The organism is Streptomyces sp. CS113 (genome assembly GCF_002188365.1).
Taxonomy (GTDB): Bacteria; Actinomycetota; Actinomycetes; order Streptomycetales; family Streptomycetaceae; genus Streptomyces; species Streptomyces tendae.
Genome location: NZ_KZ195574.1, coordinates 2,664,952 through 2,709,526, shown reverse-complemented (window position 1 = coordinate 2,709,526; position 44,575 = coordinate 2,664,952). Strand labels below are relative to the sequence as shown.

Here is a 44,575-nt window from a genome sequence, read left to right as displayed (position 1 = left end):
GGAAGCCGAGGCGGCCGAGACCGAGGCGGCCGAGACCGAGGCGGCCGAGACCGAGGCGGCCGAGACCGAGGCGGCCGAGACCGAGGCGGCCGCCGAGGAGCCTCCCGCCAAGGAGAAGTGACCTCGCCCACCTCGCCCGACAGTGAGCCCCTGCCTTCGTTTGTAAGGCAGGGGCTCACTGTCGAGTAAGAATGGCAGGGTGTACGAGCAACTTTTCAGCCCCACCGTCCAGCACACGCTCGACCTGGTCGGCATCTTCGTGTTCGCCATCTCCGGCGCGCTGCTGGCCGTACGCAAGAACTTCGACGTCTTCGGCATCGCCGTCCTCGCCGAGGTCACCGCGCTCGGCGGCGGGCTGTTCCGGGACCTGGTGATCGGCGCGGTGCCGCCCGCCGCCTTCACCGACCTCGGGTACTTCCTCACCCCGCTGCTCGCGACCCTGCTGGTCTTCTTCCTCCACCCCCACGTGGAGCGCCTCCAGACCGGCGTGAACATCTTCGACGCGGCCGGGCTGGGCCTGTTCTGCGTCGCCGGCACCACCAAGGCGTACGACTACGGCCTCGGCCTGACCGCCTCCGCCTGCCTGGGCCTGACCACCGCGGTGGGCGGCGGCGTCCTGCGCGACGTGCTGGCCAACGAGGTGCCCTCACTGCTGCGCTGGGACCGCGACCTGTACGCCGTCCCGGCGATCGTCGGCTCCGCGATGGTCGCGCTGTGCATCCGCTACGAGGCGCTCACCCCGTTCACCAGCGGGCTCGCGGTCGTCACGGCCTTCGTGCTGCGGCTGCTCGCGCTGCGCTTCCACTGGCGGGCACCGCGCGCCTGGAACCGCAGGTCGACGGTGGTGGAGGGGGACTGACCCCCGGCTCCCGTCAGGGCCGCGGCATGTCCTTGACGAAGACGACGCCGTCGACGGCGTCCAGGTGGCCGGGATCGAGCGGGGCGTAGCCGAACCAGGGGGACACCCGGGGTTCGGGCCGCGGGTCGCCGAGGGCGTCGGCCAGCCGCCCGGCGCCGACGAGGCAGGGGTCCTGCTCGAGCGCGTACAGGAGCCCTTCGAGGGTGTCCGGCGGCGGAGTGTCCACCCCCTGGTGCCGGATCGTGCCGAGTGCCGTGGCCACGAAGGCGTACTCGTCGCCGAGCCGGGCGCCGACCAGCGCACCGGCGCTCCACCACTCCATCCGCCCCTGCCACATCCGCATCGAGCTCTTCTCGCGCTGGAGGTGGGCGTTGTGGGCGTGGACCAGTGTCGGCCCCCGGTCGGCGAGCGCGAGGAGGTTGTCCGCCATCATCCGGTCCCGCACGCCGAGCATCCGGGTCATGCGGGCCGGGGAGGTTTCGGCCATCCAGTAGTGGTACGTCAGCAGTCCGGTGGCGGTACGTCCGTGCAGGCGCGCCCGCTCCCAGTCGTCCCGTGCGGCGCAGGCGAGCAGGTGCGGTGTCTGCTCGTCCAGCAGCGACACCAGGTCGGTGGCGAGCGTCCGCAGCTCCCCGGCCTCCGCCGACCGTCCCGCGGACCGCGCCGGGTCCGTCATCGCCTCGGGCTCGGTCCAGCGCTCGTCGGCGCCGAGCAGGCGGTCCAGTGTCCCGGTGGTGCAGGGGAGCAGGGCCGGGTCCACCCAGGTCGCGAGGTAGCCGTGCAGCGCGGTGAGGGCCTGCCGGGGGCTCGCGGCGCCGGTGATCTCCAGCGGGCCGTCGAAACCGGCGAAGCGGAGCCGCTCGCCCGCGGGCCGGTCCTCGTTGTAGGCGCGCATCCAGCGCACCAGCTCCCGGTTGGCCGCACTGGCGCCGAAGCCGTGGCTGAACCCGCGCGCCATGGCCTCGTCGAGGGTGCCGCTGCCCGAGGTGACGTAGTCGTCCACGACCAGCCCCCGCAGACAGTCGCTCTCGACGGCGACCGTCCGGTAGCCGTGCCGCTCGACGAGTTGCCGGAAGACGTCGTTGCGCACGTCGAGCAAGAGGTCCTCGCCGTGGGTGGGCTCGCCCAGGGCGAGCAGCCGGGGCGGGGCCGGGAAGAGCCGCAGAACGGCGGCGGCGTCGAGGGGCACGGCGATGTCCTGGATGCGTTCAGCCATGGCTTCAACGGTATCGTTGAACTTTCGGTGGAGACTTTGCCGTGGGAGCGTGGGCGGAATGGTGGCGAACCCTCAAAACGGGGGAAGACTCAGGCCCGTCGACCTGGCCCGCGCGCACGGCCTGTCGGTGCAGGCCGTCAGGAACTACGAGGCGGCCGGCATCCTCCCGGCCGCCGCCCGGACGGCCAGTGGCTACCGCGTCTACACCCCGCTGCACGCGCGGGCCCTGGCCGGGTTCCTCGCCCTGGTGGCGGGCCACGGCCACGGGACGGCGGCCGCGGTGATGCGGGGCGTGAACGAGGGCGCGCTCGACGAGGCGTTCCGGCTCATCGACGAGAGCCACGCCCAGCTGCTCGACGACCGGCGGACCCTGGAGGCCGTGACGGGTGCGCTGCGGGACCTGGTGCCCGAGCCCGCCGGGGGTGCGCCGGGCGGGACGGGCGGGTTCATCGGGCCGCTCGCGGGGGAGCTGGGCATCCGTCCCGCGACCCTGCGCAAGTGGGAGCGGGCCGGCCTGGTGCGCCCGCAGCGCGACCCGGTGACCGGATACCGCCGCTACGACGAGGCCGACGTCCGGGACGCCCGCCTCGCCCACCAGCTCAGGCGGGGCGGCTACCCGCTGGAGCGGATCGCGTCCGTGATCGCCCAGGTGCGTGCGGCCGGGGGAGTGGAGCCGTTGGAGGCCGCCCTGCGCGAGTGGCACGACCGGGTGTCGGCCCGTGGCCGGGCGATGGTGGCCGGGGCGGCGGAGCTGGAGACGTATCTGCGTGCGCGGGAGCGCGACGAAGAGAAAGCTACCGCTTAGTAGTGCCCTGTTGTACCGTGCAGTCATGCCAGAAGCAGCCTCCGCAGCGGCCGTACGGGCCACCATCGGCGACAGTGAGTTCGACCGGGACACCGCCGTCACCCCGCGCGCGCCCGGCGTCTACGACCTCGACCTCTCGGCCGGCTGGACGATCATCAACGCCGTCAACGGCGGCTACCTGCTGGCCGTCCTGGGCCGGGCCCTCGGTGACGCGCTCCCGCACCCCGACCCCTTCACCATCTCGGCGCACTACCTCACCGCCTCCCGGCCCGGGCCGGCGGTCGTGCGCACCGAGACCGTCCGCACCGGCCGCACCCTCTCCACCGGGCAGGCCTCCCTCTTCCAGTACGACGACGAGGGCAACGAGGTCGAGCGCATCCGCGTGCTCGCCTCCTACGGCGACCTCGGCGCCCTGCCCGACGACGTCCGCACCTCGGCGAAGCCGCCCGCGATCCCGCCGATGGACCAGTGCTTCGGCCCGGAGGACGGCCCCGCTCCGGTCGACGGCAGCTCGGCCATCGCCGACCGGCTGATGCTCAAGCTCGACCCCGCCACCCTGGGCTGGGCGCTGGGGCAGCCCTCGGGCCGGGGCGAGATGCGCGCCTGGTTCGGCCTCGCCGACGGCCGCGACGCCGACCCGCTCTCGCTGCTCCTCGCGGTGGACGCACTGCCCCCGACCGCCTTCGAGCTGGGGCTCAAGGGCTGGGTGCCGACGGTCGAGCTGACCGCGCACGTGCGGTGCCGCCCGGCGCCGGGCCCGCTGCGGGTCTCCATCACCACCCGCAACCTCGCCGGCGGCTTCCTGGAGGAGGACGCGGAAGTCTGGGACAGCGCCGACCGCCTGGTCGCCCAGTCCCGCCAGCTGGCCCGGGTCCGGCTCGGCTGACCCGGAGGCTGCTCAGTCCAGCCAGTGCGTGCGGCCGACGCTGATCAGCCGCAGTTGCCGCCGTGCCGTCTCGACGGCCCGGCGGCGCTCCTCTTCCGGGGCGTCCAGCGTCTCCAGGAACAGGGAGGCGGTGATCAGCATCTGGTCGACGTAGAGGCCCGCCAGCATCCGCAGATCGGTCTCGCTCCAGCCCGCCGCCGAGGCGTCCGTGGCCAGCTCGGCCTTCACCTCCTCGGCGAACCGCGCCAGCTGCTCCCGTATGGCCCGGCGCACCGGCTGCACCCCGCCGTGCCGCTCCCGCGCGATGAAGCGGACGTGGGCCGGGTGCGCGGCCACATGTCCGGCGATCAACTCGACCGCGCGGGCGATGCGTTCGTCGTCGTCCTCGGCCGGTGACATCGTGGTCCGGATCATCGGGTGCAGGCTGCCCAGCGCCTCCTCGACCAGCGCCACACCGAGATCCGCCGTGGAGTGGAAGTGGCGGTAGAAGGCGGTCGGAGCGACGCCCACGGCACGGGTGACCTCGCGCAGCCCCAGGCTGCTCAGACTCTGCTCCTCCAGCAGACCGAGCGCCGCGTCGAGGAGCGCCTGCCGGGTCTTCCGCTTCTGTTCCTGCCGGATGCCTGGGGTGTGACTCATGCCATGCAGTTAACAACTGTTCTCCGGAATTGAAAAGCCGTGCGGCGCGCTAGACTGGGAAGTCAGTGAACAACTGTAACCACAATCGTTCACCGAAGCGTCCACGCAAGGTTGGGGGAACCGTTCCATGCTGTTTCTCGTCGTCGCACTCCTGCTCCTCGGTGTGGTCCTGGGCGCCGTCGCCCACGCACCGCTCACCTTCTCCGTCGCGGCCGGCCTGGTCATCGCCGTCTGGCTCGGCATCTTCGCGGTCCGCGAGCGGCACGGCCGCCGACGCAGCACCTCCGCCCACTGACACCTCCACCGACGCACGGTCCACCCACGCACGGTCCACCGACGCAGGGCAGGGAGAACGCCATGCAGCTCACCGCACCGGCCAAGCGCACCACCGACACCGCCGGCAAGACCGGCACCACCGGCTCCACCCGTCGTACCGGCATCCACGACACCGACGGCATGGCCGTCGCCTCGTTCGTCCTGGGACTGCTCGGCCTGCTCGTCCTCAACGTCTTCCTCGGCCCCGTAGCCATCGCCCTGGCGGGCGTCGCCCTGTGGCGCGGCACCGCCCGCCGCGGCCGGGCCCTCCTCGGTCTCGGTCTGGGCGTCGCCGACCTGCTGGTCCTGGTCGCCTTCATGTCCGCCGACAACACGATGTCGTGGAGCCTGTGAGCCGCCTCGCCGCCTAGCCCGGGCCACCGCGCGACGAGGCCAACCGTGGTCTGAGGCCGGGCGGAAGCGCCCCGTAGAATCGGCCGCACCATGGCTTACCTCGACCACGCCGCGACGACCCCGATGCTTCCCGAGGCAGTCGAGGCACTCACCGCGCACCTGGGCGTCACCGGCAACGCCTCGTCCCTCCACGCGTCCGGCCGCCGGGCGCGGCGCACCGTCGAGGAGGCCCGCGAGACCCTCGCCGAGGCACTCGGCGCCCGCCCCAGCGAGGTGGTCCTCACCTCCGGCGGCACCGAGGCCGACAACCTCGCCGTCAAGGGTCTGTACTGGGCCCGCCGCGACGCCGACCCGGCCCGCACCCGGGTCCTGGCCAGCCCCGTCGAGCACCACGCCGTCCTGGACGCCGTCGACTGGCTCGGCGAGCACGAGGGCGCCACCGTCGAGTACCTGCCGGTCGACGCCCACGGCCGGGTCCGCCCCGAGGTGCTGCGCGAGGCCATCGCCCGCGACCCCGCCGACGTCGCGCTCGCCACCGTGATGTGGGCCAACAACGAGATCGGCACGATCATGCCGGTCCGTGAACTCGCCGACGTGGCCGCCGAGTTCGACGTGCCGCTGCACGCCGACGCGGTCCAGGCCTTCGGCCAGCTGCCGGTCGACTTCGCCGCCTCCGGGCTCGCCGCCATGACCGTTTCCGGCCACAAGATCGGCGGCCCCTACGGCATCGGCGCGCTGCTGCTCGGCCGGGAGTACAGCCCGGTGCCCGTCCTGCACGGCGGCGGCCAGGAACGCCACGTGCGCTCCGGCACCCTCGACGTCCCCGCCGTCGCCGCCTTCGCCGTCGCCGGCCGCCTCGCCGCCGCACAGCGCGAGCGGTTCGCCCGCGAGATCGGCGCCCTGCGCGACGGCCTGGTCGACGCCGTCCGTACGGCCGTCCCGGACGCGATCCTCGGCGGCGACCCGTCCCCCGGGGGCCGCCTGCCGGCCAACGCCCACTTCACCTTCCCGGGCTGCGAGGGCGACTCGCTCCTGCTGCTGCTCGACGCCCAGGGCATCGAGTGCTCCACCGGCTCCGCCTGCACGGCGGGCGTCGCCCAGCCCAGCCACGTCCTGCTGGCCACCGGAACCGACCCCGACCTGGCCCGCGGCACCCTGCGCTTCTCGCTCGGCCACACCTCGACCGAGGCCGACGTGGAGGCGCTCGCCAAGGCGATCGGCCCCGCGGTGGAGCGGGCCAGGGCGGCGGGGCTGTCGTAGGCGATGCCGGGGCGGCGCGGCTGCCGCAGAGCCGGGCCCTGGGGCTCAGGCCTTGGTCGGCGGCTTCGACGGCCCGCTCGTGGCCGCCCGCCGCACCAGCTTCAGGTACCGGTCCCAGTCCCAGTGCGGCCCCGGGTCGGTGTGGTCGGTGCCCGGCACCTCCACGTGGCCGAGGATGTGCTTGCGGTCCACGGGTATGCCGTACCGCGCGCAGATCCCCGCCGTCAGCCGCGCGGAGGCGGCGTACATCGCGTCGGTGAAGTCCTGCGGGCGGTCCACGAAGCCCGCGTGCTCGATGCCGACACTGCGTTCGTTGTAGTCGCGGTTGCCCGCGTGGTACGCCACGTCCAGCTCGCGGATCATCTGGGTGACGCGCCCGTCCTGCCCCACGATGTAGTGCGCCGCCGCCTTGTGCCCCGGGTCCTGGAAGGCCCGCACCGCGCTGTCGAAGCTGCCCTGCGTGACATGGACGATCACCATGTCGATACCGAAGTCGTCCGGCCGGTCCGCCCGCCGCCAGTTCGCGTCCGACGCCGCCACCCAGCGCGCGCCCGCGTAGTCGACGACGCCGTCCTCGCGGGGCCGCTCGACGCCCGGTATCCGCCACCACAGCCGGGACAGCTCGTCGCGGGCCAGCACACCGGTGCCCACGGCCGCCGCCGCACCGCCGACGATCAGCGCGCGGCGGCCGATGCGCCGGTCGCCGTCCGCGGACCCGCCGCCGGCCGGCCCGCCCGATGTGGACCCGCTCGTGGATCCCTGCTTCGCCCCCATGCGATCTTCAACGCATACTCGCGCGCTCCGGTTCCCGCTTCCCCCGTACTCTGGAGGGGTTATGACTGAGACCCCGCAGCGCACCCGTCCCCTCCGCGTCCTCGCCGCCATGTCGGGCGGAGTCGACTCCGCCGTCGCCGCCGCCCGCGCGGCCGAGGCGGGGCACGACGTGACCGGCGTCCACCTGGCGCTCTCCGCCAACCCGCAGTCCTTTCGCACGGGCGCCCGGGGCTGTTGCACCATCGAGGACTCACGGGACGCCCGCCGGGCCGCCGACGTCATCGGCATCCCGTTCTACGTGTGGGACCTCGCCGACCGGTTCCGGGAGGACGTGGTCGAGGACTTCGTCGCCGAGTACGAGGCCGGCCGCACCCCCAACCCGTGCCTGCGCTGCAACGAGAAGATCAAGTTCGCCGCCCTCCTCGACAAGGCCCTCGCGCTGGGCTTCGACGCCGTCTGCACCGGCCACTACGCCCAGGTGATCCTGCGCGAGGACGGCGTCCGCGAGCTGCACCGCGCCGCCGACATGGCCAAGGACCAGAGCTACGTCCTCGGGGTCCTCGACGACCGGCAGCTCGCCCACGCGATGTTCCCGCTCGGCGACACGGCCACCACCAAGGAAGAGATCCGCGCGGAGGCCGAGCGACGGGGCCTCGCGGTGGCCAAGAAGCCCGACTCGCACGACATCTGCTTCATCGCCGACGGCGACACCCAGGGCTTCCTCGCCAACCGCCTGGGCAGGGCGGAGGGCGACATCGTCGACGAGGCGGGCAACCGGCTCGGCACCCACGAGGGCGCCTACGGCTACACCATCGGCCAGCGCAAGGGCCTGCGCATCGGCACCCCGGCCCCCGACGGCAAGCCGCGCTACGTCCTGGACATCTCCCCGGTGGACAACACCGTGACGGTGGGCCCGGCCGAGGCGCTCGACGTCGACGCCCTGCAGGCCATCAAGCCCCGTTGGTGCGGCGCCGCCCCCACCGGCCCCGGCACCTACACCGCCCAGCTCCGCGCCCACGGCGGCGAGACCGAGGTACGGGCCGAACTGGTCGACGGCACCCTGGAGGTGGCCTTCACCGAGCCGGTCCGCGGCGTCGCCCCCGGCCAGGCGATCGTGCTCTACGACGGCACCCGCGTGGTGGGCTCGGCGACGATCGCGTCCACCACGCGCGCGACGGCCGGCGCGGCCTGAGCCGTCCGCCCGCACGCACGACGGCGCCCGCGCCCGCGACCGCGACGGCCTCGGCTCACCCCGCGAGGAACTCCGCGAGCACCGGCGCCAGCACGCCCGGCTCCACCATGTGGGTCTGCCGGTCCACGGTGGCGTAGGCGCCCCCCGGGGCCGCGTCCGCGATCGCGCGGGCGGCCGCGTGCCACCACGCGTCGCTCGCGCCGCCCGCGAGGACCAGCAGAGGCACGTTGATCGCGGCGATCTCGGAGCGGGGCACCCGGCCGTCGCCCAGCACGGCGTCGTCGTACGCCAGACTCGGCGCCACCGACTCCATCCCGGCCCACATGGGGGACTGCCGGGCACCCCGGATCATCTCCTCGCCCAGCCCCGTGTGGCGCAGGAACAGCTCCACCGCGTCCCCACGACGGCCCTGCCCGAGCGCCTCGGCCAGCCGCCCGGTGTACTCGGCGCCGGCCCGCACGGCGGCGTCGTCCACGGCGTACGGCACCTCGTACACGGCGACCCGGCGCACCGGCAGACCGCTCGCCGCCGCCCGGAGCGCCAGCGCACCGCCCGACGACATGCCGTACAGCGACACCTCGCCGCCCAGCGCCTCGATCAGCGCCGCCAGGTCCTCGATCTCGCGTTCCACCGCGTAGGGCGCCGTGTCGCCGCTCTCGCCCCGCCCCCGGCGGTCGTACACGGTGACGTCGAAGCGCCCCGACAGCTCGGCGGCCAGCGGCGCCATCGTGGCGCCGGTCGACATGGCGCCGCTGACCAGCACGACCGCCGGTCCCCGCCCGGAGCGTGCGTAGGCGATGCGGGTACCGTCGCCCGAAACAGTCGTCTTCTCCATGCCTGAGGAGACTGCCCTACGGGCGGTGTTTCATCGCTCAGGACACCTCGACTTCGTAGAAACAGAGGTGGTCCTTGATCTCCGCGACCTCCGGCTTCGGGTCCGGGTACGCCCACACCAGATCCGCCGCGTCCGGCAGCGACCAGTAGGACGCGTCGCCCTTGAAGGGGCAGTGGGTGGTCGTGCCGGACGGCGTCAGCAGATCGAGGCGCACGTCCTCGGCCGGAATGTAGTACCGGTCGGGACAGCCCGTCTCGTGCAGCACCAGCGCCCCGTCGCTCTCCGCCAGCACCTGCCCGCCGTGCACCGCGCGCACGTGCCGGTCGCTCGGCTCGACGGTGATGACGTGTCCCTTGAGTCCCTTGGTCACGATCGTCCTCCTGGTGGCAGTGGTCCGCGTCACGTACTACAGCGTCCCCGTACGCCGGGTTCTTCCCCTCCGGACCGGGCCGTACGGTGGAGGCCATGAACATCTGCGTCTTCCTCTCCGCCGCCGACCTCGACGAGCGCTACACGCGCCCCGCCAAGGAGTTCGCCGAACTGCTCGGCAAGGGTGGGCACACCCTCGTCTGGGGCGGCTCCGACACCGGCCTGATGAAGGTCGTCGCCGACGGCGTGCAGGAGTCCGGCGGACGGCTGCTCGGGGTCTCGGTGGACTTCCTGGCCGCCAAGGCGCGCGACGGTGCCGACGAGATGGTGTTCGCGAAGGACCTGGCCGAGCGCAAGCGGCTGCTGCTGGAGAAGGCCGACGCCGTCGTCATCATGGTGGGCGGCACCGGCACGCTCGACGAGGCCACCGAGATCCTGGAGCTGAAGAAGCACGGGCACACCGACAAGCCGGTCGTGCTGCTCAACACCGCGGGCTTCTACGACGGCCTCAAGGAGCAGTTCCGCCGCATGGAGGACGAGGGCTTCCTGCCCCGCCCCCTCACCGAGCTGGTGTTCTTCGCCGAGGAGCCGGTCGGCGCGCTCGCCTACCTGGAGGAGAGCCAGGGCATCGAGTAGGACACCGGTGGTGCGAGCATGGCGGGCATGGCTACACATGTGATCACCGGAGCGGGCTCCGGCATCGGCGCGGCCGTCGCCCGCCGCCTGCACGAACGCGGCGACGAGATCGTGCTGCACGCGCGCGACGCGGGCCGCGCCAAGGAACTGGCCGCCGCGCTCCCCGGCGCGAAGACCCTGGTCGGAGACCTCGCCGACCCGGCCAAGCTGTCCTGGGCCTTCTCCCACCAGGCGCTGCCCGACCGGGTGGACTCGCTGCTGCACATCGCCGGGGTCGTCGACCTCGGCCCGGTCGGCGACCTCACCCCGAAGACCTGGATCAACCAGCTCAACGTCAACCTGGTCGCCCCCGCCGAGCTGACCCGCCTCCTCCTGCCCCAGCTCCGCGTCGCCCAGGGCCAGGTGCTCTTCGTCAACTCCGGCTCCGGCCTCAACGCCCACGCCGGCTGGGCCGCGTACGGCGCCTCCAAGCACGGCCTGAAGGCCCTGGCCGACGCCCTGCGCCAGGAGGAGCACGCGAACGGCGTCCGCGTCACCTCGGTCTACCCCGGCCGCACCGCCAGCCCCATGCAGGCCAAGGTCCACCAGCAGGAGGGCAAGGAGTACGACCCCGCGAAGTGGATCGACCCCGAGTCCGTCGCCACCACGATCCTGATGGCCCTGGACCTCCCGAGGGACGCGGAGGTCAACGACCTCACGGTGCGCCCGGGAAGGTGAGCGCCGTCTCGGCAGGGGCGGCGGGGGCGAAATCAAGCCCCGCGCGCCTGCGTACGCTTGCCCTGTGAACGACACCTTCGCCCCCGCCACCGGCATCGGCAGCCTCCCGGGCCACGACGCCCGCGAGGCCGCCAAAACCGCCACCGGCAGCTTCGAGGACTTCCCCTTCCTCCCCGAGCTGCCCGCCCGCGGCCCCGGCGCCGACATGATCGGCCGCACCGCCGGCCTGCTCGTCGAGCTGTACGCGCGCGTGGAGCCCAGCGGCTGGCGGCTCGGCGACCACCCGGGCCGGGACACCAAGCGGGCCCGCGCCTGGCTGGGGGAGGACCTCGACGCCCTGGAGGAGTTCACGCAGGGCTACGAAGGCCCGCTCAAGGTCCAGGCCGTCGGCCCGTGGACCCTCGCCGCCGCCCTGGAACTGCGAGGCGGCGAGGCGGTCCTCTCCGACCCCGGCGCCCGCCGCGACCTCGCCGCCTCGCTCGCCGAGGGCCTGCGGCTGCACCTGGCGGAAGTACGGCGCCGCGTGCCGGGTGCCCGCGTCGTCCTCCAGCTCGACGAACCCTCCCTCACCGCGGTCCTGCGCGGCCAGGTGCGCACCGCCAGCGGCTACCGCACCCACCGCGCCGTCGACCGCCAGGCCGTGGAGGCGACGCTGCGCGAGGTCGCCGGAGTGCACGACGGCGGCCCCGTCGTGGTCCACTCCTGCGCGCCGGACGTGCCATTCGCCCTGCTGCGCCGCGCGGGCATCGCGGGTATCTCCTTCGACTTCTCGCTCCTCACCGAGCGTGACGACGACGCGATCGGCGAGGCCGTCGAGGGCGGCACCCGGCTGTTCGCCGGTGTCGTGCCGGGCACGGACACCGCATTGTCAGACCCTGCCGGTAGCGTCAGGGGTGTCAGAACGCTGTGGCGCAGGCTGGGGCTGCGTCCGGAGCTGCTCGCGGAGGCGGTCACCGTCACTCCGGCGTGCGGACTCGCGGGTGCCTCCCCGGACTACGCCCGGCGCGCGCTCGCCCACTGCGTCCGGGCGGCAAGATCTCTCGCGGACAACCCAGAGTAACGGGAGGACATACGGTGGCCGGCGACAAGCAGGGCGACAAGCAGGCGGAGACGACGAGTGTGCCCGCCGAGGCGCGGGAGCGGCACGCGCAGCTCGCCGAGCAGATCGAGGAGCACCGCTTCCGGTACTACGTGAACGACGCGCCGGTCGTCAGCGACGCCGAGTTCGACCGGCTGCTGCGCACCCTGGAGGAGCTGGAGGAGCGGCATCCGGAGCTGCGCACCCCCGAGTCCCCGACCCAGAAGGTCGCCGGTTCCTACGCGACCGAGTTCACGGCCGTGCAGCACCCCAGCCGGATGCTCTCCCTGGACAACACCTTCAACGACGACGAGCTGGCCGCCTGGTCCGAGCGCATCGCCCGGGAGCTGGGCGAGCAGGAGTACCACTTCCTGTGCGAGCTGAAGGTCGACGGACTCGCCGTCAACCTCACCTACGAGCGCGGCCGCCTGGTCCGCGCCGCCACCCGCGGCGACGGCCGCACCGGCGAGGACATCACGCCCAACGTCCGCACCATCGCCGAGATCCCCGAGCGCCTGGCGGGCGACAAGGTCCCCGACCTGGTGGAGATCCGGGGCGAGGTCTACTTCCCGATGGAGAAGTTCCAGGAGCTCAACACCCGGTTGAACGAGGCGGGGGACAAGCCCTTCGCCAACGCGCGCAACGCCGCGGCCGGTTCGCTGCGCCAGAAGGACCCCCGCGTCACCGCCTCCCGGCCGCTGCACATGGTGGTGCACGGCATCGGCATCCTGGAGGGCTATTCGGGCCTGACCCGGCTCTCCCAGGCGTACGACCTGCTGAAGACCTGGGGCCTGCCCACCTCCCCGCACAACCGGGTGGTCGACGGCCTGGACGGCGTACGGGACTTCATCGCGTACTACGGCGAGAACCGGCACTCCGTCGCGCACGAGATCGACGGCGTCGTCGTCAAGCTCGACGAGCTCCGCCTCCAGGGCCGGCTCGGCTCCACCGCCCGCGCGCCCCGCTGGGCCATCGCCTACAAGTACGCGCCGGAGGAGGTCAACACCAAGCTGGTCGACATCAAGGTGGGCGTCGGCCGCACCGGCCGCGTCACGCCGTACGCGCAGGTCGAGCCGGTGACGGTGGCCGGCAGCGAGGTGGAGTTCGCCACCCTGCACAACCAGGAGGTCGTCAAGGCCAAGGGCGTGCTCATCGGCGACACCGTCGTGCTGCGCAAGGCCGGTGACGTCATCCCGGAGATCCTCGGTCCGGTCGCCGACCTCAGGGACGGCAGCGAGCGGGAGTTCGTGATGCCGGCCGAGTGCCCCGAGTGCGGGACGCCGCTGAAGGCGATGAAGGAGGGCGACATCGACCTCCGCTGCCCCAACGCCCGCGCCTGCCCCGCCCAGTTGCGCGAGCGGGTCGCCTACCTCGCGGGCCGGGAGTGCCTGGACATCGAGCACTTCGGCGGGGTCGTCGCGGCCGCGCTGACCGGGCCGCTGGAGCCGTCCGAGCCGCCGCTGGTGGACGAGGGCGACCTCTTCGACCTCACCGTCGAGAAGCTGCTGCCCATCAAGGCGTACGTCCTCGACCCGGACAGCGGGCTGCCCAAGCGCGACCCCGAGACCGGGGAGGAGAAGATCGCCACGGTCTTCGCCAACAAGGCGGGCGAGCCGAAGAAGAACACCCTCGCGCTGCTCCAGCACATCGAGGAGGCCAAGACCCGCCCGCTGGCCCGCTTCATCAACGGCCTCTCCATCCGGTACGTCGGACCGGTCGCCGCCCAGGCCCTCGCCCGCGAGTTCCGCTCCATCGACCGCATCGAGCAGGCCACCGAGGAGGAGCTGGCGAGCACGGACGGGGTGGGCGGCACCATCGCCACCGCCGTCAAGGAGTGGTTCGCGGTGGACTGGCACCGCGAGATCGTGCGCAAGTGGAAGGCGGCCGGCGTCCCGTTGGAGGACCGGTCGACGGGGGAGGACGAAGGGCCGCGCCCGCTCGAAGGACTCACCGTCGTCGTCACCGGCACCCTGGAGAACTTCACCCGGGACGGCGCCAAGGACGCGCTCCAGAGCAGGGGCGCCAAAGTGACCGGATCGGTGTCCAAGAAGACGTCGTTCGTCGTCGTCGGTGACAACCCGGGTTCGAAGTACGACAAGGCGATGCAGCTGAAAGTGCCGGTTCTGAACGAGGACGGTTTCGCCGTTCTGCTCGAACAAGGACCCGAAGCGGCGGCGGGCGTCGCGCTTTCGGCTGAGGAATAGCGGTTGAAGGCCACCCGATCGGCGCATATCAGATGCATACGGGTGGCCGGGTGGCATTCGGGCAACCGTCGACGACCAGTGCCCCTGGAAGCCTTCCGCGGCCTACTGTTGAGGTGTGCGCCCGCCGTGCCCAGCTGCGGTCGGGGCACTCCCCTGCCCCCAGTGACAGGGGGAGGGGTCTTTGACGCGGAGCCGTTGAAGGTGGTCGAGGCGGGGGCCGCGTGGCGTGGGCACCGCCGGCTGTGAGAGGGACGGGAATGGAACCGACCGAGAGCGCCGCCGCGGGCTCACGGCTGAGCCTGCGTCGCATGGTGGGCGCGTGGCACGTGAGCCGGCGGCTCGGGCAACGCGATGGCGGCGTCCCGCGTCCCGTGGCGGGCACCCGCGTGCCGCAGGGCGCCGGCCACCTCCCCGGACACGGTCACGGCCCGTCCGACCCGGACGGCGAACGGCACCTGTCCTGGCCCGCGTTGCCCGCGGCGATCGTCGCGACCGCCGCGTTCGTCCTGGGCGCCGGCTTCTACCGGGCGTTCAGCGACGGCCACGCCCTCTTCCCGTCCGGCACCGTCGGCTGGTCCCTGGCCGTGCTGGCCGGCATCGTCGTCGGCCACCTGGTCATGCTCGGCCGCTCCCGCTGGTGGGGCGGCACCGGCTCGGGCGCCGCCCTCACCCTCGCCGTCCTGCTGCTCTACGGCTGGGTTCCGGCCGGCATGGTCAGCCTCACCGTCGTCGTCCTGGTCGGCATAGCCCGCCGGGGCCGCTGGCGCCAGGGCGTCCTGCACGGCGCGGTGGACATCCTCGGCATCGCCGCGGGCGCCCTGCTCCTCGGCGTCTGCGGCTCCGTACCGTCCGTGGAGCACCCCTGGGACCCCGACACCTGGGGGGTGTACGCGGTACCCAAGGTGGCGCTCGTCGCCATCGCCTACCTCGCCGTCACCCGCGCCCTGCTGTGGTACATCCAGACCCCGCGGCCCGGTCTGCCCACCGTCGCCCGCACCGCCCTGGTCAGACAGGGCCTCGTCGCGGTCGCCCTGCTCGGCATCGCCCCGCTGATCTGCGTCGTCGCCGTGGCCAAGCCGCTGCTGCTGCCGCTGTTCGCCATCCCGCTCATCGCCCTCGACTCCACGCTGTGGATCGCCCGCGCCCGCGCCGAGGAGCAGCTGCGCGACCCGCTCACCGGACTGCCCAACCGGCAGTGGCTTCTGGAGCGCACCTGGACCGCGCTGGACGACGCCGAGCGCATCGGCGCCCGCGCCGCCCTGATGCTGATCGACCTCGACCGTTTCCGGTCCGTCAACGACACCCTCGGACACCTCGCCGGCGACCGGCTGCTGTTGCAGACCGCCGACCGGCTGCGGCAGGCCCTGCCGCGCGGGGCGGAGGCCGCGCGGCTCGGCGGCGACGAGTTCGCCGTCTTACTGCCCGTCGCCGACTCCACCACGTCGGCGACCCGGATCGCCCGGAGCCTGGTGGGCGCGCTCAGTTCCCCGATGGACCTGGACGGGCTCACCCTGGTCCTGGAGGCGAGCGCCGGCGTCGCCGTCTTCCCCGACCACGCGCTGGACGCCGAGGGGCTGCTGCGCCGCGCCGACGTGGCGATGTACCAGGCCAAGCGGGACCGCACCGGCGTCGAGGTCTACGAGTCCAAGCGGGACTCCAACACCCCGGACCGGCTCGGCCTCCTCGGCGACCTGCGCCGGGCCCTGGACGCCCACGAGGTCCAGCTGCACTACCAGCCCAAGGTCCGCTTCGACGGCCAGGTCGCGGGCCTGGAGGCACTGGTGCGCTGGGTGCACCCCGAGCGGGGCAGGGTCCCGCCGGACGAGTTCATAGCCATCGCCGAGTCCTCCGGGCTGATGCCCCACCTCACCGAGTACGTACTGGAGACGGCGCTCGGACAGGTCGCCCGGTGGCGCGCCCAGGGGCTGTTCGTGCCGGTCGCCGTCAACGTCTCGCCGCGCGACGTCCACACCCCCGGCTTCGCGGGTTCGGTGGCCGCCCGGCTCGCCCGGCACGGCGTCCCCGCGGGAGCGCTCCAACTCGAGATCACCGAGCACGTCCTCCTGGAGGACCCGCAGCGCGCGGCCGACACCCTGAACGCGCTGACCGGACACGGCGTCAAGATGTCCCTGGACGACTTCGGCACCGGCTACTCCTCCCTCGTCCACCTGCGCAGGCTGCCCGTCAGCGAGCTGAAGATCGACCGCTCGTTCGTGGCCCGGCTGGCCATCGACAACGAGGACGCCGAGATCGTGCGCTGCACCGTCGACCTCGCCCACTCGCTCGGCCTGCTCGTCGTCGCCGAGGGCGTGGAGGACGACGAGACCTGGGAGCGCCTGCGCGACCTCGGCTGCGACGCCGTACAGGGCTGGCTGGTCGCGGCCGCGATGCCCCCCGACGAAACCACCGCCTGGCTGCTCGCCCGAGGCTCCCGGGGCTGGGTACGAACCGCCGCCGCCCTGCCCGCGGCGGCGAGCGACGAGTGACCTGAGCCCGGGCGGCGGCGGCGCGTTCCCCCGCCAACCGGTGCCGGGCCGGGCGGGCACCCGGCTCTTCCGCCGCCACCGGCCCCACCCAGCCCGACCGGCACGCCCGTTCGTCTCGGCCTGCCACCCAGCCCGGTCGGCACACCCGCAGGCCCCGGCCCGGCTCGTTGCGCGCGGCCCCAACCGCCCCGTGCGGGCGACCGTCGGCGCCGATGGCGCGTCCGGCCGCCGACCGGGTCACCCGGGGGAGCAGGCGCCGCGCCCGCGGCGGAGACCCGGCCGGTCCGGCCCGCTCATGGCGGCCACGCAAGTCCCCGACCGCGGCCGACCGCGGCGAGCGGCCGCCCGGCGGCGCGTGGCCCGCCGCCGGCCCAGGCCGGCCCGGTTCGCTCAGGTCGCGCCGTCCAGCGGTGCGAACCGTGCGATCAGCAGGGCCAGTCGCTGGTCGTGGGCCCCCTCGGGCAGGCGGCCGCTGCGCATCAGGGTCACCAGTCCGTGCAGACCCGCCCAGAACGTTTCCGTGAGCAGGCCCGGGTCGTCGCCCTCGCGGACGACCGGCTCGACCGCCCGCAGGATCTCGCCGAACGCCTCCTGGAGGGGGGCCGGGGCCTCGGGCGTGGCGAACGGCAGGTCCACCAGGTGCGTGAACATCGCGTCGTAGAGCGCGGGCCGCCGCCGTCCGAAGTCCGTGTACGCCCGGCCGACCGCCGCCAGCCTCCCGTGCGCGCCCTGGGCCGCCCCCGTCGCCGCCCGCAGGTCCGCCGCCAGCTCCTCGCAGCCCCGTACCGCGACCGCCGCCATGATCGCGCCCTTGCCCTTGAAGTGGCTGTACAGCACTGGCTGGCTGTACTCGATCTCGGCCGCCAGCCGGCGGGTGGTGACCGCGTCCCAGCCCTCCGCCTCGGCCAGGTCCCGCGCGGCCGTCACGATCAGCCGCTCGCGTTCCGCTCGTTCGCGCTCCCGGCGCGTCTGGATCGTCATGACCGAGATTCTAGCAGCGCTAGCCATCCTGTCGACGCTCTGATAGCGTCACTCTTGTCCCTAGCGCTGCTAGCAAGGAGTAGTCGTGACCGTCACCGCGTACACCCTGGCCGTCGTGCTCAACCTGTTCTGCCTGTTCCTGGGGTACCGCTTCCTGTTCCAGCCCGGCCCGGCCGCCACCGGCTACGGCGTGCCGGCCGACGCCGGCGGCGACGCCGCCGCCTACCTGACGATCAAGGGCGTCAGGGACGGCACCCTCGGCGTGGTGGGGCTGGCGCTGCTGGCCTTCGCCGGTGCCCGCCCCGAGGCGTGGTTCATGCTCTGCGTCGCCCTCGTCCCGCTCGCCGACACGCTCATAGTGCTGCGCCACGGGGGTACCAAAGCGGTGGCCTTCGGGATCCACTTCGCCACCGCGGTGGTCGTCCTGATCAGTGCCGGACTGCTCTTCGCGGTCTAGGGCCGGCCGTCCGGGTGCGTCCCCGCGCCGTCCGTCCGCCGTTGCGTCCCAGGGGTTCGACCCGTCACCCTCACCGCGGGCCCCGGCGACCCCAGGGCTTGCCGTTCGGATCATGTCGGCGTCGCGGGGCGCGGCACGCGCATCTGCGGCTCGGCGACGCCACCCGGGCGGGCCTGCCGGAGGTCCAGGAGCCGTACGACAACCACTTCCTGAGCGGCGCCGCCTGGGACGCGCGGCGTGGGTGCGCCGCCCCGGGGGAAACCGTTTAACGGCCACGGGGCCCGGCCCCATAGGATTGGGCCAAACCGATTGGGCCGAATCGACGGGGACAAGCGACTTGTCCCGGCCGAGCCGCCCCGACCACACACTCACCCAGAGGAACGCTGCATGCCTGGCATCACGCGCGAGGAGGTCGCCCACCTCGCCCGGCTGGCGCGTCTGGAGCTGAAGCCCGAAGAGCTCGAGCACTTCGCGGGACAGCTGGACGACATCATCGGCGCGGTCGCCCGCGTCAGCGAGGTCGCCGACCAAGACGTACCGCCGACCTCGCACCCGCTCCCGCTGACGAACGTCATGCGGCCGGACGAGGTCCGTCCGTCGCTCACGCCCGAGCAGGCGCTGTCCGGCGCCCCGGCCCAGGAGCAGCAGCGTTTCAAGGTGCCGCAGATCCTGGGGGAGGAGTAAGCCATGAGCGACATCATCAAGCTCACCGCGGCCGAGATCGCCGCGAAGATCGCCGCCGGCGAGCTGACCGCCGTCCAGGTCACCGAGGCCCACCTGGCCCGCATCGAGGCCGTCGACGAGAAGGTGCACGCCTTCCTGCACGTCGACCGCGAGGGCGCGCTGGCCCAGGCCCGCGCCGTCGACGCCAAGCGCGAGCGCGGCGAGAAGCTCGGCCCGCTGGCCGGCGTCCCCCTCGCGCTCAAGGACATCTTCACCACCGAGGGCATCCCCACCACCGTCGGCTCGAAGATCCTCGAGGGCTGGATCCCGCCGTACGACGCGACGGTCACCAAGCGCCTCAAGGACGCCGACGTCGTCATCCTCGGCAAGACCAACATGGACGAGTTCGCCATGGGGTCGTCGACGGAGAACAGCGCCTACGGCCCGACCGGCAACCCCTGGGACCTCACCAAGATCCCCGGCGGTTCCGGCGGCGGTTCCTCCGCGGCCCTGGCCGCCTTCCAGGCGCCGCTCGCCATCGGCACCGACACCGGCGGCTCCATCCGCCAGCCCGCGTCCGTCACCGGCACGGTCGGCGTCAAGCCGACCTATGGCGGCGTCTCCCGCTACGGCATGGTGGCGTTCTCCTCCTCCCTCGACCAGGGCGGCCCCTGCGCCCGCACGGTCCTGGACGCGGCCCTGCTGCACGAGGTGATCGCCGGACACGACCCGATGGACTCCACCTCCATCGACGCCCCGGTCCCCGCGGTCGTCGAGGCCGCCCGCAACGGCAGCGTGGACGGCATGCGCGTCGGCGTCGTCAAGCAGTTCCGCGGCGAGGGCTACCAGGCCGGCGTCGTGCAGCGCTTCGACGAGTCCGTCGAGCTGCTGAAGTCGCTGGGCGCCGAGATCGTCGAGCTGGACTGCCCGTCCTTCGACCTCGCGCTCTCCGCGTACTACCTGATCGCCCCCTCCGAGTGCTCCTCCAACCTCGCCCGCTTCGACGGCCTGCGCTACGGCGCCCGCGTCGGCGACGACGGCACGCACTCCGCCGAGGAGGTCACCTCCCTGACCCGCGAGGCCGGCTTCGGCCCCGAGGTCAAGCGCCGCATCATGCTCGGCACGTACGCCCTGTCGAGCGGGTACTACGACGCGTACTACGGCAGCGCCCAGAAGGTCCGCACCCTCATCAAGCAGGAGTTCGAGCGGGCCTTCGAGCAGGTCGACGTGATCGTCTCCCCGACGACCCCGACCACCGCCTTCGCGATCGGCGAGCGCGCCGACGACCCGATGGCGATGTACCTGGCCGACCTGTGCACCATCCCCACCAACCTGGCGGGCAACGCGGCCATGTCGCTGCCCTGTGGCCTCGCACCCGAGGACAACCTGCCGGTGGGTCTGCAGATCATCGCCCCCGCCATGAAGGACGACCGGCTCTACAAGGTCGGCGCCGCCGTCGAGGCCGCCTTCGTGGAAAAGTGGGGCCACCCGCTGATCGAGGAGGCACCGTCGCTGTGAGTGCACTGACCAAGGCCAAGGGCTTCAAGAAGTCCAAGTCCGGTCTGTACGTCTCGATGGCCACGTCGGCGTTCGGCGCCGTCGGGGTCTACAAGCAGATCAAGAAGGCCCGGGGCGAGAGCGACACGCTGCGACTGCTCGACGCCGTCGTCACCGGCGCCGCCGTCGTCACCAACCTCGCCATCCTGTACCGCGAGCTGAAGCGTCTCGGCGACGACGACGTCCTGCTGGGCTGAGAGGGAAGTTTCACCGTGACCACCACGACCGACCTGGTGTCGTACGAGGACGCACTCGCGTCGTACGACCCCGTCATGGGCCTCGAGGTCCATGTCGAACTCGGCACCAAGACCAAGATGTTCTGCGGCTGTTCGACCGCGCTCGGTGCCGACCCGAACACCCAGACCTGCCCCGTCTGCCTCGGCATGCCCGGCGCGCTCCCGGCCGTCAACGCGACCGGCGTCGAGTCGGCGATCAAGATCGGCCTCGCGCTGAACTGCGAGATCGCCGAGTGGTGCCGCTTCGCCCGGAAGAACTACTTCTATCCGGACATGCCGAAGAACTTCCAGACCTCCCAGTACGACGAGCCGATCGCCTTCGACGGCTACCTCGACGTGCAGCTGGAGGACGGGGAGACCTTCCGCGTCCAGATCGAGCGCGCCCACATGGAGGAGGACACCGGCAAGTCGCTGCACGTCGGTGGCGCCACGGGCCGTATCCACGGCGCCTCGCACTCCCTCCTCGACTACAACCGGGCCGGCATCCCGCTCATCGAGATCGTCACCAAGCCGATCGAGGGAGCGGGCGAGCGGGCCCCCGAGGTCGCCCGCGCCTACGTCCGCGAGCTGCGCGAACTCATCCGTGCCCTCGGCGTGTCCGAGGCCCGCATGGAAATGGGCCAGATGCGCTGCGACGTCAACCTGTCGCTGCGCCCGCACGGCCGGGAGAAGTTCGGCACCCGCAGCGAGACCAAGAACGTCAACTCGCTGCGCTCCGTCGAGCGGGCCGCCCGCTTCGAGATCCAGCGGCATGCCGCCGTGCTGAACGGCGGCGGCACGATCATCCAGGAGACCCGCCACTTCCACGAGGACACGGGGTCCACCACCTCGGGCCGCGTGAAGGAGGAGGCCGAGGACTACCGGTACTTCCCGGAGCCCGACCTGGTGCCGGTCGCCCCGTCCCGCGAGTGGGTCGAGGAGATCCGGTCCGGCCTGCCCGAGCTGCCGCTGGTGCGCCGCAACCGGCTCCGCGAGGAGTGGGGCATCTCCGGCAACGACATGCAGTCCATCCTCAACGCCGGAGCCCTGGACCCGATCGTCGCCACGATCGACGCCGGTGCCGACGCGGCCTCCGCCCGCAAGTGGTGGATGGGAGAGCTGGCCCGCAGCGCCAACGAGTCGGGCAAGGCGCTGGACGAGTTGGCGATCACGCCGGTCCAGGTCGCCCGCGTCGCCGAGCTGGTGACCAAGGGCGAGCTGAACGACAAGCTGGCCCGCCAGGTCATCCTCGGCGTCCTCGCCGGTGAGGGCACGCCGGACGAGGTCGTCGACAAGCGCGGCCTGAAGGTCGTCTCCGACGAGGGCGCGCTGACCGCCGCCGTCGACGAGGCCATCGCCGGCAACCCGGGCGTCGCGGACAAGATCCGGGGCGGCAAGGTGGCCGCGGCCGGCGCCCTGGTCGGCGCGGTCATGAAGGCGACCCGCGGCCAGGCGGACGCGGCCCGCGTCAAGGAACTGATCCTGGAGAAGCTGGGCGTCACCGAGGGCTGACACCCGGTCCACCCGGTCCGCCCGGTCCACCCGGTCCATCCGGTTCACCCGGTTCACCCGGTTCACAACGAGCCCTGGGGGAACGCGCCGAGCACGGCGAGTTCCCCCAGGGCCGTTGTTGTGAAGAACGACACTAAGTCCGCAAAGGATCACTTCTGCCTGCAAGAGTGATTCCGCATTGCTCATGCATTCTTTGCGGGTCGTTCACACCATGGACGGCTGTTCCCGGCGTTCCCGGCTTCACGGGTGTTCCCGGTCAAAGATCCACAATCAGACACCCCCGGGAGCACGTTCGTGGCAGCCCTCGCACGCTGGTGTGTTCAACGTCGCCTCGTAGCCGTCCTGCTCTGGCTGCTCGCCCTCGGCGGCGTGGCCGCGGCCGCCACGGTCACCGGCTCCGCGTACTCCAACGACTACGGGATCCCCGGCACCGGCTCCGACCGCGCCTCCCGGCTGCTCGAATCCCGCTTCCCCGACCTCGGCGGCGACAGCGACACGATCGTCTGGCACACCACGACCGGCACCGTCCGCGCCGCCGACGTCGAGCAGACCATGACCCGTACCCTGGACCGCGTCGCGGACCTGCCCGGGGTGGCCGCGGTCAGCAACCCGTACGACGATCCCGACTCGCCCCTGATCAGCGAGAACGCCGACACCGCGTACGCCACCGTCACCTTCGGGGCCGCCTCCCAGGACATCGACGCGGGCCAGGCGCGGGCCGTGGTCGACACCGCCGAGGCGGCCGAGACCGACGACCTCCGCATCGAACTGGGCGGCGGCGCCATAGCGCTCACCGAGCCCGGCGGCAGCCACCTCGCCGAGGCCGTCGGGGTGGCCGTGGCCGCGGTCGTCCTGTTCCTCGCCTTCGGCTCCGTCGCCGCGGCCCTGCTGCCCATCGCCACCGCGCTGGTCTCCGTCGGCACCGCCTACGCCGGCATCACCCTCCTCGGCCACGCCATGACGGTCGCCGACTTCGCGCCCATGCTGGGCACCCTCATCGGGCTCGGCGTCGGCATCGACTACGCCCTGTTCATCGTCACCAGACACCGGCGCGGGCTGAAGCGGGGCCTGTCCGTGGCGGACGCCGCCGCCGAGGCCGTGGCGACCACCGGACGCGCCGTCGTGTTCGCGGGTGCCACCGTTTGCATCGCCCTATTGGGCATGCTGATCCTCCGGCTGAGCTTCCTCAACGGCGTCGCCGTCGCCGCCTCGCTGACCGTGCTCCTCACCGTCGCCGCCTCCGTGACGCTGCTGCCCGCCCTGCTGTCGTACATCGGACCGCGCGCCCTGAGCCGGCGCGAGCGGCGCCGGCTCGCCGAGCACGGTCCCGAGCCCGAGGTGCCGACCGGGTTCGCCGCCCGCTGGTCGGCCTTCGTCGAGCGCCACCCGAAACTGCTCGGCGCGCTCGGCCTCGTCGTCATCACCGTCATCGCCCTGCCCACCCTCGGCCTGCGCCTCGGCACCTCCGACCAGGGCAACGACCCCCAGGGCTCCACCACCCGCCAGGCCTACGACCTCCTCGCCGAGGGCTTCGGCCCCGGCGTCAACGGCCCGCTCACCCTGGTCACCGAGGTCCGCGGCGCCGAGGACCGCCTCGCCCTGGACAACCTCGACGCCACCCTGCGCACCACCGAGGGCGTCTCCTCGGTGACGCCGGTGATGTACAACTCCGGCGGCGACGCCGCGTACCTCACCGTCGTACCCGAGTCGGCGCCGCAGTCCGAGCAGACCAGCGACCTGGTCGAGCGGCTGCGCTCCGAGGTGCTGCCGCGCGCCGAGGCCGGTACGGCGCTCGACGTGCACGTGGGCGGCGTCACGGCCGGCTACGACGACTTCGCCGACGTCATCGTCGGCAAGCTGCCCCTCTTCGTCGGTGTCGTCATCGGGCTCGGCTGCCTGCTGCTCCTGCTGGCCTTCCGCTCCGTCGGCATCCCCCTCAAGGCCGCCGCCATGAACGTGGCCGCGGTGGCCGCCGCCTTCGGCGTGGTCGTGGCGATCTTCCAGTGGGGCTGGGGAAGCGAACTGCTCGGCCTCGGCAGGGCGGGACCGATCGAACCCTTCCTGCCCGTGATCATGGTCTCGGTGCTCTTCGGGCTCTCCATGGACTACCAGGTCTTCCTCGTCAGCCGGATGTACGAGGAGTGGCTGGAGACCGGCGACAACCGCCGCGCCGTCCGGGTCGGACTGGCCGAGACCGGTCGCGTGATCAACTCGGCCGCCGTCATCATGATCTCGGTCTTCCTCGCCTTCGTCCTCAGCGGTGACCGGGTGATCGCCATGTTCGGCATCGCGCTCGCCGCCGCCGTCGCCCTGGACGCCTTCGTGCTGCGCACCCTCCTGGTGCCCGCCCTGATGCACCTGCTCGGCCGCGCCAACTGGTGGCTGCCGCGCCGTTTGGACGCCCTCCTGCCGCGCATCAGCATCGAGCCGCCCGAGTGCCGGGCGGCCCATGAGAGGCTGGCCGCGGCGACGGACGCCGAGGTGGCGGACGTCCTTGCGGAGGAGGAGCGACACCGGGATGTACGCGATACCACTGGGTGACGACGGAGCCGAACTGCGCCCCCTGGAGACCTGGCACGCCGAGGAGTTCCTGGCCCACCTGGACCGTGGCCGGGAGTTCATCACCCAGCACATTCCGTTCGGCGCGAAGGCCACCGACGTCGACTCGGCGCGCGAGGTGCTCCAGGCCTACGCCGACCGGCACGCCGCCGACAGCGGCTTCCTGCACGGGCTGTGGCTGGACGGCAAGCTGGTCGGCGGCCTGCTCTACCGCGTCTTCGACGCCGCCACCGGCGTCTGCGAGATCGGCTGCTGGCTGGAGCCCGCCGCGACGGGCCGCGGCCTTATCACCCGCGGTGCCCGCGTGCTGATCGACTGGGCCTTCGACGAGCGCGGCATGCACCGCGTGGAGTGGCACGCCTCCTCGGCGAACACCCCGAGTGTCAACGCCGCGCGGCGACTCGGCATGATGCGGGAGGGCGTGCTGCGCGAGAGCTTCCCCTACCGGGGCACGCGCCAGGACATGGAGGTGTGGGCGGTGCTCGCCCCCGAGTGGCGTGCGGCGCGTGCGGCACGCGCGCGTGCCGCTCACAAGGATCATTAAGGGACCTCTCAGACAGCGTCCGTACGGTGCGAGGCATGGGAACGAAGACAGTGGACGAGACCGGCGTGAAGACCGACGAGCGCAAGACGGACGAGGCGACCGAGGCCGCCGCGTCCACCGAGGCCGCGGAAGCCGCCGAGGCGTCGGGGACCGCCGAGAAGCCCGGGACCGACACACCCGACGGCACCGACACCCCGGAGGACGCCGACGGCGCCGACAGCCCGGAGGACGGCGACGTCACCGGCAAGACCGACGGCACGGACGGGTCCGGGACCGGTCCCACCGGCGTCGGCCAGGGCGCGGGCGCAGTCGTCTCCGCCGGTCTCGGCATCGTCTCCCTGACCGGCAGCTGGGTCGGCACCGTGGCCTCCGCGCGCGAGTCGCTGATGGGCCAGTTGCAGACCTCCTCCTCGTCGGACGTCGGCACGCTGATCGAGAAGGGCTACGGCAACGCCTGGCAGGCCACCGCGATGTGGGGCGGCATCTTCGCCCTGGTCGCGCTGATCGTCGGCGTGGTCGTGCTGGCCCGCCCCGCGTTCGGTGCGCCCGGCCGCCCGCAGGCCCCGTGGATCAAGTCGGTCGCCTGGGCGGGCGTCGCCCTCGGCGTCATCGGCCTGCTCCTGGCCGTCCTGAAGTACACGGACGTCCTGCTGGGGCTGCCCGCCACCGGCTGACCAGGCACTTCACAGGGGTCTTAGGGCAACCGCCCGTCCGCGGCGCGCGACCTAAGGCCCCTTACGCACGTCTGAGGCCCCACGCGGTGCCGAAGATGCGGAACTTACCCGATGTGGCCCACCCCCCTGGGAGACGAAGGTTGAGGCATCGCAAGCGAGCGAATCCGCAACCGAAGAGGAACCGAGGGGCACACCATGTACGAGTACGAGATCCAGCAGTACCGCTCCGCCGAACTGATCCGCCGCGCCGACGAGGCCCGGCTGGCCCGCGAGGCGGTCCGGGCCCGGCGCGCCGCCCGCCGCGAAACCCGGCACGGCGGCGCCGAGGCGGAGAGCCATACGCCGCGACAGCGCCGGCCCCGGTTCGCCCGGGCGGCGTGAACGGGGGAGCCGGGGAGGGAGGCCGCACGGCCTCCCTCCCCGCCGTCGTTCCCGCCGTCGTTCCGGCCGCCGTTCCCGCCGTCGTTCCGCGAGTTGCCCACCTGCCGAAAACCGGTGACCCGCTGTCGTATCCGCGTGCGATGCTCGGGTCCGTGGAGACCAGGTCCGTCAGTCCCGTGTTCGTCGGCCGCACCGGCGAACTGGACACGTTGAACGACGCGCTCGCCCGCGCCGCGGGCGGCGACGCCTCCCGTGCGTCCGCCACCGGGGGAGAACCGCAGGCGCTGCTGCTCGGCGGCGAGGCCGGCGTCGGCAAGACCCGCCTCGTCGAGGAGTTCGCCGCCGCGGCGGACCGGCGGGGCGCCGTCGTCGCACTGGGCGGCTGCGTGGAGATCGGCGCCGACGGGCTGCCCTTCGCACCCTTCTCCACCGCCCTGCGCGCCCTGCGCCGCCACCTGCCCGAGGAGCTGGCCGCCGCGGCCGCCGGGCAGGAGGAGGAGCTGGCCCGGCTGCTGCCCGAACTGGGCGAGGGCACTCCGGTCACCGGCGGCGGCCGGCACGACGAGGAGAGCATGGCCCGCCTCTTCGAGCTCACCGCCCGCCTGCTGGAGCGCGTCGCCGCCCGGCACACCGTCGTCCTCGTCCTGGAGGACCTGCACTGGGCCGACGCCTCCACCCGCCACCTGATCGCCTACCTCTTCCGCACCCTGCGCACCGGCCGCCTCGTCGTCCTCGCCACCTACCGCTCCGACGACATCCACCGCCGCCACCCGCTGCGCCCCCTGCTCGCCGAGCTGGACCGGCTGCGCACCGTCCGCCGCCTGGAACTCGGCCGCTTCACCCGCGACGAGGTGGGCCGCCAGATCGCCGGGATCCTCGCCCACGAACCCGACCCGCTCCAGGTCGACGCGATCTTCGAACGCTCCGACGGCAACGCCTTCTTCGTCGAGGAACTCGCCGTCGCCGCACGCGTCGGCAGCTGCACCGGCCTCACCGACTCCCTGCGCGACCTGCTCCTGGTCCGCGTCGAAGCCCTGCCCGAGAGCGCCCAGCGGGTCGCCCGGATCGTCGCCGAAGGCGGCTCCACCGTCGAGTACCGGCTGCTCGCCGCCGTCGCGCGGCTTGCCGAGGACGACCTCATCGAGGCGCTGCGCTCCGCGGTGAACGCCAACATCCTGCTCCCCGCGCCGGACGGCGACGGCTACCGCTTCCGGCACTCCCTGGTCCGCGAGGCCGTCGGCGACGACCTGCTCCCCGGCGAACGCTCCCGCCTCAACCGGCGCTACGCCGAAGCCCTGGACGCCGACCCCACGCTGGTGCCCGCCGCCGAGCGCGTGATGCGGCTGGCCAGCTACTGGTACCACGCCCACGCCCCCGCCAAGGCCCTGCCCGCCGTCCTGGACGCCTCCGTCGAGGCCCGCCGCCGGCACGCCTACGCCGAGCAGCTGCGGCTGCTGGAGCGCGCGATGGAGCTGTGGGACTCCGCCCCCGACGACGTACGCGCCACGCTGCGCCCCGTCGACTGCGCCGAGGTCTACCCTCCCTGCGGTCGCGACCCCGCCACCGCACCTCTGCGCTACCTGGACCTGATGGCCGAGGCGGCCGTCGCCGGGCGGCTGTGCGGGGAGCGCGAGCGCGCCATGAAGATCACCAAGCGGGCGCTGCGCCTCCTGGAGGACGAACAGGACACGGGCACCGGGGCGGGCGCGAGCGGCCGGGACCCGCAGCGCGCGGCCTGGTTCTGGACCCAGCGCTCGCTGCTGGTCCAGGCCCAGGGCCGCGGCGACGGCTGGCGGGAGCTGGGCATCGCCCAGGAACTGGTGCGCGGTCTGCCGCCCTCCCAGGTGCACGCCGAGGTGCTGGCCATGTCGGCCAACTGGTCGATGCTCCACAGCCCCGGCCCCGACGCGATGACGGCCGCCGAACGGGCCGTCGAGTACGCGCGCATGGTGGGTGCCGACGAGATCGAGCTGAACGCCCGGCTCACCCTCGGCGGACTGATGGTGGACGCCGGGCAGATCGACGCCGGACTCGCCGAGATGTTCCAGGTCAGGGATCTGGTGGTGGCCCAGAACCGGTCCGCCGTGGTGGCCCGCAGCCACGTCAACCTGCCCTCGTCCCTGGAAGGCGTCGGCCGCTCCCGGGACGCGCTAGGCATCCTGCGCGAGGGCATCGACCTCACCCGGCGGAGAGGGCTGCTGGAGTCCGAGGCCTGGGTCTGGGGCAATCTGGCCGAGTCGCTCATCTCACTGGGCCGCTGGGACGAGGCCCTGGAGGCCGCCGACCGGGCCGGAGCACCGGGCCGCAGCCCCGCGCCACGCGGCGGCGCCGCACTCAAGCGCGCCGCCGTGGCCCTCGCCCGCGGCGAGCGGGAAGAGGCCGCACGGCTGCTCGCCGAGGCCCGCGCCGCCTACGGCTCCCACGACCCCATGCCGCAACAGCGACTGCCGCTGGCGGCCCTCACCTTCGGCGTCGCCGCGGCCGAGGGCCGCCTCCGGGACGCCCGCGCCGAACTCGTCCGCGTCCTGGACACGGGCTTCCCGCCCGGCACCCAGCGCTACGGCTGGCCCCTGCTGCTGTCCGCCGCCGCGGCGGAGGCCGACGCGCGCGCCCTGCCGGCCGCCGAAGAGGGCCGCGCCGACATCCTCGACCGCCTCGCCGAGGCCGCGAAGCACCTGACGACCGGCGCCCCGGTCTGGGTCGCCCACGAGCACTGGGTCCGCGCCGAACTCCACCGGGCCCGGGGCCGCGACACGCCGCGCCTCTGGTCGGAGGCGGTCACCGCCTTCGAACGCCTGGAGCGGCCCTACGACCTCGCCCGCGTCCGGCACCGGCTGGCCGGTGCCCTCCTGGCGACCGGCGGCGAGGACGAGCGTGCGCGTGCCACGGAGCTGCTCCGCCTGGCCCGCACCGTCGCCGACCACCTCGGCGCGCGCCCGCTGTCCGACACCGTGTCCGCGCTCGGCCGCCGCGCCCGCCTCACCCTCGGCGGCGCCGCCGAACCGTTCCCCGCGTCCGTGTCCCCGCCCGCCGAGCCCGCCGACCCCGCCGAGGCCCTCGGCCTCACCGGCCGGGAGCGCGACGTCCTGCGGCTGGTCTCCGACGGCCGCACCAACCGGCAGATAGCCGAGGAGCTCTTCATCTCGCCCAAGACGGCCAGCGTCCACGTCTCCCACATCCTGGCCAAGCTCGGCGTCTCCGGCCGCGGTGAGGCGGCGGCGGTCGCCCACCGGCTGGCGCTCTTCCCCGCCGAACGGCTCACGTCCGGTTCGACGGAGTGAGGCTTACGCTGTAAGGGACGCCGACCGACGGAGGCCCGATGTTCAACGCATTCGAGGAACTGTTCTCGCCCGGCCGCAAACACACCGACGACGAACAGAACCGCCTCGAACTGACCCGCGAGGACGTGGGGGACGGCGATCCCGGTCACGGCCCCATAGACCTCACCTCGGGCAAGGTCGTCGTCCACCGGCCGCGTGGCGACGAGGAGTCGAAGGACCCGGGGGCCCCGTCCCCGGAAGACGAGTAGCCGGTCGCCTACTTCACCTCCAGCTCCAGGATCCGGTCGTCGTCGCCCTTCGCGTCGCCGCGGCCGTCCGTGTTGCTGGTGACCAGCCACAGCCTGTCGCCGCCCGCCGGGGCCACCGTGCGCAGCCGGCCGTACTCGCCCTCCAGGAAGGCCTGCGGGTCGGCCGCGGCCTCCGTCCCCTTCAACGGGATCCGCCACAGCCGCTCACCGCGCAGCCCCGCCATCCATACCGAGCCCTGGGCGTGGGCGATGCCGCTGGGAGAGGCCTCGTCGGTGCTCCACTGGGCGACCGGGTCGTGGAACCCGGAGCCGCCGCCCTTGCCCTCCGCCTCGGGCCAGCCGTAGTTGTCACCCGGCTTGATCGCGTTCAGCTCGTCCCAGGTCTCCTGACCGAACTCCGAGGCGAACAGCCGCTGCTTGCCGTCCCAGGCCAGCCCCTGCACGTTCCGGTGCCCGTACGAGTACACGGGGGAGTCGGGGAAGGGGTTGCCGGGCGCGGGCTCGCCGTCCGGGGTCATCCGCAGGATCTTGCCGCCCAGGGACTCCTTGTCCTGCGACAGACCGGTGTCACCGCTCTCGCCCGTGCCCGCGTAGAGCATCCCGTCGGGGCCGAAGGCGATCCGGCCGCCGTTGTGGATCACGCCCTTGGGGATGCCCCGGAAGACCGTGTCCGGGGCGCCCAGCTGCTCGCCTGACGGCTTCTTCTCGTCGTACAGCATGCGCACGACGCGGTTGTCGGAGGCGGAGGTGAAGTACGCGTAGACCATGTGGTCCGAGGCGTAGTCGGGGGAGAGCGCGATGCCGAGCAGGCCGCCCTCGCCGGCCGGGGACACCCCGGGCACCTCCCCCAGCTCGGTCTTCTCGCCCGTCTTCGCGTCGATCCGGGTGATCGTGGCCTCGTCGCGGGAGGAGACCAGCAGGTCGCCACCCGGCAGCGGGGCCAGACCCCAGGGGCTGGCCAGCCCCGTGGCGACCGTACGGAGCACCTTCACGGAGCCCTTCGCGGGCGGCGCCTGCTCGGTGGGCGATCCGGCGGACGGCGACTGTGCCGCCGTACTGGCCGGGGAGGCGCCGCGGTCCGTTCCCGACGGGTCCGCGCCGCCGGAGGAGTCGGAGGAGCAGCCGGCCGTCAGCAGGAGAGCGGCGGCCAGCACGGCCGGCACGGCTCGTCGTTGCACGATCTTGGTCCTTTCGACGCGGCGGGTTCTCCCTGTCATACACCGCAGGGGCTCCCCAAGTTCCCGATCGCCGAATCCCGAACCGGGCGGCGGCCCGCACCGTGCGCCGTGCGCCTCACTCCCACGACCCCTGCGCCGGCGGCAGCATTCGCAGCTCCGCCAGGTCCCGCTCGGCCAGCCGCAGCCGGGCCGCCCCCGCGTTCTGCGTCACCCAGCGCTCCTGCTTGGTGCCCGGCACCGGCACCACGTGCCGGCCCTGCGCCAGCACCCAGGCCAGCGCCACCTGCGCCGCGGTGACCCCGTCGCCGTGCCGGGCCGCGATCCGGCGCAGCGCGGCCACGATCGGCTGGTTGGCCGCCATCATCTCGGCGGTGAAGCGGGGGTGCCGGGCCCGCAGGTCCTCCGGTTCGAAGCCCTGGCCCGGCGTCAGCGTGCCGGTCAGGTAGCCGTTGCCCAGCGGCATCGCGGCCAGGAAGCCGACGCCGCGCGAGACGCACCACGGCAGCAGGGTGCGCAGCGCCTCCGGCGACCACACGGACAGCTCGGCCTCGACCGCGCTCACCGGGAAGACCTGCTGCACCCGCTCCAGCTGGCGGATCGTGGCGTCGTGCAGCCGCGCCCCGGGCCGCCGGGCCGACCGCGCCCCGACCGCGCACAGGCCGAGCGCCCGCACCTTCCCGGCCCGCACCAGCTCGGCCATCGCGCCCCAGGTCTCCTCGACCGGTATCTCGGGGTCGGCGCGGTGCAGTTGGTAGAGGTCGATGACGTCCGTCTGGAGCCGCCGCAGGGACGCGTCGCAGGCACGTCTCACATAGCCGGGGCGGCCGTTGGCCACGATGTGCTGCTCACCCACCAGCAGACCGACCTTGGTCGACACGAAGGCCTCGGACCGCCGCTCCTTCAACACCCGGCCCAGCAGCAGCTCGTTGGTGAACGGGCCGTACATGTCCGCCGTGTCCAGCAGGCAGGACCCGATGTCGAGGGCCCGGTGCACCGCCCTGAGCGACTCGTCGCCACGCTGCCGCGAGGCGCTGTACGCCCAGTTCATCGGCATGCACCCCAGTCCGACGGCCCCCACCGCGAGTGCCGTCGCGCCGATCGTCCTGCGCTCCACCGGTCGTGACCCTCCCTTGTCGGACCACCCAACCTAACCTTTGCCGCTTCGCCCCCTGACATAGCCTCCTGACCATGACTGCTGACGTGTGGCTGCCCATTCCGCCGGACGAGATCGAGGGCCTTCCCGAGGGTCCCGCCTACCGCCACTGGGACGGCGAGGACACCTATCCCGCCGACCCGGCCGACTGCGCGTACTACGTCGTCCCCTACATGAAGCCCAGCGGGGTCGGCGTACGCCCGCTGCCCGAGATGCGCTCCGTCCAGGTCGTCCAGACCCTCTCTGCGGGAATCGACCACGTCGAACCCGGCCTCAGGCACCTGCCCGCCGGCGTGCGGCTGTGCAACGCGCGCGGCGTGCACGAGGCCAGCACCGCGGAGCTGACCCTGGCCCTGGTCCTGGCGTCGCTGCGGGGCATCCCGGACTTCGTGCGGGCGCAGGACCGCGGTGAGTGGCTCGACGGGTTCCGGCCGGCGCTCGCGGACCGGACGGTCCTCATCGTCGGTTACGGGTCGATCGGCGCCGCGATCGAGGACCGGCTCGTGCCGTTCGAGGTCGCGCCGGTGGTGCGCGTCGCGCGCTCCGCCCGCACCACGGCGCGCGGCCCCGTGCACCCGCTCACCGACCTCCCCGCCCTGCTCCCGCGGGCCGACGTCGTCATCCTGTCCACACCGCTCACCGAAGCCACCCGGGGGCTGGTGGACGCCGAGTTCCTGGCCCGGATGAAGGACGGCGCCCTGCTCGTCAACGTGGCGCGCGGACCCGTCGTCGACACGAAGGCGTTGCTCGCCGAACTGGAGAGCGGGCGCCTCACCGCGGCCCTCGACGTGACCGACCCCGAACCGCTGCCGCCGGGTCACCCCCTGTGGCATGCTCCCGGCATAGTCGTCAGCCCGCACGCGGGCGGTCCGACCTCCGCCTTCCTGCCGCGCGCCAAGCGGCTGCTGGTGGACCAGTTGACCCGGTTCGTGAACCGGGAGCCGCTGCGCAACGTGATTCTGACGACGGGCGCGTAATCGGTTTCGGGCACCCTCCGCGACCCTTCGGATGCGGTGGGTGCGCGCATATCCGCTGGTCGTCACGGAGCGTACAGAACCTATGTCCCTGAGTGACGATCCTGGTGTATCGTCCGACAGGGGACGCGCCGCGCACCGTACGGCGCCGGGGATGGACATCTCAGACTGTGAGGGGGGCGACGGGCGATGCACGGCCTATGGACCAACGATCCGACGCGGCGGAGCCGCCGCCGGCGACCCTGGCGCACGACCGCGACCGCGCGCCGACGGAGTCGGGCCGGCCACCACGGCGGCCGGCCCGCCCAGCGCTGCTCCCGCCCGCGCCGGCCGGGCGACCGCAGAAGGCAGGACCGCCCCGCCCACCGGTGTGCGCGGGACGCGGGAGCGGTGCGGACCGGGAGGCCCCGGTGAGTCCGCCCCCCGTGACCACGCTGGACGGAGCGCTGCGCGGCCAGACCGCGCCCGGACCGCTGCTGCCCCGGCCGTCGGCCGCCACCGGCGGGCCGCCCCTCGTCCGTCAACTGGTGCTCGCCCTGGTCTGCGCGGCCTACGCCATCGGTGCCGCGCTCGGCTGGGGTTCGCAGTACGTCGCCAAGATCATGGGCGACTTCGGGCTGAGCGCCGCCGCGGCCACGGCCGCCGTCTCCTGCTTCCTCTACGCCCGCGGACGCCGCGTCCGCTTCCGACCGGCCTGGCTGCTGTTCGCCCTCTCCTCGGCGATGGCGTCCCTGGGCAATCTGGTCTGGGGGTGGTACGAGGTCGTGCTGCGCGTGCCGGTGCCCAGCCCCAGCTACGCGGATCTGTTCTTCCTGTGCTTCGCCCCGCCCGCCATCGTGGGCCTGCTGGTGCTGGCCAAGCGGCCGGTGACCAAGGCCGGCTGGATCTGCCTGGGCCTGGACGCCTGGCTGATCGGCGGTTCGCTGCTGACCCTGGCCTGGAGCCTGGCGCTCGCCCAGGCGGCCAAGGCCGAGGGCGGGTCGAGCGTCGCGCACTCCGCGCTCTCGGTGGCCTACCCGCTGCTCGACATCGCCCTCGTCAGCATGGTGCTCGCGCTGCACTTCAGGCGGTCGCCCGTCGGCAGGTCCGCCGTCAACACCGCCATCGGCGCGCTCGGCCTGACCGTGGTGTGCGACGCCCTGTTCACCTCGCCGCTGCTGCACAACAGCTACCGCTCCGGGCAGTTGCTCGACGCGGGCTGGTTCGCCGGCTCCCTGCTGCTCGCGTACGCGCCCTGGGCCGCGTCCCGGCGCGGACGCCAGGCGCCGGACGAGGAGGGGACCGGCGGCCACACCCGCGTGGTGCGCGAGCACCTGCCCGGGCAGCGCGGCGCCGGTCACCGGCCCGCGCCCCCCGCCGTACCGTCCACCACGCCCCCCGCCCTGCCCGGCCCCGGACAGGGCGGCGAACGGGGACGCTATCCCGCCGCCCGGCCCATCGCCGGATCCCTGGCCGCGCTCACGCCGTACCTCGCGGCCGCCGTCTGCACCCTGGGCATCCTCTACAACGTGCTCAACGGCCGCAGCGTCGACCGCGTGGTGCTGCTCACCGGGGGCACCGTCGTGCTGGCGCTCGTCGTCCGGCAGGGCATCATGCTGCTCGACAACATCGTCCTCACCCAGGAACTGGCCCAGAAGGAGAACCACTTCCGCTCCCTGGTCCAGGGCTCCAGCGACGTCATCATGATCGCCGCGCCCAACGGCATCCTGCGCTACGTCTCCCCGGCGGCCGCCGGGGTCTACGGACGGCCCGCGGAGGACCTGGTGGGCACCGAACTGGCCGGGCTCATCCACCCCGAGGACCTCGGCTGCGTGGTGCACGAGGTACGCCGGTTCCTGGCCGCCAGCCCGGTCGAGGAACCCACCACACGCATCGAGTGCCGCTTCCGGTCCGGCGAGGGAGGCTGGCTCAACGTGGAGTCGACCGTCAACCGGCACCACGGCGGCCTCATCTTCAACAGCCGGGACGTCACCGAAAGAGTGCGCCTCCAGGCGCAGCTCCAGCACAACGCCGAACACGACCCGCTCACCGACCTGCCCAACCGCGCCCTGTTCACCCGGCGCGTCCAGCAGGCGCTCTCCGGCCGCCGCGCCTCCGACCGGAACGCCGCCCTGCGCGGTACGGCGGTGCTCTTCATCGACCTCGACGGCTTCAAGGGCGTCAACGACACCATCGGGCACCAGGCCGGTGACGAGCTGCTCGTCCAGGCGGCCCGCAGACTCCACGAGGCCGTCCGCAAGGGGGACACCGCCTCCCGACTGGGCGGCGACGAGTTCGCGGCCCTGATCGTCGGGGACGGCGCCCGGGACCGGGCCGCCCGTGAGGGCCACATCCGGGAGCTGGCCGACCGGCTCAGGCTGACGCTCTCCCAGCCCTACCTCATCGACGGCAACGAGGTCCGGGTCAACGCCTCCATCGGCGTCGCCTTCGCCGAACCGGGCCTGGGCGCCGGCGAGCTGCTGCGCAACGCCGACCTCGCCATGTACCGGGCCAAGGCGGGCGGCAAGGGGCGCGTCGAGCTGTACCGGCCACAGATGCAGCAGGACGTCGTCCGCAAGGCCGAGCTGGCCACCCGGCTGCGCGCCGCGCTGCACGACGGGGAGTTCGCGCTGCTGCACCAACCGGTGGTCTCCCTGACCGACGGCCGGATCACGTCGGTCTGCGCCCAGGCCCGATGGCGCTCCTCGCAGGGCGTGCTGTTCACCCCCGCCGAGTTCCTGCGGGTGACCGAGGAAGGCGACAGAACCGCCGAACTCGACCGCTGGGTGCTCCGCGAGGCCGTGGAGCAGGCCGCCGAACGCGCGGCCACCGGGCTGTCGGTGACCGTGGCCATACGCATCGGCGCCCGCCGCCTGCTGGACCGCTCCATGCCGCTGGGCTCCGTGGAGGCCCTGCTGACCCGGCACGGACTGCCGCCCGGCTCACTCGTGATCGAGCTGTCGGACATCGACCCGCGGGTCGGACTCGACGAGCTGGACCGCCGGCTGAACGCGCTGCGCAGGGTCGGCGTCCGGATCGCCCTGGACGGCTTCGGCAGCGGCTACGCGGCGATCACCGCGCTGCGGCGGCTGCCCGTGGACGTCCTCAAGCTCGACCGGGGCCTGGTCGAGGGCGTCGTGGAGTCCGCCCGGCTGCACAAGATCACCAGTGGTCTGCTGCGCATCGCCACCGACCTCGGGCTGAAGTCCGTAGCCGACGGCGTCGACCTGCCCGAGCAGATCGTCGCCCTGCGCGCGATGGGCTGTACGCACGGACAGGGCATGGCGTTCTCCGGCGCCCTGGACGAGTACCGGCTGCGCAGAGCGCTCGGAACCGGCCACTACCCGGTGCCGCACGGACCGGCCGAACCGGCCTTCGCGGGCGGCGGCGCAGGGGTGTACTCCAAGGGGGTCGGCACCGGCCCCGGGCAGGTGGCCGGCGGTGTCGCCTCCGGGCTGCCGGCCGTCCTGAGTGGTGGCACGGCGCTGCGCTCACATAATGAGACTCCCGTCCCACCCACTTGACAGTGAGTGTGCGCCGGAGGGAAGGTCAGTGCCATGCGCACCCGAATTCTCGTACTTGGAAAGCGCGTCGGCTGAAGCAGGTGACGTCCGGACCCCGGACTCCCCGCGACCCACACCGACGCGCTCCCCTCGCTTGCCTTACGGCACGAGGGGTTTTTTGTTGCACAGGCACCTGCCGAGCAGCAGAAACACCCCGCACAAACCTCGCAAAAACCCTCAGCATCGAGAAGAGAACGCCGATGACCGAGCAGGCCACCGGGGCTCACCCGCAGCCCCGGCCCCGATCCGGAGGACAGTCCGCCCCCGAGCACGTCACGGGTGCGCAGTCCCTCATTCGCTCTCTCGAGGAGGTCGGCGCCGACACCGTATTCGGCATCCCCGGTGGCACGATCCTTCCGGCCTACGACCCGCTGATGGACTCCACCAAGGTGCGCCACGTCCTGGTCCGTCACGAGCAGGGCGCGGGCCACGCGGCCACCGGCTACGCCCAGGCCACGGGCAAGGTGGGCGTCTGCATGGCGACCTCGGGACCCGGTGCCACCAACCTGGTCACCCCGATCGCCGACGCCAACCTGGACTCCGTGCCCCTGGTCGCGATCACCGGGCAGGTGGTCTCCTCCTCGATCGGCACGGACGCCTTCCAGGAGGCGGACATCGTCGGCATCACCATGCCGATCACCAAGCACAGCTTCCTGGTCACCAAGGCCGAGGACATCCCCCAGGTGATCGCGCAGGCGTTCCACATCGCCTCCACCGGCCGCCCCGGCCCCGTCCTGGTCGACATCCCCAAGGACATCCTCCAGAAGAAGACCACCTTCTCCTGGCCGCCCGTGATGGACCTGCCCGGCTACCGCCCGGTCACCAAGCCGCACGCCAAGCAGATCCGCGAGGCGGCCAAGCTGATCTCCGCGGCGAAGCGGCCCGTGCTCTACGTCGGCGGCGGCGTCCTCAAGGCGAAGGCCACCGCCGAGCTGAAGGTCCTCGCCGAACTGACCGGAGCGCCCGTCACCACCACCCTGATGGCGCTCGGCGCGTTCCCCGACAGCCACCCGCTGCACGTGGGAATGCCGGGCATGCACGGTGCGGTCACCGCCGTCACCGCGCTGCAGAAGGCCGACCTGATCGTCGCCCTCGGAGCCCGCTTCGACGACCGCGTCACCGGCAAGCTGGACAGCTTCGCCCCGTACGCCAAGATCGTCCACGCCGACATCGACCCGGCCGAGATCGGCAAGAACCGCGCCGCCGACGTGCCGATCGTCGGTGACGCCCGGGAGGTCATCGCCGACCTCGTGCAGGCCGTCCAGAAGGAGCACGACGAGGGCAACAGGGGTGATTGCAGCGCCTGGTGGAAGGACCTGAGCCGCTGGCGCGACACCTACCCCCTGGGCTACGACCAGCCCGAGGACGGCTCGCTCTCCCCGCAGCAGGTCATCGAGCGCATCGGGCAGCTGGCACCCGAGGGCACGATCTTCGCGGCCGGTGTCGGCCAGCACCAGATGTGGGCCGCGCACTTCGTCCGGTACGAGAAGCCCGCCACCTGGCTGAATTCGGGCGGTGCCGGAACCATGGGCTACGCCGTCCCGGCCGCCATGGGTGCCCAGGCCGGCATGCCCGACCGCACCGTCTGGGCGATCGACGGCGACGGCTGCTTCCAGATGACCAACCAGGAACTGACCACCTGCGCCCTGAACAACATCCCGATCAAGGTCGCCGTCATCAACAACGGCGCCCTCGGGATGGTCCGCCAGTGGCAGACCCTCTTCTACAACCAGCGGTACTCCAACACGGTGCTGCACTCCGGCCCCGACGACGTCAACCCGGACGCCCGCGGCACCCGGGTCCCCGACTTCGTGAAGCTGTCGGAGGCCATGGGCTGCTACGCCATCCGCTGCGAGGACCCCGCCGACCTCGACAAGGTGATCGAGGAGGCGAACTCCATCAACGACCGCCCCGTCGTCGTCGACTTCATCGTCCACGAGGACGCCATGGTCTGGCCGATGGTCGCCGCCGGCACCTCCAACGACGAGATCATGGCCGCCCGGGACGTCCGCCCCGACTTCGGCGACAACGAAGACGACTGAGCGAGAGAGACCGAAGAGACCATGTCCAAGCACACGCTCTCCGTCCTGGTGGAGAACACCCCCGGCGTCCTGGCGCGGATCACCGCGCTGTTCTCCCGCCGCGGCTTCAACATCGACTCGCTCGCCGTCGGCGTCACCGAGCACCCCGACATCTCCCGCATCACCATCGTGGTGAGCGTCGAGGACTTCCCGCTGGAGCAGGTGACCAAGCAGCTCAACAAGCTCGTCAACGTGCTCAAGATCGTCGAGCTGGAGCCCACCCAGGCCGTCCAGCGCGAACTCGTTCTGGTGAAGGTGCGCTCCGACAACGAGACGCGCTCCCAGATCGTCGAGATCGTCCAGCTGTTCCGCGCCAAGACCGTCGACGTCTCCCCGGAGGCCGTCACCATCGAGGCCACCGGCAGCGGCGACAAGCTGTCCGCCATGCTCCGGATGCTGGAACCGTACGGCATCAAGGAACTCGTCCAGTCCGGCACGATCGCCATCGGCCGCGGCGCCCGTTCGATCACGGACCGCTCGCTGCGCGCACTCGACCGGTCCGCATAACGACGGAAACGGGCGGCCGCGGACACGGCGGCCGCCCGCATTCCGAGACCCCGAAACTTCCCTTCCCCCCACCGGCATACGGTGGGACGCAACACCTGCACACAAGGAGAGAACCCAGTGGCCGAGCTGTTCTACGACGCCGACGCCGACCTGTCCATCATCCAGGGCCGCAAGGTCGCGGTCATCGGGTACGGCAGCCAGGGCCACGCCCACGCCCTGTCGCTGCGCGACTCCGGTGTCGACGTGCGCGTCGGTCTGCACGAGGGCTCCAAGTCCAAGGCCAAGGCCGAGGAGCAGGGCCTGCGCGTGGTGAGCCCCTCCGAGGCCGCCGCCGAGGCCGACGTCATCATGATCCTCGTCCCGGACCCGATCCAGGCCGAGGTCTACGAGAAGGACATCAAGGACAACCTGAAGGACGGCGACGCGCTGTTCTTCGGCCACGGCCTGAACATCCGCTACGGCTTCATCAAGCCCCCGGCCGGCGTGGACGTCTGCATGGTCGCCCCCAAGGGCCCGGGCCACCTGGTGCGCCGCCAGTACGAGGAAGGCCGCGGCGTGCCCTGCATCGCCGCCGTCGAGCAGGACGCCACGGGCAACGCCTTCGCGCTGGCCCTGTCGTACGCCAAGGGCATCGGCGGCACCCGCGCCGGCGTCATCAAGACGACCTTCACCGAGGAGACCGAGACCGACCTCTTCGGCGAGCAGGCCGTCCTCTGCGGTGGCACCGCCGCGCTGGTCAAGGCGGGCTTCGAGACCCTGACCGAGGCCGGCTACCAGCCGGAGATCGCCTACTTCGAGTGCCTGCACGAGCTGAAGCTCATCGTGGACCTCATGTACGAGGGCGGCCTGGAGAAGATGCGCTGGTCGATCTCCGAGACCGCCGAGTGGGGCGACTACGTCACCGGCCCGCGGATCATCACCGACGCCACCAAGGCCGAGATGAAGCAGGTCCTCGCCGAGATCCAGGACGGCACCTTCGCCAAGAACTGGATGGACGAGTACCACGGCGGTCTGAAGAAGTACAACGAGTACAAGAAGCAGGACTCCGAGCACCTCCTGGAGACCACCGGCAAGGAGCTGCGCAAGCTCATGAGCTGGGTCGACGAAGAGGCGTAGGTCTTTGCCCCGCGGGGGTGCCCGGCGCGCCGGGCACCCCCGCGGGATCCACTTCCGGGTGATGCTTCCGCAGCGGCGCAGGACACTGCCCGCCACGCCACTAGACTGCTGAACACATACGCGTCAGGCCCACAGCGTCGTGCGTCTTCCACGCGGCTAGCAACCCTCCGCATGCGGCCGTCGGGACGGCCGTCCGCATTGGACTTGTGAGGACTCACGTGAGCTCGAAACCCGTCGTACTCATCGCTGAAGAGCTGTCGCCCGCGACCGTGGACGCGCTCGGCCCCGACTTCGAGATCCGCCAGTGCAACGGCGCGGACCGGGCCGAACTGCTCCCCGCCATCGCCGACGTGGACGCGATCCTGGTCCGCTCCGCCACCAAGGTCGACGCCGAGGCCGTCGCCGCCGCCAAGAAGCTCAAGGTCGTCGCCCGCGCCGGGGTCGGCCTGGACAACGTGGACGTCTCCGCCGCCACCAAGGCCGGCGTGATGGTGGTCAACGCCCCGACCTCCAACATCGTCACCGCCGCCGAGCTGGCCTGCGGCCTCATCGTCGCCACCGCCCGCAACATCCCGCAGGCCAACGCCGCGCTGAAGAACGGCGAGTGGAAGCGCAGCAAGTACACCGGTGTCGAGCTGGCCGAGAAGACCCTCGGCGTCGTCGGCCTCGGCCGCATCGGCGCCCTCGTCGCGCAGCGCATGTCGGCCTTCGGCATGAAGGTCGTCGCCTACGACCCCTACGTGCAGCCCGCGCGGGCCGCGCAGATGGGCGTCAAGGTGCTGTCCCTGGACGAGCTCCTCGAGGTCTCCGACTTCATCACCGTCCACCTGCCCAAGACCCCCGAGACCCTCGGCCTGATCGGCGACGAGGCGCTGCGCAAGGTCAAGCCGAGCGTCCGCATCGTCAACGCCGCGCGCGGCGGCATCGTCGACGAGGAGGCGCTGTACGCGGCGCTCAAGGAGGGCCGCGTCGCCGGGGCCGGCCTGGACGTGTACGCCAAGGAGCCCTGCACCGACTCGCCGCTGTTCGAGTTCGACCAGGTCGTCGCCACCCCGCACCTCGGCGCCTCCACCGACGAGGCCCAGGAGAAGGCCGGCATCGCCGTCGCCAAGTCGGTGCGCCTGGCCCTCGCCGGCGAGCTGGTCCCCGACGCGGTCAACGTCCAGGGCGGTGTCATCGCCGAGGACGTCAAGCCGGGCCTGCCGCTCGCCGAGCGCCTCGGCCGCATCTTCACCGCGCTGGCCGGCGAGGTCGCCGTCCGCCTCGACGTCGAGGTCTACGGCGAGATCACCCAGCACGACGTGAAGGTGCTGGAGCTGTCCGCGCTCAAGGGCGTCTTCGAGGACGTCGTCGACGAGACGGTCTCCTACGTCAACGCCCCGCTGTTCGCCCAGGAGCGCGGTGTCGAGGTCCGCCTGACCACCAGCTCCGAGTCGCCCGAGCACCGCAACGTCGTCACCGTGCGCGGCACCCTCGCGGACGGCGAGGAGGTGTCGGTCTCCGGCACGCTGGCCGGCCCGAAGCACCTCCAGAAGATCGTCGCCGTCGGCGAGTACGACGTGGACCTCGCCCTCGCCGACCACATGGTCGTCCTGCGCTACGAGGACCGTCCCGGCGTCGTCGGCACCGTCGGCCGCGTCATCGGCGAGGCCGGCATCAACATCGCGGGCATGCAGGTCGCCCGTGCGACGGTGGGCGGCGAGGCGCTCGCCGTGCTGACCGTCGACGACACGGTGCCCTCCGGGGTGCTGGCGGAGGTCTCGGCGGAGATCGGCGCGACGTCCGCCCGGTCCGTCAACCTGGTGTGAGGCCCGGGGGCGCTGCCCCCGGACCCCGCCCACGGCCCCGAGCGGGCCTCGTCCTCAAACGCCGGACGGGCTGAGTGAGTCGGCCTGTCCGGCGTTCTGCGTGTCCGCGTTCTCGCGCACCCGGATGCCGCGCAGTGCGCGCGCCGCCGGGAGCGCCGCCGCCAACAGCAGCACCGCACCCGCGATCGAGGCGCCCCGCATGCCGTCGGTGAAGGCCTCCCGCGCCGCCGTCGCCAGGGCCTCTCCCGCGGACCCCGGCAGCCGCGCGGCGACCGACAGCGCGCCGCCCAGGGTTTCCCGGGCCGCGTCCGGTGCCGAGGCCGGCATCTCGTGGTGGTAGACGGCCGTGCCGACGGAACCCAGGACCGCCATGCTCAACGCGCCGCCGAACTCGGTGCCGGTCTCCATCAGGGAGGACGCCGCGCCCGCCTTCTCCACCGGGGCGGAGCTGAGCGCCAGGTCGGTGAGCTGGGACATCACCGCGACAATGCCGCCCGCCATGACGCCGCAGGCCGCCAGCACCAGCCACAGGGAGTCGGTGCCGGCGCAGGCCAGGAGCGCGTAACCGCACGCCGCGACCACGAAACCGCCCGCCACCACGTGCGCCCGCTCCACACCCAGCTGGACCAGCCGGATGGCGAGCGGCGCGGCGAAGCCGATGAAGACCGACGGCAGCAGGGCCCACAGCGCGGCCTCCAGCGCGCTCTTGTCCAGCACGGACTGGAGGTACTGGGTGGTGAAGTAGGAGGACCCCATCATCCCGAAGGCCGACACCAGGTTGAGGACGACGGCCGGGGTGAAACCGTGCCCGCGGAAGAGGGCGGGCGAGATCATCGGCGAGGCCGCGGTGCGCTGGCGGTGCACGAACAGCGCCGCGAAGAGCAGACCGACGGTGATGGAGACGACGTAGCGGACGTTCCAGCCCTCGGAGGGCAGCTCCTTGAGGCCGTAGACCACGGGCAGGACCGCCGCCATCGACAGCGGGACGCTCAGCAGGTCGAAGCGCCCGGGTGAGGGGTTCTTGGACTCCGGGAGCAGCACCGGACCGAGGACCAGCAGCAGCGCCATCGCGGGCAGGTTCACCAGGAAGACCGAACCCCACCAGAAGTGCTCCACGAGGACGCCGCTCATCACCGAGCCGAGCGCGATCCCGGCCGTCATCACCCCGGACCACAGTCCGATCGCCTTCGCCCGCTGGGCGGGGTCGGTGAACATCGTGCGGACCAGCGCCATCGTCGACGGCATCAGGGTGGCGCCGCCGATGCCGAGGACCGCGCGGGCCGCGATCAGGGTCTCGGCGGTGTGCGCGTAGGCCGCGAGCAGGGAAGCCGCGCCGAAGGCCGCCGCGCCGACGAGGAGCAGCCTGCGACGGCCGATGCGGTCGCCCAGGGATCCCATCGTCATCAGGAGGCCGGCCAGTACGAAGCCGTAGATGTCGAAGATCCACAGCTGCTGGGTGCCGCTCGGCTCCAGATCGGCGCTGATCTCCGGGATCGCGAAGAACAGGACGGAGACGTCCATCGAGACCAGCAGCAACGGGAGCATCAGCACGGCGAGCGCGGTCCACTCGCGGCGCCCTGCGCGGGGCGGGTTCGTTGTCATGGCGGCGACTGTACGCACGTCTTATACGGCTGTCTAGAACATTGTCTAAGACGTGCGTATGAAGGTGCGGGTAGGGTGGGCGCATGGGACACCGTGAGGATCTGCTCGAGGGCGCCAAGCGCTGCCTGCTGGAGAAGGGGTTCGCGCGCACGACCGCGCGGGACATCGTCAAGGAGTCGGGCACCAACCTGGCGTCCATCGGCTACCACTACGGGTCGAAGGACGTCCTGCTCGCACAGGCGTACATCGAGCTGATCGAGGCGATGGGGGGCGCCTTCGAGGGGGAGGGCCCCGCGCTGGACGACACCGAACCGGGCTCGGTCGAGCGGTTCCAGCAGGTGTGGTCGAACATCATCGGCACGATGCGGGAGCCCGGCTCCATCTGGCGCCTCAGCATGGAAGTGCTGGTCATGGGCGACCGGATGCCCGAGCTGCGCGACCACCTCGGCCGCGCCCAGCGCGAGGCCGGGCGCGGCATCATCCCCCTGCTCATGGGCGGCAGGGAGGAGGACGTCACGGACGAGACGACGGACACCCTCGGCATGTTCTACGTCACCCTGATGACCGGCCTCATCGCCCAGTGGACCTTCGACCCGAAGAGCGCACCCGACGCCGACAGGCTGACCGAGGGCCTGCGCCGGGTGATCGGGGCGGCTACAGGCGACGCGCCTTGAGCGCCATGTGCAGCAGCAGCCGGTCCTCGCCGTCGTCCAGGTCCAGGCCCGTGAGCTGTTCGACGCGGGACAGCCGGTAGTACAGCGTCTGGCGGTGGACGCCCAGCTCGGCGGCGGTGCGGCCGGCCTGGCCCGCGCAGTCCAGGTACACCTCCGCCGTGCGGGCGAGTTCGCGGTGGGCGGGGGAGAGCAGGGCCCGCACCGCGGGATCGTCGGCGGAGCGCGGGGGCAGCGAGGTCAGCA

40 protein-coding genes (1 of these 40 cut by a window edge) are annotated in these 44,575 nt (G+C 72.5%); 30 read left to right on the top strand and 10 right to left on the bottom strand.

Annotation, left to right across the window (positions count from 1 at the left end):
* Window positions 1-199 precede the first annotated feature (199 nt).
* Window positions 200-859, top strand: a complete 660-nt coding sequence (locus tag B9W62_RS11645; RefSeq protein WP_003973517.1) for a trimeric intracellular cation channel family protein — start codon at window positions 200-202, stop codon at window positions 857-859.
* A gap of 13 nt (window positions 860-872) precedes the next feature.
* On the opposite strand, the gene B9W62_RS11640 is transcribed toward B9W62_RS11645, so the two are convergent.
* On the bottom strand, window positions 873-2,075 hold the full coding sequence (locus B9W62_RS11640) for an erythromycin esterase family protein (protein ID WP_087807110.1): 1,203 nt from the start codon (window positions 2,073-2,075) through the stop codon (window positions 873-875).
* A gap of 58 nt (window positions 2,076-2,133) precedes the next feature.
* On the opposite strand from B9W62_RS11640, the gene B9W62_RS11635 reads away from it, so the two are divergent.
* Together B9W62_RS11635 and B9W62_RS11630 are read left to right on the top strand one after the other, a co-directional pair.
* Entirely contained in the window at window positions 2,134-2,880 is a 747-nt protein-coding gene (locus B9W62_RS11635) for a TioE family transcriptional regulator (protein ID WP_087807109.1), read from the top strand.
* A 25-nt stretch (window positions 2,881-2,905) separates the two neighbouring features.
* Complete coding sequence (locus B9W62_RS11630) at window positions 2,906-3,766, top strand: thioesterase family protein (protein WP_087807108.1); 861 nt, start codon at window positions 2,906-2,908, stop codon at window positions 3,764-3,766.
* Between the two features lie 12 nt (window positions 3,767-3,778).
* Here the strand turns inward: B9W62_RS11630 and B9W62_RS11625 are convergent, their stop codons facing one another.
* Window positions 3,779-4,405, bottom strand: coding sequence for a TetR family transcriptional regulator (locus tag B9W62_RS11625; protein WP_087807107.1), 627 nt, complete (start codon window positions 4,403-4,405; stop codon window positions 3,779-3,781).
* Window positions 4,406-4,532: 127 nt separating this feature from the next.
* On the opposite strand from B9W62_RS11625, the gene B9W62_RS11620 reads away from it, so the two are divergent.
* The 3 genes from B9W62_RS11620 (at window position 4,533) to B9W62_RS11610 (ending at window position 6,334) form a co-directional block, all read left to right on the top strand.
* Window positions 4,533-4,700: a hypothetical protein gene (locus tag B9W62_RS11620; protein ID WP_087807106.1), complete on the top strand. Its 168-nt coding sequence runs from the start codon at window positions 4,533-4,535 to the stop codon at window positions 4,698-4,700.
* A 62-nt stretch (window positions 4,701-4,762) separates the two neighbouring features.
* Window positions 4,763-5,074 (top strand): DUF4190 domain-containing protein, encoded by a 312-nt coding sequence (locus B9W62_RS11615; RefSeq protein ID WP_087807105.1) that lies wholly within the window; start codon window positions 4,763-4,765, stop codon window positions 5,072-5,074.
* Between the two features lie 90 nt (window positions 5,075-5,164).
* Window positions 5,165-6,334: a cysteine desulfurase family protein gene (locus tag B9W62_RS11610; RefSeq protein WP_087807104.1), complete on the top strand. Its 1,170-nt coding sequence runs from the start codon at window positions 5,165-5,167 to the stop codon at window positions 6,332-6,334.
* Window positions 6,335-6,379: 45 nt separating this feature from the next.
* On the opposite strand, the gene B9W62_RS11605 is transcribed toward B9W62_RS11610, so the two are convergent.
* Window positions 6,380-7,108 carry an N-acetylmuramoyl-L-alanine amidase gene (locus B9W62_RS11605; RefSeq protein WP_087807103.1) on the bottom strand — a complete coding sequence of 243 codons (729 nt, stop codon included), beginning with the start codon at window positions 7,106-7,108 and terminating at the stop codon, window positions 6,380-6,382.
* Between the two features lie 61 nt (window positions 7,109-7,169).
* Here B9W62_RS11605 and mnmA point away from each other — a divergent pair, with 61 nt between their 5' ends.
* Complete coding sequence (gene mnmA, locus B9W62_RS11600) at window positions 7,170-8,300, top strand: tRNA 2-thiouridine(34) synthase MnmA (protein WP_087807102.1); 1,131 nt, start codon at window positions 7,170-7,172, stop codon at window positions 8,298-8,300.
* A gap of 55 nt (window positions 8,301-8,355) precedes the next feature.
* Here mnmA and B9W62_RS11595 read toward each other — a convergent pair whose 3' ends face one another.
* The gene (locus B9W62_RS11595) at window positions 8,356-9,135 is read right to left on the bottom strand and encodes an alpha/beta fold hydrolase (protein ID WP_087807101.1); all 780 of its coding nucleotides are present in this window, start codon (window positions 9,133-9,135) and stop codon (window positions 8,356-8,358) included.
* A gap of 37 nt (window positions 9,136-9,172) precedes the next feature.
* Entirely contained in the window at window positions 9,173-9,505 is a 333-nt protein-coding gene (locus tag B9W62_RS11590) for a DUF427 domain-containing protein (protein ID WP_087807100.1), read from the bottom strand.
* A 95-nt stretch (window positions 9,506-9,600) separates the two neighbouring features.
* On the opposite strand from B9W62_RS11590, the gene B9W62_RS11585 reads away from it, so the two are divergent.
* From B9W62_RS11585 to rmdB, 5 genes are all read left to right on the top strand, one after another.
* The gene (locus tag B9W62_RS11585) at window positions 9,601-10,140 is read left to right on the top strand and encodes an LOG family protein (protein WP_179235436.1); all 540 of its coding nucleotides are present in this window, start codon (window positions 9,601-9,603) and stop codon (window positions 10,138-10,140) included.
* Window positions 10,141-10,167: 27 nt separating this feature from the next.
* Window positions 10,168-10,857 carry an SDR family oxidoreductase gene (locus tag B9W62_RS11580; RefSeq protein WP_179235435.1) on the top strand — a complete coding sequence of 230 codons (690 nt, stop codon included), beginning with the start codon at window positions 10,168-10,170 and terminating at the stop codon, window positions 10,855-10,857.
* A gap of 64 nt (window positions 10,858-10,921) precedes the next feature.
* Entirely contained in the window at window positions 10,922-11,917 is a 996-nt protein-coding gene (locus B9W62_RS11575) for a methionine synthase (RefSeq protein ID WP_087807097.1), read from the top strand.
* Window positions 11,918-11,931: 14 nt separating this feature from the next.
* Window positions 11,932-14,139: an NAD-dependent DNA ligase LigA gene (gene ligA, locus B9W62_RS11570; protein ID WP_087807096.1), complete on the top strand. Its 2,208-nt coding sequence runs from the start codon at window positions 11,932-11,934 to the stop codon at window positions 14,137-14,139.
* Window positions 14,140-14,396: 257 nt separating this feature from the next.
* Window positions 14,397-16,625 carry a cyclic Di-GMP phosphodiesterase RmdB gene (gene rmdB / locus B9W62_RS11565; protein ID WP_087807095.1) on the top strand — a complete coding sequence of 743 codons (2,229 nt, stop codon included), beginning with the start codon at window positions 14,397-14,399 and terminating at the stop codon, window positions 16,623-16,625.
* Between the two features lie 390 nt (window positions 16,626-17,015).
* Here the strand turns inward: rmdB and B9W62_RS11560 are convergent, their stop codons facing one another.
* A complete protein-coding gene (locus B9W62_RS11560) occupies window positions 17,016-17,606 on the bottom strand; it encodes a TetR/AcrR family transcriptional regulator (protein ID WP_087807094.1) in 591 nt (196 codons plus the stop codon).
* 85 nt (window positions 17,607-17,691) lie between these two features.
* On the opposite strand from B9W62_RS11560, the gene B9W62_RS11555 reads away from it, so the two are divergent.
* From B9W62_RS11555 to B9W62_RS11505, 11 genes are all read left to right on the top strand, one after another.
* A complete protein-coding gene (locus B9W62_RS11555) occupies window positions 17,692-18,063 on the top strand; it encodes a DUF4267 domain-containing protein (RefSeq protein WP_087807093.1) in 372 nt (123 codons plus the stop codon).
* Window positions 18,064-18,450: 387 nt separating this feature from the next.
* Window positions 18,451-18,747, top strand: a complete 297-nt coding sequence (gene gatC, locus B9W62_RS11550; protein ID WP_003973500.1) for an Asp-tRNA(Asn)/Glu-tRNA(Gln) amidotransferase subunit GatC — start codon at window positions 18,451-18,453, stop codon at window positions 18,745-18,747.
* A 3-nt stretch (window positions 18,748-18,750) separates the two neighbouring features.
* The gene (gene gatA / locus B9W62_RS11545) at window positions 18,751-20,244 is read left to right on the top strand and encodes an Asp-tRNA(Asn)/Glu-tRNA(Gln) amidotransferase subunit GatA (RefSeq protein WP_087807092.1); all 1,494 of its coding nucleotides are present in this window, start codon (window positions 18,751-18,753) and stop codon (window positions 20,242-20,244) included.
* Window positions 20,241-20,480 carry a hypothetical protein gene (locus tag B9W62_RS11540; protein ID WP_007444751.1) on the top strand — a complete coding sequence of 80 codons (240 nt, stop codon included), beginning with the start codon at window positions 20,241-20,243 and terminating at the stop codon, window positions 20,478-20,480. The genes gatA and B9W62_RS11540 overlap by 4 nt, the downstream gene beginning before the upstream one ends.
* Window positions 20,481-20,495: 15 nt before the next feature.
* Complete coding sequence (gene gatB, locus B9W62_RS11535; RefSeq protein WP_087807091.1) at window positions 20,496-22,010, top strand: Asp-tRNA(Asn)/Glu-tRNA(Gln) amidotransferase subunit GatB; 1,515 nt, start codon at window positions 20,496-20,498, stop codon at window positions 22,008-22,010.
* Window positions 22,011-22,304: 294 nt separating this feature from the next.
* Window positions 22,305-24,551 (top strand): MMPL family transporter, encoded by a 2,247-nt coding sequence (locus tag B9W62_RS11530; protein WP_087807090.1) that lies wholly within the window; start codon window positions 22,305-22,307, stop codon window positions 24,549-24,551.
* Entirely contained in the window at window positions 24,529-25,113 is a 585-nt protein-coding gene (locus B9W62_RS11525) for a GNAT family N-acetyltransferase (RefSeq protein WP_087807089.1), read from the top strand. The genes B9W62_RS11530 and B9W62_RS11525 overlap by 23 nt, the downstream gene beginning before the upstream one ends.
* Window positions 25,114-25,148: 35 nt before the next feature.
* Window positions 25,149-25,787, top strand: coding sequence for a hypothetical protein (locus tag B9W62_RS11520; protein WP_087807088.1), 639 nt, complete (start codon window positions 25,149-25,151; stop codon window positions 25,785-25,787).
* A 195-nt stretch (window positions 25,788-25,982) separates the two neighbouring features.
* Window positions 25,983-26,168: a hypothetical protein gene (locus tag B9W62_RS11515; protein ID WP_087807087.1), complete on the top strand. Its 186-nt coding sequence runs from the start codon at window positions 25,983-25,985 to the stop codon at window positions 26,166-26,168.
* Between the two features lie 140 nt (window positions 26,169-26,308).
* Window positions 26,309-29,449 (top strand): helix-turn-helix transcriptional regulator, encoded by a 3,141-nt coding sequence (locus B9W62_RS11510; RefSeq protein ID WP_179235434.1) that lies wholly within the window; start codon window positions 26,309-26,311, stop codon window positions 29,447-29,449.
* Window positions 29,450-29,487: 38 nt separating this feature from the next.
* The gene (locus tag B9W62_RS11505; RefSeq protein ID WP_087807085.1) at window positions 29,488-29,697 is read left to right on the top strand and encodes a DUF6191 domain-containing protein; all 210 of its coding nucleotides are present in this window, start codon (window positions 29,488-29,490) and stop codon (window positions 29,695-29,697) included.
* Window positions 29,698-29,705: 8 nt separating this feature from the next.
* Here B9W62_RS11505 and B9W62_RS11500 read toward each other — a convergent pair whose 3' ends face one another.
* The gene (locus B9W62_RS11500) at window positions 29,706-30,914 is read right to left on the bottom strand and encodes a PQQ-dependent sugar dehydrogenase (RefSeq protein ID WP_087807084.1); all 1,209 of its coding nucleotides are present in this window, start codon (window positions 30,912-30,914) and stop codon (window positions 29,706-29,708) included.
* Window positions 30,915-30,990: 76 nt separating this feature from the next.
* Window positions 30,991-31,989 carry an aldo/keto reductase gene (locus B9W62_RS11495; RefSeq protein WP_179235433.1) on the bottom strand — a complete coding sequence of 333 codons (999 nt, stop codon included), beginning with the start codon at window positions 31,987-31,989 and terminating at the stop codon, window positions 30,991-30,993.
* 74 nt (window positions 31,990-32,063) lie between these two features.
* On the opposite strand from B9W62_RS11495, the gene B9W62_RS11490 reads away from it, so the two are divergent.
* The 6 genes from B9W62_RS11490 to serA all read left to right on the top strand — a co-directional run bounded on the left by B9W62_RS11490 (window position 32,064) and on the right by serA (window position 42,056).
* Entirely contained in the window at window positions 32,064-33,005 is a 942-nt protein-coding gene (locus tag B9W62_RS11490; protein ID WP_087807083.1) for a 2-hydroxyacid dehydrogenase, read from the top strand.
* Between the two features lie 407 nt (window positions 33,006-33,412).
* Entirely contained in the window at window positions 33,413-36,505 is a 3,093-nt protein-coding gene (locus B9W62_RS11485) for a putative bifunctional diguanylate cyclase/phosphodiesterase (RefSeq protein ID WP_179235432.1), read from the top strand.
* 239 nt (window positions 36,506-36,744) lie between these two features.
* Window positions 36,745-38,586 (top strand): acetolactate synthase large subunit, encoded by a 1,842-nt coding sequence (locus B9W62_RS11480; protein WP_087807081.1) that lies wholly within the window; start codon window positions 36,745-36,747, stop codon window positions 38,584-38,586.
* Window positions 38,587-38,607: 21 nt separating this feature from the next.
* Window positions 38,608-39,132 (top strand): acetolactate synthase small subunit, encoded by a 525-nt coding sequence (gene ilvN / locus B9W62_RS11475; RefSeq protein WP_052838449.1) that lies wholly within the window; start codon window positions 38,608-38,610, stop codon window positions 39,130-39,132.
* A gap of 117 nt (window positions 39,133-39,249) precedes the next feature.
* Window positions 39,250-40,248 (top strand): ketol-acid reductoisomerase, encoded by a 999-nt coding sequence (ilvC, locus tag B9W62_RS11470; RefSeq protein ID WP_087807080.1) that lies wholly within the window; start codon window positions 39,250-39,252, stop codon window positions 40,246-40,248.
* 218 nt (window positions 40,249-40,466) lie between these two features.
* Entirely contained in the window at window positions 40,467-42,056 is a 1,590-nt protein-coding gene (serA, locus tag B9W62_RS11465) for a phosphoglycerate dehydrogenase (protein ID WP_087807079.1), read from the top strand.
* A 54-nt stretch (window positions 42,057-42,110) separates the two neighbouring features.
* On the opposite strand, the gene B9W62_RS11460 is transcribed toward serA, so the two are convergent.
* Window positions 42,111-43,658, bottom strand: a complete 1,548-nt coding sequence (locus tag B9W62_RS11460; protein WP_179235431.1) for an MFS transporter — start codon at window positions 43,656-43,658, stop codon at window positions 42,111-42,113.
* Between the two features lie 83 nt (window positions 43,659-43,741).
* Between B9W62_RS11460 and B9W62_RS11455 the strand changes: the two genes are divergently transcribed.
* On the top strand, window positions 43,742-44,332 hold the full coding sequence (locus B9W62_RS11455) for a TetR/AcrR family transcriptional regulator (protein ID WP_087807077.1): 591 nt from the start codon (window positions 43,742-43,744) through the stop codon (window positions 44,330-44,332).
* Here the strand turns inward: B9W62_RS11455 and B9W62_RS11450 are convergent.
* Window positions 44,313-44,575, bottom strand: partial view of a PucR family transcriptional regulator gene (locus B9W62_RS11450; RefSeq protein WP_087807076.1) — the 3' portion only. Its footprint extends 985 nt past the window's final position; the window shows 263 of its 1,248 coding nt (coding positions 986-1,248); its start codon lies off the right edge, out of view — the gene reads right to left on this strand; the stop codon is at window positions 44,313-44,315. The genes B9W62_RS11455 and B9W62_RS11450 overlap by 20 nt on opposite strands.

Excerpts from the sequence above, each read along its gene's own strand:
- B9W62_RS11505 (WP_087807085.1), top strand. The coding sequence starts at position 29,488 with ATGTTCAACGCATTCGAGGAACTGTTCTCGCCCGGCCGCAAACACACC.
- B9W62_RS11635 (WP_087807109.1), top strand. The coding sequence starts at position 2,134 with ATGGTGGCGAACCCTCAAAACGGGGGAAGACTCAGGCCCGTCGACCTG.
- B9W62_RS11620 (WP_087807106.1), top strand. The coding sequence starts at position 4,533 with ATGCTGTTTCTCGTCGTCGCACTCCTGCTCCTCGGTGTGGTCCTGGGC.
- B9W62_RS11510 (WP_179235434.1), top strand. The coding sequence starts at position 26,309 with ATGCTCGGGTCCGTGGAGACCAGGTCCGTCAGTCCCGTGTTCGTCGGC.
- B9W62_RS11490 (WP_087807083.1), top strand. The coding sequence starts at position 32,064 with ATGACTGCTGACGTGTGGCTGCCCATTCCGCCGGACGAGATCGAGGGC.
- ilvN (WP_052838449.1), top strand. The coding sequence starts at position 38,608 with ATGTCCAAGCACACGCTCTCCGTCCTGGTGGAGAACACCCCCGGCGTC.
- B9W62_RS11610 (WP_087807104.1), top strand. The coding sequence starts at position 5,165 with ATGGCTTACCTCGACCACGCCGCGACGACCCCGATGCTTCCCGAGGCA.
- B9W62_RS11595 (WP_087807101.1), bottom strand. The coding sequence starts at position 9,135 with ATGGAGAAGACGACTGTTTCGGGCGACGGTACCCGCATCGCCTACGCA.
- mnmA (WP_087807102.1), top strand. The coding sequence starts at position 7,170 with ATGACTGAGACCCCGCAGCGCACCCGTCCCCTCCGCGTCCTCGCCGCC.
- B9W62_RS11630 (WP_087807108.1), top strand. The coding sequence starts at position 2,906 with ATGCCAGAAGCAGCCTCCGCAGCGGCCGTACGGGCCACCATCGGCGAC.
- B9W62_RS11500 (WP_087807084.1), bottom strand. The coding sequence starts at position 30,914 with ATGACAGGGAGAACCCGCCGCGTCGAAAGGACCAAGATCGTGCAACGA.
- gatA (WP_087807092.1), top strand. The coding sequence starts at position 18,751 with ATGAGCGACATCATCAAGCTCACCGCGGCCGAGATCGCCGCGAAGATC.
- rmdB (WP_087807095.1), top strand. The coding sequence starts at position 14,397 with ATGGAACCGACCGAGAGCGCCGCCGCGGGCTCACGGCTGAGCCTGCGT.
- B9W62_RS11560 (WP_087807094.1), bottom strand. The coding sequence starts at position 17,606 with ATGACGATCCAGACGCGCCGGGAGCGCGAACGAGCGGAACGCGAGCGG.
- B9W62_RS11605 (WP_087807103.1), bottom strand. The coding sequence starts at position 7,108 with ATGGGGGCGAAGCAGGGATCCACGAGCGGGTCCACATCGGGCGGGCCG.
- B9W62_RS11640 (WP_087807110.1), bottom strand. The coding sequence starts at position 2,075 with ATGGCTGAACGCATCCAGGACATCGCCGTGCCCCTCGACGCCGCCGCC.
- B9W62_RS11455 (WP_087807077.1), top strand. The coding sequence starts at position 43,742 with ATGGGACACCGTGAGGATCTGCTCGAGGGCGCCAAGCGCTGCCTGCTG.
- B9W62_RS11520 (WP_087807088.1), top strand. The coding sequence starts at position 25,149 with ATGGGAACGAAGACAGTGGACGAGACCGGCGTGAAGACCGACGAGCGC.
- B9W62_RS11585 (WP_179235436.1), top strand. The coding sequence starts at position 9,601 with ATGAACATCTGCGTCTTCCTCTCCGCCGCCGACCTCGACGAGCGCTAC.
- B9W62_RS11625 (WP_087807107.1), bottom strand. The coding sequence starts at position 4,405 with ATGAGTCACACCCCAGGCATCCGGCAGGAACAGAAGCGGAAGACCCGG.
- B9W62_RS11580 (WP_179235435.1), top strand. The coding sequence starts at position 10,168 with ATGGCTACACATGTGATCACCGGAGCGGGCTCCGGCATCGGCGCGGCC.
- B9W62_RS11480 (WP_087807081.1), top strand. The coding sequence starts at position 36,745 with ATGACCGAGCAGGCCACCGGGGCTCACCCGCAGCCCCGGCCCCGATCC.
- B9W62_RS11460 (WP_179235431.1), bottom strand. The coding sequence starts at position 43,658 with ATGACAACGAACCCGCCCCGCGCAGGGCGCCGCGAGTGGACCGCGCTC.
- B9W62_RS11615 (WP_087807105.1), top strand. The coding sequence starts at position 4,763 with ATGCAGCTCACCGCACCGGCCAAGCGCACCACCGACACCGCCGGCAAG.
- gatC (WP_003973500.1), top strand. The coding sequence starts at position 18,451 with ATGCCTGGCATCACGCGCGAGGAGGTCGCCCACCTCGCCCGGCTGGCG.
- B9W62_RS11515 (WP_087807087.1), top strand. The coding sequence starts at position 25,983 with ATGTACGAGTACGAGATCCAGCAGTACCGCTCCGCCGAACTGATCCGC.
- B9W62_RS11525 (WP_087807089.1), top strand. The coding sequence starts at position 24,529 with ATGTACGCGATACCACTGGGTGACGACGGAGCCGAACTGCGCCCCCTG.